At 56.0% G+C, this 57,671-nt stretch carries 48 protein-coding genes and 1 pseudogene (1 of these 49 running past the window's edge); 13 read left to right on the top strand and 36 right to left on the bottom strand.

Going from position 1 to position 57,671, the window contains the following annotated elements; all coding sequences use genetic code 11:
- The 3 genes from AC5S3R_RS10960 to AC5S3R_RS10950 form a co-directional block, all read right to left on the bottom strand.
- A protein-coding gene (locus tag AC5S3R_RS10960) for a hypothetical protein (RefSeq protein WP_494267081.1) crosses the window boundary here: on the bottom strand, window positions 1-8 show its 5' end (the start). 541 nt of this gene lie to the left of the window's left edge; 8 of the gene's 549 nt are visible here — the first part of the coding sequence; its start codon is at window positions 6-8; its stop codon lies beyond the left edge, outside the window.
- A 50-nt stretch (window positions 9-58) separates the two neighbouring features.
- Window positions 59-292, bottom strand: coding sequence for a hypothetical protein (locus tag AC5S3R_RS10955; RefSeq protein ID WP_494267080.1), 234 nt, complete (start codon window positions 290-292; stop codon window positions 59-61).
- 91 nt (window positions 293-383) lie between these two features.
- Window positions 384-755, bottom strand: coding sequence for a hypothetical protein (locus AC5S3R_RS10950; RefSeq protein WP_494267079.1), 372 nt, complete (start codon window positions 753-755; stop codon window positions 384-386).
- A gap of 82 nt (window positions 756-837) precedes the next feature.
- Here AC5S3R_RS10950 and AC5S3R_RS10945 point away from each other — a divergent pair, with 82 nt between their 5' ends.
- A complete protein-coding gene (locus AC5S3R_RS10945; RefSeq protein ID WP_494267078.1) occupies window positions 838-1,086 on the top strand; it encodes a helix-turn-helix domain-containing protein in 249 nt (82 codons plus the stop codon).
- A gap of 246 nt (window positions 1,087-1,332) precedes the next feature.
- Here AC5S3R_RS10945 and AC5S3R_RS10940 read toward each other — a convergent pair whose 3' ends face one another.
- From AC5S3R_RS10940 to AC5S3R_RS10925, 4 genes are all read right to left on the bottom strand, one after another.
- On the bottom strand, window positions 1,333-1,755 hold the full coding sequence (locus AC5S3R_RS10940) for a cupin domain-containing protein (protein ID WP_494267077.1): 423 nt from the start codon (window positions 1,753-1,755) through the stop codon (window positions 1,333-1,335).
- A gap of 38 nt (window positions 1,756-1,793) precedes the next feature.
- On the bottom strand, window positions 1,794-3,032 hold the full coding sequence (locus AC5S3R_RS10935; RefSeq protein ID WP_494267076.1) for a Gfo/Idh/MocA family protein: 1,239 nt from the start codon (window positions 3,030-3,032) through the stop codon (window positions 1,794-1,796).
- A 32-nt stretch (window positions 3,033-3,064) separates the two neighbouring features.
- Entirely contained in the window at window positions 3,065-4,042 is a 978-nt protein-coding gene (locus AC5S3R_RS10930; RefSeq protein ID WP_494267075.1) for a sugar phosphate isomerase/epimerase family protein, read from the bottom strand.
- Between the two features lie 105 nt (window positions 4,043-4,147).
- Window positions 4,148-7,387 carry a TonB-dependent receptor gene (locus AC5S3R_RS10925; protein WP_494267074.1) on the bottom strand — a complete coding sequence of 1,080 codons (3,240 nt, stop codon included), beginning with the start codon at window positions 7,385-7,387 and terminating at the stop codon, window positions 4,148-4,150.
- A 608-nt stretch (window positions 7,388-7,995) separates the two neighbouring features.
- On the opposite strand from AC5S3R_RS10925, the gene AC5S3R_RS10920 reads away from it, so the two are divergent.
- From AC5S3R_RS10920 to AC5S3R_RS10905, 4 genes are all read left to right on the top strand, one after another.
- On the top strand, window positions 7,996-9,018 hold the full coding sequence (locus AC5S3R_RS10920) for a LacI family DNA-binding transcriptional regulator (protein ID WP_494267073.1): 1,023 nt from the start codon (window positions 7,996-7,998) through the stop codon (window positions 9,016-9,018).
- A 193-nt stretch (window positions 9,019-9,211) separates the two neighbouring features.
- Window positions 9,212-12,328: an alpha-mannosidase gene (locus AC5S3R_RS10915; RefSeq protein WP_494267072.1), complete on the top strand. Its 3,117-nt coding sequence runs from the start codon at window positions 9,212-9,214 to the stop codon at window positions 12,326-12,328.
- A 70-nt stretch (window positions 12,329-12,398) separates the two neighbouring features.
- A complete protein-coding gene (locus AC5S3R_RS10910; protein WP_494267071.1) occupies window positions 12,399-13,640 on the top strand; it encodes an MFS transporter in 1,242 nt (413 codons plus the stop codon).
- 51 nt (window positions 13,641-13,691) lie between these two features.
- A complete protein-coding gene (locus tag AC5S3R_RS10905) occupies window positions 13,692-14,459 on the top strand; it encodes an SDR family NAD(P)-dependent oxidoreductase (protein WP_494267070.1) in 768 nt (255 codons plus the stop codon).
- Between the two features lie 45 nt (window positions 14,460-14,504).
- Here the strand turns inward: AC5S3R_RS10905 and AC5S3R_RS10900 are convergent, their stop codons facing one another.
- The 6 genes from AC5S3R_RS10900 to AC5S3R_RS10875 all read right to left on the bottom strand — a co-directional run bounded on the left by AC5S3R_RS10900 (window position 14,505) and on the right by AC5S3R_RS10875 (window position 22,432).
- Complete coding sequence (locus tag AC5S3R_RS10900) at window positions 14,505-15,260, bottom strand: hypothetical protein (RefSeq protein WP_494267069.1); 756 nt, start codon at window positions 15,258-15,260, stop codon at window positions 14,505-14,507.
- Window positions 15,261-15,349: 89 nt separating this feature from the next.
- Window positions 15,350-15,715 carry a VOC family protein gene (locus AC5S3R_RS10895; protein ID WP_494267068.1) on the bottom strand — a complete coding sequence of 122 codons (366 nt, stop codon included), beginning with the start codon at window positions 15,713-15,715 and terminating at the stop codon, window positions 15,350-15,352.
- A gap of 187 nt (window positions 15,716-15,902) precedes the next feature.
- Complete coding sequence (locus AC5S3R_RS10890) at window positions 15,903-17,270, bottom strand: multicopper oxidase family protein (RefSeq protein WP_494267067.1); 1,368 nt, start codon at window positions 17,268-17,270, stop codon at window positions 15,903-15,905.
- 62 nt (window positions 17,271-17,332) lie between these two features.
- Window positions 17,333-19,747: a bifunctional YncE family protein/alkaline phosphatase family protein gene (locus tag AC5S3R_RS10885; RefSeq protein WP_494267066.1), complete on the bottom strand. Its 2,415-nt coding sequence runs from the start codon at window positions 19,745-19,747 to the stop codon at window positions 17,333-17,335.
- Between the two features lie 235 nt (window positions 19,748-19,982).
- Complete coding sequence (locus AC5S3R_RS10880) at window positions 19,983-21,281, bottom strand: MFS transporter (protein ID WP_494267065.1); 1,299 nt, start codon at window positions 21,279-21,281, stop codon at window positions 19,983-19,985.
- A complete protein-coding gene (locus tag AC5S3R_RS10875) occupies window positions 21,275-22,432 on the bottom strand; it encodes a hypothetical protein (RefSeq protein WP_494267064.1) in 1,158 nt (385 codons plus the stop codon). Before AC5S3R_RS10875 ends, AC5S3R_RS10880 begins: the two co-directional genes overlap by 7 nt.
- A 346-nt stretch (window positions 22,433-22,778) precedes the next feature.
- Here AC5S3R_RS10875 and AC5S3R_RS10870 point away from each other — a divergent pair, with 346 nt between their 5' ends.
- The 4 genes and pseudogenes from AC5S3R_RS10870 (at window position 22,779) to AC5S3R_RS10855 (ending at window position 30,507) form a co-directional block, all read left to right on the top strand.
- A complete protein-coding gene (locus AC5S3R_RS10870; RefSeq protein WP_494267063.1) occupies window positions 22,779-23,936 on the top strand; it encodes a TIGR03364 family FAD-dependent oxidoreductase in 1,158 nt (385 codons plus the stop codon).
- A gap of 113 nt (window positions 23,937-24,049) precedes the next feature.
- The gene (locus tag AC5S3R_RS10865; protein ID WP_494267062.1) at window positions 24,050-25,378 is read left to right on the top strand and encodes an MFS transporter; all 1,329 of its coding nucleotides are present in this window, start codon (window positions 24,050-24,052) and stop codon (window positions 25,376-25,378) included.
- Window positions 25,379-25,625: 247 nt separating this feature from the next.
- Window positions 25,626-29,300: pseudogene (locus AC5S3R_RS10860) on the top strand (outer membrane beta-barrel protein).
- A 103-nt stretch (window positions 29,301-29,403) separates the two neighbouring features.
- A complete protein-coding gene (locus AC5S3R_RS10855; RefSeq protein WP_494267061.1) occupies window positions 29,404-30,507 on the top strand; it encodes a metallophosphoesterase family protein in 1,104 nt (367 codons plus the stop codon).
- A 55-nt stretch (window positions 30,508-30,562) separates the two neighbouring features.
- Here AC5S3R_RS10855 and AC5S3R_RS10850 read toward each other — a convergent pair whose 3' ends face one another.
- The 19 genes from AC5S3R_RS10850 to AC5S3R_RS10760 all read right to left on the bottom strand — a co-directional run bounded on the left by AC5S3R_RS10850 (window position 30,563) and on the right by AC5S3R_RS10760 (window position 48,213).
- Entirely contained in the window at window positions 30,563-31,681 is a 1,119-nt protein-coding gene (locus tag AC5S3R_RS10850; protein WP_494267060.1) for a 2-aminoethylphosphonate--pyruvate transaminase, read from the bottom strand.
- Between the two features lie 17 nt (window positions 31,682-31,698).
- Window positions 31,699-32,535: a phosphonoacetaldehyde hydrolase gene (gene phnX, locus AC5S3R_RS10845; RefSeq protein WP_494267059.1), complete on the bottom strand. Its 837-nt coding sequence runs from the start codon at window positions 32,533-32,535 to the stop codon at window positions 31,699-31,701.
- Window positions 32,536-32,601: 66 nt separating this feature from the next.
- Window positions 32,602-33,603, bottom strand: coding sequence for an alkaline phosphatase family protein (locus AC5S3R_RS10840; protein ID WP_494267058.1), 1,002 nt, complete (start codon window positions 33,601-33,603; stop codon window positions 32,602-32,604).
- Between the two features lie 317 nt (window positions 33,604-33,920).
- Entirely contained in the window at window positions 33,921-34,988 is a 1,068-nt protein-coding gene (hypE, locus tag AC5S3R_RS10835; RefSeq protein ID WP_494267057.1) for a hydrogenase expression/formation protein HypE, read from the bottom strand.
- Window positions 34,981-36,102, bottom strand: coding sequence for a hydrogenase formation protein HypD (gene hypD, locus AC5S3R_RS10830; RefSeq protein WP_494267056.1), 1,122 nt, complete (start codon window positions 36,100-36,102; stop codon window positions 34,981-34,983). The genes hypE and hypD overlap by 8 nt, the downstream gene beginning before the upstream one ends.
- Window positions 36,099-36,398 (bottom strand): HypC/HybG/HupF family hydrogenase formation chaperone, encoded by a 300-nt coding sequence (locus tag AC5S3R_RS10825; protein ID WP_494267055.1) that lies wholly within the window; start codon window positions 36,396-36,398, stop codon window positions 36,099-36,101. Before AC5S3R_RS10825 ends, hypD begins: the two co-directional genes overlap by 4 nt.
- 25 nt (window positions 36,399-36,423) lie before the next feature.
- Window positions 36,424-37,521 carry an NHL repeat-containing protein gene (locus tag AC5S3R_RS10820; protein WP_494267054.1) on the bottom strand — a complete coding sequence of 366 codons (1,098 nt, stop codon included), beginning with the start codon at window positions 37,519-37,521 and terminating at the stop codon, window positions 36,424-36,426.
- The gene (locus tag AC5S3R_RS10815; protein ID WP_494267053.1) at window positions 37,518-38,426 is read right to left on the bottom strand and encodes a NifU family protein; all 909 of its coding nucleotides are present in this window, start codon (window positions 38,424-38,426) and stop codon (window positions 37,518-37,520) included. Before AC5S3R_RS10815 ends, AC5S3R_RS10820 begins: the two co-directional genes overlap by 4 nt.
- Window positions 38,426-38,818: a hypothetical protein gene (locus tag AC5S3R_RS10810; protein WP_494267052.1), complete on the bottom strand. Its 393-nt coding sequence runs from the start codon at window positions 38,816-38,818 to the stop codon at window positions 38,426-38,428. Before AC5S3R_RS10810 ends, AC5S3R_RS10815 begins: the two co-directional genes overlap by 1 nt.
- 2 nt (window positions 38,819-38,820) lie before the next feature.
- Window positions 38,821-40,071 carry a tetratricopeptide repeat protein gene (locus AC5S3R_RS10805; protein ID WP_494267051.1) on the bottom strand — a complete coding sequence of 417 codons (1,251 nt, stop codon included), beginning with the start codon at window positions 40,069-40,071 and terminating at the stop codon, window positions 38,821-38,823.
- 4 nt (window positions 40,072-40,075) lie between these two features.
- Window positions 40,076-40,621: a hypothetical protein gene (locus AC5S3R_RS10800; protein WP_494267050.1), complete on the bottom strand. Its 546-nt coding sequence runs from the start codon at window positions 40,619-40,621 to the stop codon at window positions 40,076-40,078.
- On the bottom strand, window positions 40,593-41,114 hold the full coding sequence (locus AC5S3R_RS10795) for a hydrogenase maturation protease (protein ID WP_494267049.1): 522 nt from the start codon (window positions 41,112-41,114) through the stop codon (window positions 40,593-40,595). Before AC5S3R_RS10795 ends, AC5S3R_RS10800 begins: the two co-directional genes overlap by 29 nt.
- A gap of 6 nt (window positions 41,115-41,120) precedes the next feature.
- Window positions 41,121-42,743, bottom strand: a complete 1,623-nt coding sequence (locus AC5S3R_RS10790; RefSeq protein WP_494267048.1) for a nickel-dependent hydrogenase large subunit — start codon at window positions 42,741-42,743, stop codon at window positions 41,121-41,123.
- A gap of 30 nt (window positions 42,744-42,773) precedes the next feature.
- Window positions 42,774-43,745, bottom strand: coding sequence for an NADH-quinone oxidoreductase subunit B family protein (locus tag AC5S3R_RS10785; protein ID WP_494267047.1), 972 nt, complete (start codon window positions 43,743-43,745; stop codon window positions 42,774-42,776).
- A gap of 139 nt (window positions 43,746-43,884) precedes the next feature.
- On the bottom strand, window positions 43,885-44,544 hold the full coding sequence (locus tag AC5S3R_RS10780) for a response regulator (RefSeq protein ID WP_494267046.1): 660 nt from the start codon (window positions 44,542-44,544) through the stop codon (window positions 43,885-43,887).
- The gene (locus AC5S3R_RS10775; RefSeq protein ID WP_494267045.1) at window positions 44,541-46,334 is read right to left on the bottom strand and encodes a GAF domain-containing sensor histidine kinase; all 1,794 of its coding nucleotides are present in this window, start codon (window positions 46,332-46,334) and stop codon (window positions 44,541-44,543) included. The genes AC5S3R_RS10780 and AC5S3R_RS10775 overlap by 4 nt, the downstream gene beginning before the upstream one ends.
- Window positions 46,335-46,349: 15 nt before the next feature.
- Window positions 46,350-47,033, bottom strand: coding sequence for a hydrogenase nickel incorporation protein HypB (hypB, locus tag AC5S3R_RS10770; RefSeq protein WP_494267044.1), 684 nt, complete (start codon window positions 47,031-47,033; stop codon window positions 46,350-46,352).
- On the bottom strand, window positions 47,030-47,383 hold the full coding sequence (gene hypA, locus AC5S3R_RS10765) for a hydrogenase maturation nickel metallochaperone HypA (RefSeq protein ID WP_494267043.1): 354 nt from the start codon (window positions 47,381-47,383) through the stop codon (window positions 47,030-47,032). Before hypA ends, hypB begins: the two co-directional genes overlap by 4 nt.
- A complete protein-coding gene (locus AC5S3R_RS10760) occupies window positions 47,383-48,213 on the bottom strand; it encodes a DUF1641 domain-containing protein (RefSeq protein WP_494267042.1) in 831 nt (276 codons plus the stop codon). Before AC5S3R_RS10760 ends, hypA begins: the two co-directional genes overlap by 1 nt.
- Window positions 48,214-48,341: 128 nt before the next feature.
- Between AC5S3R_RS10760 and hypF the strand changes: the two genes are divergently transcribed.
- Window positions 48,342-50,621, top strand: a complete 2,280-nt coding sequence (gene hypF, locus AC5S3R_RS10755; RefSeq protein ID WP_494267041.1) for a carbamoyltransferase HypF — start codon at window positions 48,342-48,344, stop codon at window positions 50,619-50,621.
- Between the two features lie 21 nt (window positions 50,622-50,642).
- Here the strand turns inward: hypF and AC5S3R_RS10750 are convergent, their stop codons facing one another.
- From AC5S3R_RS10750 to AC5S3R_RS10735, 4 genes are all read right to left on the bottom strand, one after another.
- Complete coding sequence (locus tag AC5S3R_RS10750) at window positions 50,643-51,818, bottom strand: HD domain-containing phosphohydrolase (protein WP_494267040.1); 1,176 nt, start codon at window positions 51,816-51,818, stop codon at window positions 50,643-50,645.
- Between the two features lie 328 nt (window positions 51,819-52,146).
- Entirely contained in the window at window positions 52,147-52,887 is a 741-nt protein-coding gene (locus tag AC5S3R_RS10745; RefSeq protein ID WP_494267039.1) for a DapH/DapD/GlmU-related protein, read from the bottom strand.
- Window positions 52,887-54,392, bottom strand: a complete 1,506-nt coding sequence (locus AC5S3R_RS10740) for a M16 family metallopeptidase (RefSeq protein ID WP_494267038.1) — start codon at window positions 54,390-54,392, stop codon at window positions 52,887-52,889. The genes AC5S3R_RS10745 and AC5S3R_RS10740 overlap by 1 nt, the downstream gene beginning before the upstream one ends.
- Window positions 54,389-55,930 carry a M16 family metallopeptidase gene (locus AC5S3R_RS10735; RefSeq protein ID WP_494267037.1) on the bottom strand — a complete coding sequence of 514 codons (1,542 nt, stop codon included), beginning with the start codon at window positions 55,928-55,930 and terminating at the stop codon, window positions 54,389-54,391. Before AC5S3R_RS10735 ends, AC5S3R_RS10740 begins: the two co-directional genes overlap by 4 nt.
- Window positions 55,931-56,267: 337 nt before the next feature.
- Between AC5S3R_RS10735 and AC5S3R_RS10730 the strand changes: the two genes are divergently transcribed.
- The 3 genes from AC5S3R_RS10730 to AC5S3R_RS10720 all read left to right on the top strand — a co-directional run bounded on the left by AC5S3R_RS10730 (window position 56,268) and on the right by AC5S3R_RS10720 (window position 57,471).
- Window positions 56,268-56,489: a RebB family R body protein gene (locus AC5S3R_RS10730; RefSeq protein WP_494267036.1), complete on the top strand. Its 222-nt coding sequence runs from the start codon at window positions 56,268-56,270 to the stop codon at window positions 56,487-56,489.
- Window positions 56,490-56,556: 67 nt separating this feature from the next.
- On the top strand, window positions 56,557-57,042 hold the full coding sequence (locus tag AC5S3R_RS10725) for a RebB family R body protein (RefSeq protein WP_494267035.1): 486 nt from the start codon (window positions 56,557-56,559) through the stop codon (window positions 57,040-57,042).
- Between the two features lie 3 nt (window positions 57,043-57,045).
- Window positions 57,046-57,471 (top strand): RebB family R body protein, encoded by a 426-nt coding sequence (locus AC5S3R_RS10720; protein ID WP_494267034.1) that lies wholly within the window; start codon window positions 57,046-57,048, stop codon window positions 57,469-57,471.
- Window positions 57,472-57,671: the final 200 nt, after the last annotated feature.

Below are 57,671 nucleotides of genomic sequence, written 5' to 3'. Positions count from 1 at the left end.
ACAGGCATAGTCACTGGCAGTGCTCCTGAGGCTCAACCCGACTGGAACAACGATGCTATCACTCTTCTCGCTCGCGGCTCGGAAGCAGGTTGAGAAGCTGATCCCGCAGGGAGATGGCAGCCTCTTCGGTAAGTGGCGCTTCCAGGCGGACCTGGAGTTCGACGATTGGCTCCTGCCATGTGGACGGCAATGACAACTGCCCGTTGAGACGCAGGGTTACTTCTCCCGTTTTCGGGTTCCGAAACGCCCGAACATCTGCCTCCGGGCGTTTCTGCTTAAAGGGCCAACGCATATATTGTCTCCAGTTCTTGCGTTATAGCTGCACTGCTATGTGACTGGCGCGTCGCCCCGGTTTTGTGCCGGTGCGACGCGGTGCTACTTGTCTACTGCACCAGGGGGCTTCCGGTGGGACGGTGGATGCGGTATTTGAATGCGATCTGCATCGAGCGCATCTCTTCGATGATCTGATCGTTCGAGGCAAAGGGATCACTCAGAAAAAGTGCGGTCGCTTCGACTTCTTTGCCGGTCACGGTCCAGTGCCCACAGAGCGGGTCGAACTTCACATCGGCAACAAGATCGGGATAATAGTGCCGCTCGATGCCGGAATCCTGCGGGAATACCGTCCTCCACGTAGCGTCAAGATTGGCAATGTAATCGTCCAAAGTGGCTCGGGAACCATCGTTCCAACGGAGTTCATCCGGCTGCCCCATCCGGTCCGGGTTAGCCTTGTGCCATTTCGCAATGAGAGTCTTCAAGTAGTGCCTCCTCTATCGGTTAATCTGTCATCGGGCAGGCAGTTATATGCCCTAAAGCATTTTTTATATCTTTGGAGATAAATTGTCAACTGGCCCTGAAAATATCGAGATCGACTGGAAAGCTGTGGGACGGCGAATCAGGGAGCTGCGCGGCTTTGACACCACGCAGGCTGAGTTGGCGGGAGAAATCGGTGTTACTCAGGGATACCTTTCCCATTTAGAAAAAGGACAGAAAGAGCCGGGTGCAGTGATCCTCTATAAGATCGCCAAGAAGTATTCGACGACGGTGGAATGGCTGCTCGTCGGCAGCCATTCGATGGGAAAGATATAGTCTGGCTACGCTAAGTGTCTAATTCTTAGGCATGCTGACATATTTGTCTGGTGCGATCATCAGGATGGACGAAGACTTGTCAACCTGTGTCTGCCTGAATGGCTAAGACTTCACTCTTTCTCTAAGTTATTGATAACATTGCGGCACTCATCGTAGATCGGTTTGGCTTTGCCCAGAATTGAGGCAAGAGAGTTCAAACTATCCGTCGTTACGTCCACCATTGTTTATGGAAAGTGAAATAGTTGGTTACACGCCAGTAGCCACTACGAAATATTGTGTTTCCTCGGTGCCGGGATTGTGTACTCCGTGGAGTTCTCCGGAATAAACGTATGCGGCGGCGCCGGGGCCGATTACGGTTGTCTTTCCTTCAATCGTTACTGCAAGCTGCCCTTTCATCATTAGAAACATTTCTTCGTGCTCATGGCGATGCGGCGGGTGCGGGGAGCTTCCGGCTGCAAGAGTGGTTTCATGAACTTCCAGGTGGTCGCCGGAGTGTGTCATGCCATCCACAATGGCGCGGAATGCGTTCTGGCCATTTTGCTTTACGGGAAGCTGGTTGTAGGGTGTGGCAAAAGACTTGATTGATTTGATATTGGGTGCGGCAAATGCCGCTCCGGTTGCAGCGAACACCGGAGCGGCGAAAAGGATTGATCGTCTCGTTGCGTCCAAGGGAGCCTCCAAGTTGGAAACGTGTTTTTGGGAATGGGCTAGTACGGCTGCTTCATGGTCATCGCTTCTTCCAGGGTGATGCGCTTCTTGGTGCGGTAGGCAAGGTTGGCCATGTGTGCGGCAACTGCGGAGAGGTAGCCAATCTCCACCGGGGCATTCGTCTTTTTGTTGCGTGAGCGGATGCAATCCATCCAGTTCTGCATGTGATTTACGCCCTGGGCTTCGCCTTTGATTGCTACGCCGTCGGGCCGGTTCAGCTTCTCGGGATAATAGTTGATGCCACCGGCATACTTGCCGCTTACCATGTCTGTTGCGCCGCTGATGTGCTCAATGGTGCCGTCACTGCCGAGGAAGTGCTCCCCAAGGCCGTAGCGGCTGTTGCTGAAAGTGGATTGCCACTGAACGATGAGGTCGTTGGGATATTCGAGCGAAACGCTGATGGTGTCTGGTACCTGGCGGCCATCTTTTTCTGAGAAGACGCCGCCCATCATTGTGGCTGCTACAGGCTCCTTCAGGTCGAGTGCGGTGATAATCCATGCAATCTGGTGAACCATGTTCTCCGTTATGTTGCCTCCGGAAAACTCCCAGTAGAGCCGCCAGTTTAAATAGCGCTCTGCGCTGAAGGCTTCCTTGGGACGGTCATTCAGAAAGAGGGAATAATTCACGTGACTCGCATCGAGGTCCGCTGGAATGGCACGCCGCCATTGTGGTTGTCCATGACGCGAGTTGCGACTCATCCATGACTCGACCATGGTGATTTTTCCTACCAGGCCTTGCTGAATCCACTGCTTCGCATCAACGAGCGCGCCTTCGCTTTCATGCTGCAAGCCAATTTGCACCACGTGCGAAGATGCATTGGCTGCTTTGCGGCAGGACACTGCCTCGGCGATGTCCCATGTCATTGTCTTTTCGCAGTAGAGATCCTTACCGGATGCGAGCACATCGTGGAAGTACTTGGCATGCAGAAAGAGCGGCGTTGCCACGATTACGGCATCAATGTCTTTGCGGTCCAGAAGCCGGCGCGGATCGTCATACACCTCTGCAGTGGGAACAATGCCCTTAGCTTCATCGCGACGGTGGGAATAAATATCCGCCGCCGCGACGCATTCCGCCCCCGGAATCTTCATTGCATCTTTCAAATCCTGCTGGCCACGCGAGCCTACACCAATGATGCCGAAACGTATGCGGTCATTTGCTCCGAGCGCGCTCGCCCTTGGATAAGTGGCGAGCATGGCGGCTCCTGCAGAGACGCCTCCAATGAACTCTCGTCTGTTCATATAAATTTTCTCCTTGATGATTCCGCGATGAGTTATGCAAGTGCGCCGGCGGATTGCAGAGCGGCCTTCATGCCTGCCCAGCTTTGGCGCGTTGAGTCCTCGGGCGAACTGCCACCGTGCCAGTGCGTCTCCAGGCTGATGGTCAGGTGATATCCCATCGCCTTGAATGCTTTGAACTGGCCAACCCAGTCGATGACGCCTTTTCCGACTGGAGCCCATTCGTAACCGCCGCCCGGCTTCATCACCGTATCTTTGCAATGGCAATGTCCAATGCGGTTCTTCGGCAGAAGATTCCATGCGTCGGGGAATGTTTTTTCGCCCAATGCGGCTGCGTTGCCGGGGTCCCAGTTCAACATGAAGTTTTTCGATGGGATGGCCGCAAGGAGCTTTGCAGCTTCGGCTCCGGTGCCGGTGTTACAGGACATCTCGTTTTCAAGAACGAAAATTTTTCCGTGAGCATCCATCTCTGCCGCAGCCTCTTTCAGCTTTGTATTGATGGCGTCGCGGTATGGAGTGGGGTCATCGAGCCGCCAGAAATCAAAACCGCGGATGCGGTCGGTGCTGAAGATTTTGGCCATCTCAATGCTCTTTTTCAGAACTTCTTCCTGCTCCTTGAAAACAGAACTTGTATCGGGCTGTGCGTGGCTTTCCCGTTTTTTCGAGATGGGCGCTCCCGGCCAATCCGCCTTGAAAAGCGGGCTGGAAATATCGGAGACACGTAGCTTGTATTTGTCCAGAATGCGGCGTGCTTCATCTATCTCGGTCTGGCTGAGTGTGAGGAGGCTCTTCTTCCATAAAGTTCTCACTTCTACCCATTCCATTCCGAAGTCATTTGCAGCCACTGAACAGGCATGATCGAAATCCGGAGAAATTTCATCGGTAATTACAGCGATTCGAAATGGCGACTTCAGGCGAGTTCCTTCCGCCGCGTGCAAACAACTCGGCATTGCCGCGAGTCCTAACGCTGCTCCTCCACCAACCAGCACCTTACGACGACTCATCTGCGACATTCACACTTCTCCTTTTTCTACTGCGTGTCGTTGCAGAGAGCCTGTTCACGAATCAATCTCGCAAGATTGCAGAACAGGCTCTCTGGGGAATCACATTCCATGAGTTTAGAAGGTGATCTTTCCAGATAATTCCATTTGCCGGTTATTGGAGGCTCCACCACTGTTGCCGTTAATCTGGCCGAAGTCTCCGTTGGCTACGCTGCTGCTGGGGTTGCCGAATGTGGGAGTGTTGGTCAGGCCGAATGCCTCACCGCGAATCTCCAGAATTACACGCTCGGTGATGGGGATGTGCTTGCCTACGGACGCGTCCCATCCGAACCAGCCGGGGCCCGTGAAGCCATCGATGCCGGTGTTGCCCAGTGCGGCTGTCGTAGGCTGGCTGAATACGGATGTATCGAACCATGGCTTTGCAGCGCCAATTCCTTTCAGCGTCTTGAAGTGGCCGCTGATATTGGCGAACTGTGTATTGCCGGTTGCATTCAAGCTATTGGCACTGGCAGTTATGCTGAAGGGGGTGCCCGATTCAACGGAGATTACGCCGTTGGTCTGCCATCCGCCAAAAATCCACGCAGGAACACCCGTGTTCAACCACCGCTTGTTTTTGCCGAAGGGGAATTCGTACACATAGCTTTGCACTAAGGTGTGCTTACGGTTATTGCCTAGAACCCCATAATTGCGCTGGTAATCAACGTAGACGAGGGTGTTGCCTACGCCGCTACCGTTTGAGGTTACATAGCCCAGTCCTTTTTGGAACGTATAGGACGTGGTGCTGGAAAGGCCATTTGCAAAGTTGTGCTGCAGCTTGACCTGAAGCGCGTGATAGTTGGAGCTGTCCTGTTTCCACTCGTAATCGACGCTGGCTGTTTTGCCGAACTTGACATATAGCGGCTGCCCCTCAGCGCCTGCTCCTGCTACAAAGCCCGCATTCATGTTGTAGTGCGATGGCTGCTTTACGCCTGCATTGCCCACATAGGCCACATCCAGCACAAATCCATGGAACAGCGACCGCTGTATGGCAGCATTCCACGAATGAAGGTACGGCTCACTGAAATCAGGATTAGAAAAGTTGTACGAGGTGGCGAGAGGAGCATCGGTGATGATGCCGTCTGCAGGCGTTGGAATTACGTTGGGTGGCGCAAAGCCCTTCGACATGGATGCTGGTGTTCCATCCGGCATTAGCGCCTGCTGATAGCTGCTGAGAGAGTTGTATACATTGTTTTGCTTCAACGGATAGTTCACTGCGTAGTTGTTCAGGTTATCAGGCCACGGCATATAGCTGATGCCATACCCTGCGCGAAGTACTGTCCTGTCATCGAGGCGATAGGCCACACCGAGACGCGGCGCAAAGTTTACAAAGCGGGTTTTCATGCCGATATTCAGAGGATTATTGCCGATGCCGGCGACAATCAGCGAATTGGTGTCAGGATCGTAGTTGGAATAATCACCTGCACGCTGCGGAGTCGGAGGCACGTACAGCTCCCAGCGCAATCCGGCAGTGACGGTAAGCTTCGGAGTCGCCTGCCAGGAGTCCTGGCCGTAGGCGAATAGCTGGGTTTCACGCCACGATGCGTCGTGGACACCTACGTCACGCCCCATCTGGTTGGGGATATCGAGCAGGAACGAGGCCATGTCGTTTGCCAAGCCAGTTTTGCTTGTGCCACCGTTTAGAGAGGTTTGCCCTTCAAGGAAGTAAAAGACTCCGCGCGGACCGTATACCTGCCCCTGAAACAAGTCATCACGAACACGGCGGACATCACCACCGAACTTGATGCTGTGGTTACCCAGGATCTTCGTCCAGTTGTTCACGACGTCAATGTTGGTTTCGCCGCGGTTCCACGGATAGGAAGAACCGGTGCCGATAATTGATCCGGAGTAGCCATTCAGGCTGATGGTAGTGATGCCGCTGGTAAAGTCATCCAGGTTGACGCCCGGAATGCCGAGATTCGTTGTCGCTTGCGTTCCGTAGTCAAGCGGGAAGGCGGTGTTCTTGTAGTGGTTCAGGCCAAGGCGCAGTTCGGAGAGCAGCGTTGGCGAGAAGACGTGCGTGTAGTTCAAAGCCGTGTTGTATGCAGTCTGCGTTCCCCTCGCGCCGTTGGCCGGTCCACCCGCCAATCCAAAGAGATTGCTCAGGAACTGGTCCACCTTCTGCCAGCTATAGCGGTAGGAGAGATGGTCGTTGCCGAGAAGCGTATCGTCAGCTTTCACGTCAAAGGAATTTACATCACGTGTGGAGTTCGTCGGGCCAGCATAGTTGCTGGTCAAGCCGGCTCCTGGCACGTTTGGCAGAGGGATCAGGGCCAAAATATTCTTGGCGACCTGGCTGATGCGCGACGGGTCCATCGTATTGGGCACGCCGTTATATGAAATTTGCTGGCGTCCGGTGCCGTCTGCATTGCCGGTATTCGGATCGTAGACAACCGTGCTTCCCGCAGCGGTAAAGTCGCCGTTGCGGTATGCCGCTGTCGGCACCGTAGCCGAGTTCTGTATCCCCTCGTTGTCGCTGATGCGCAGGAAGTCGCCAAAGATGAACAGCTTGTTGTGAATGATGGGGCCGCCAATATTTGCGCCGTAGTAGTTGTAGGTACTGCCCGGCAGTTTCTCGGGGTGGAAATAGTTCTTTGCATAGAGCGCGCTGACACGATTGAACTCATAAGCACCGCCATGAAATTCGTTGCCGCCCGATTTTAGAATCACGTCTGTAACCGCACCGCCTGCACGTCCGAACTCAGCGGCATAGTTGCTGGTGGCGGTGTTGACCGTCTGAATCGCTTCGCTCGGAGGAATCAGAACCTGGAGCAATCCGGAACGTTCGTTATCATCTACGCCTTCAATCAGCGTATTGTTCGCCAATCTTGACTGGCCGTTTACCTCGGTAGAAAGAGAAGCCGCTGCGTTATAAAACGTGGAATGTTGAAAATGTGGCTTGGTAGCGCCCGGCACTAGCGCCAGCGTCCCCTGAAAGTTACGGTTGGTGCCGAGTGGAAGATTTTCAGTTTCCACTGAGCTGATGTCGATACTGACATCGGCTCTGTCCGTCTTCAACGCGGGAGGCGCTTCTGTAACGTGGACGCTCTCGGTGACGGAGCCGGGATGCAGGGCAAGGTCGACACGGACTGTGCTGTTGACTACGACTCCCACATGTTCGGAGACAACCTTGCTGAACCCATTCTTTTCCGCGGTCACGCTATAGGTTCCCGGTTGAATCGCTTCAAAATCAAAGTTGCCGCTTGCATTTGTTTGTGCAACTTTACTGATTCCAGTGATGGACTCTGTGATTGTTACCGTTGCGTCTGGAACTACCGCGCCTGTCTGGTCTGTGATGGTTCCAAGAAGGTTTGCAGTCACGGCCTGTCCGCGGGCTCTTGACGTGCAAAGAGATATTCCAACTAACAAAAGCAAGAAAACATACATGCTTCGCTTCATCGTTACTGCCTCCTCAAATTTCCGCTGCTTTTTATCGAGCTACAGCCAACCACCGTGCACCGAGGAGCTGGATGGCATGCGCTCGTTACCGCGTTCATCGAACCGCAGCCTTGCGTATCCGCAGACTGCATTTGGAATGAATTGACAACGTTGTCGTAATTGACGGAGGAAAATCTAGTCCGAGGGAAGAATTATTGTCAACAGTAAAATCGGAATTATTTATTCATGAATGTTGCGGATGGGGATAAAGCTTCCAGGTAAATCGTTTTACATTATTAAATCAGTAATTTACGTTTGAATCTTGTGTTTTGACTGAGCCTTGGGAAACGGAAATTGACAAAATATAAAGGTCGAGGATACTATCTCGTTCCATTGCGACAACGTTGTCGAAAATTCCACACAAAAGGCGAAATTGCGCCGGAGTGTTGATGGCGCCTGAACAGGCAGCGCGCCTCTATGGCAGAAGGCACAACTCGCGGTGAGAGTGGATATCATTCAGGATTGAATTTTTTGCAGGTTGATAAATAACTATGCTCAGGAAATCGAACGGTCCAACCTTGGTAGATGTAGCGCGTGAGGCCGGTGTATCGGTGAAAACAGCGTCGCGTGCGCTGAATGATGACCAGGGGATTGCACCGGATACCGCAAAAAAAGTTCGCGCTGTTATGTCTCGGCTTGGGTATCGTCCTAATGAATTGGCGCGAGGCTTGAAAGGGCGCAAATCGGCAGCAATTGGAATGGTCGTGCCGAACCTTGCCGATCCGTTTTGTGCATCCGCAGTACAGGCAGTGCAGGAAGTGGCTAGAAAAAATGGGCACGTGGTTATGCTGACCAGCTCTGGCGGAGATGAAGCATTGGAGCGGGAAGAGGTGGAAATTCTCGTTCGCCGCCAGGTGGATGGCCTGATTATTGCTCCCGCAGATGGAAGAAAAAATACTGCTGAGTCCTTTACCTCCGCAGGCATCCCTGTTGTTTCTTTTGACCGCCCCATTGATAACTCGAGCATCGATAGCATTACCGTGACGAACCGGGATGCGGTGCGGGAAGCCACCGAGCACCTGTTGTCTCATGGTTATCAACGCATTCTTGCTATTGGGGCTCGCCCTCATCTCTATACAGGAGCAGAGCGTATCGCTGGCTATGTCAGTACGATGAAGCGCGTACGCCGCAAGAAAGAGACGTATCTCGTAGAAAACGAGAACGACCTGTCCCCGGATGTTATTCGGAACTGTCTGATGAAGGGTCCCGGCAATCTGGATGCCATTCTCACGCTGAACGGCGTTACAACCATGGTTGTTCTACGGGTGCTGCGCCAATTAGGCAAGCGCCCAGGCAGCGACATTGCACTGATTTCCTTCGATGATTTTGAAATGGCAGAAATCCTGACGCCAAGCCTTACCGTGGTGCGCCAGCCGTCCGCGGAATTAGGGCGGCGGGCCGCTGAACTGCTATTTGCCAGGATGCAGAGCAAGAAGGCACTGCCACGTCAGCAAATTGTACTTTCGACAACATTTCATATCCGCGAATCCTGTGGATGCAGACAGAACATGTAAGCCAATTCAGATAACCCAGAGGGGTAGCCACGTGTGGTGGCGTGCTCACTTGTAAAAAGGATGGGACAACGCTGTGCGGAAAACTCAACGCTGCTTTGTGATGATTGTGTCTGTTGCCGTTCTGTGCATTTGCTCGCATGCTCAGCGTCACGGTGATCCTCCGAAACTATGGCAGGAAAAATATCCAAAACAAATGGACCAGTTGCAGGCCATGACGCTGCTTCCAATCAATGAGTGGCGTTTTCATGATGCGGATATACCGCACGGCGAAGATGCGTCGTTGGACGACTTCAACTGGAAGACAGTCACGCTGGCCTTCAGCGAACGGCGCGCGAATGATGCGAGTGCAACTGCAGAGCAACGCGGTTGGTATCGTGCAACAGTTGTGGTTCCGCCAACTGTTGGCGGTAAAGATATTCGCGGCGCGAGATTGAAGCTGGTCGTGAGATTTTCAAAAGATGGCCGAGTCTTTTTGAATGGAGGCCTGGTTGCACAGGGGGATGGCCGCACGCTGGACCCGATTCTGATTACCAACAAAGCAGAGCCGGGGCAGAAGATACAGATTTCAATTAAGACACCGTTTCATGAGCCGGCAGGACGACTGCTGGGTGCGCGCATTGTTGTCGATTATCCTGGGCAGCCTGATCCCGGCTTTTTGCGCAGCGAAATTCAAACGGCAGAGGCTGTCATCAGCGGTTTTCCTGATGGCAAAGCAGAACGGGAACAGCAACTGGACAAGGCTGTGCAGGCGATAGATTTTGCAGCGCTGGATAAGGGGAATCAAGCCGCTTTTACGCACTCGCTGGAAACAGCAGCAAACAATCTGCAGCCGCTGAATACGTGGATGAAGCAGTTCAAGGTCAGGCTTGTCGGTAACGCGCACATTGATATGGCGTGGCTCTGGCCATGGACAGAGACGGTTGAAGTTGTGCGAGATACATTCGGGACGGCCCTGCAACTGATGAATGAATACCCCAACTTCAAATACACGCAGTCCAGCGTGCAGGACTTTTCATGGCTGGAAGACAAGTATCCTGCGGAGTTCCAGGAAATCCAGAAGCGAGTGAAAGAGGGCCGCTGGGAGCTTGTTGGCGGTATGTGGGTAGAGCCCGACTTGAACATGCCGGATGGCGAGTCGCTTGTTCGCCAGTTGTTAGTAGGCAAGCGATACTTTCAGCAGAAGTTTAATGTGGATGTCAATATTGGCTGGAACCCCGATTCGTTTGGATATAACTGGCAGCTGCCGCAGATTTATAAGAGGTCGGGAGTTGATTCCTTCGTTACACAAAAGATGTCCTGGAATGAAACGACAGTATTCCCTTACAAGCTGTTCTGGTGGCAGTCTCCTGACGGCAGCAAGGTGCTGACCTATTTTCCGCACACATATAACGGCACTACTGAGCCAGTTGGCCTGGCAAATGATATTGCGGCTTATGTGCCATCGACGCACTTTCCTGAGATCATGCAGTTGTACGGCGTAGGCGACCATGGAGGCGGCCCGACGCGGCAGGAAGTGGATGAGGCCGTGAGACTGGAGGAGCCTTCCACCGTCTTTCCAAAAGCAGAGTTCAGCACAGCTCATGACTTTTTTGAGGATGTGCATCAGTCTCTCAAGAGCGGCGGCCTCACTCTGCCAACGTGGAACAGTGAGCTGTATCTGGAATATCATCGCGGGTGCTACACAACGCAATCCGAGACAAAGAAGCAAATCCGGCACAACGAAGAACAGTTGGAGAACGCCGAGAAATTTGCGGCGCTTTCTTTCCTTGAGACAGGCCAGCCATATTCCAATACTGAATTTGAGGGGGTATGGAAGAAGATTCTGTTCAACGATTTTCACGATATTATGCCCGGATCGGGCGTAGGCAATAACTATACGGAAGCACTTGCCAGTTTGAATGACGCCAGTCTTGCCAGCGGCAAGATTCTCCATAGCTCTCTCGATCGCCTGACAGCGAAAATCAATACGCAAGGACAGGGAACTTCGTTTGTTGTCTTCAATCCGCTGTCATGGAAACGGGCTGAACCTGTAACGGTTGAAGTTCACACGCCTGCGCAGGGCGAGGAGTTGGAAGCGGTTGGCGCGGATGGAAAGCCTCTGCTTTCGCAGGTGCTTTTCACGGACAACGCAACCCAGCGAACACAGTTGCAGGTGATGGTTCCGGATGTTCCATCATTGGGCTATGCCGTGATTCATGTTGCTCCTGTATCGCATGCAAGGTCGGTTGTTTCGACTCTGAAAGTGGATGGCACAGCGATTGAAAACCAGTTTTTTCGGATGAAGATAGATGCAACTACCGGCTGCATTACGAGTCTTGTCGATAAATCGAGCAATAAAGAGACAGTGGCTTCGGGAGGTTGCGCGAATCTACTGCAAGCCTTTGTTGATCGACCGCCAGTTCAAGACGCGTGGGAGATTAAGTTCGATGAGAAAAGCTGGGACCTTAAAAATCCTGAAGAAGTAAAAGTTGTCGAAAATGGTCCGGAACGTGTCGTGGTTCGGATTAAAAACAAGTTCCAGAATTCCGATATTGTTCGCGACGTTGTTGCGTACCCTGATGTTGCGCGCATCGATGTGCATACGAAGGTCAACTGGCATGAGTCGCACATTCTGCTCAAAGTAGGTGTGCCAGTCAATGTTCAGGCCACGAAGGCTACGTTTGAAATTCCTTACGGCGCAATTGAGCGGCCAACGACACGCAATACTCCCGCCGAACAGGCACAGTTTGAAGTTCCGGCTCTGCGTTGGGGAGATATCTCCGATGCAACGGTAGGCGTGAGTCTGCTCAACGCCAGCAAGTATGGATACGATGCAAAAGACAACGTGATTCGGTTGTCACTTCTTCGTTCTCCGACCATGCTCGCGCCAGATGGCCGCATTGCTGATCAGGGCTTCCATGAATTCACGTATTCACTCTATCCGCACAGTGGCAACTGGAAAGACGGCGGCACAATGCAGCAGGGATATGAGTTGAACTATCCACTCATTGCGGTCGAAGTCGCGCCACATGCTGGATCATGGTCAACCACGCGCTCCTTCCTCTCTGTAGAGCCGCAGAACGTTATTGTGACGGCTATGAAGAAGGCAGAAGACAATAATGATCTGGCTTTTCGCTTCTATGAATTTGAAGGGAAATCAACAAACGTACATCTTCATCTGCCGGAGGCTGCGAATAGTGCGGCGGAGACCAGCTTGATGGAAAAGCAGGAACATCCCGTCACTCTGAATAGCAAGCAGGAAATTACAGTTCCCACGGAACCATACGCAATTAAAACGGTGTCCGTCTCTTTCTCATCGGCAAAGGACTGAAGTGCCGCGAGGGTTTGTAACTGGAAGCTGCCCGTGTTGAACCATTCGTATGAATTGCTGAGAGGAATGCTTGAGCAGAGAAATCTCCGGTCTTCGCTGGTGGGTGATAGGGCTGATCTTTCTTGCGGCTCTCATCAACTTTCTCAACCGTCTTGCAGTTGCGGTACTGGGGCCGGTGATAACTGTGCAACTTGGCATGTCTAGTTCTCAATTTGCGGCGTTGACTACATCGTTCCTGATTGCCTACACGGCAAGCCAAGGTCTTTCAGGAATGCTGTACGACAAGGTGGGAACCAAGCTCGGCTTCGTCCTATCAGTTGTTGTCTGGTCGTTATCTTCAATGGCGCACGCGTTCACAAAAGGGCTTGTCAGCCTATGTGGTTTGCGGTTTCTTTTGGGGCTGGGAGAAGGTGGTACCTGGCCCGGAGCCGCAAAAGCCATTGCTGAATGGTTCCCGGTGCGAGAGCGTGCTTTGGCTATGGGGATTTGCAATAGTGGAACCGCAATCGGCTCTGTCATTGCTACTCCAGTAATCCTGTGGATTGAAATGCGGTTTGGGTGGCGAACAACATTCCTGGTTATCGGCGCACTAGGTTTTCTCTGGCTGATGCTGTGGATTTGGTCATATAAGCCTGGTGCAAATAACGTGATAGAAAAATACGCTATCCAGGAAGATTCAGATTCATTAAGTTCGCAGCAGAAAATCCCGTGGCTCCAACTCCTGCGCCGTCGCGAGGCATGGGCCGTTATCATGGCGCGTTTCTTTGGCGATCCAGTCTGGTGGTTTTACATCACATGGCTGCCGCTCTACCTGTTTCGCGTGCGACATCTCAGCCTGCAGCAAATTGGTTTATTTGCCTGGATGCCATTTGCCGCGGCTGATGCGGGCAGCCTCTTTGGAGGATGGCTATCGGGGCATCTCATTCATCGCGGCTGGAGCGTAAATCGCGCGCGGAAAACCGTGATGCTTGGCGGAATGGCGCTAATGTGTGCCGGCATCCCTGTTGCTTTAACTCACAGTGTTTTGTCTGCGCTCATTTTGATTGCTGTGGTTTTGTTCGGCTTTCAGGCGTGGATTGGAAATGTTCAAACACTTCCCAGTGATTATTTTCCATCGAGTGCGGTTGGTTCAGTCATGGGAATGGGTGGAGTTGGCGCAGGTGTGGGTGCCATGTTGTTAACGCAGGCAACAGGAGCAATTGTCGATCACTATTCCTACGCGCCTGTTCTGATTACGGCAGGCTTGCTGCCGATTATTGCCACTGTTGTTTTGTTTCGGCTTGGAAAAACAATTCAACCAGTATCGCTCTGAAAAAGAAAGCGGCACGGAAGAAGAACTGTATTACAGAGAGGATGAAATCAAATGCAAAACTATCTGGACCTGAGTGGAAAAATCGCGCTTGTTACGGGTGCATCTTCCGGCATCGGAGCTGCAACGGCAACTCTTTTTGCAGAATTAGGAGCTCGCGTCGCAATTGGATTTCACCGCAATCAAAGCGGAGCGGAGCAGGCCAGAAATCAAATTACGGCTGCGGGTGGGGTGGCAATTCTCTGCCATGCTGATCTTTCTCAGACAGCCGGGGTTGAATCCCTGGTTGCGCACGTTACGAAAGAACTCGGTCCTGTGGATATTCTTGTGAACAATGCCGGTTCTCTTGTGGAGCGACTGCCAATTCTTGACGTGACTGCGGAGCGGCTGGACGCGGTAATGGATTTGAATCTGAAGAGCGCTGTGTTGTGCACGCAGAAGGTTGTAGCCTCCATGATTGCGCGTAAGAGTGGCGCGATCATTAACATCGGTTCGATAGCCGGACGCAATGGTGGTGGTCTGGGCGCAGGCCCATATGCAGCCGCTAAGAGCGCTCTGATGACTTACACAAAGTCGCTAGCCAAAGAATTAGCCCCGCACGGCATCCGCGTTAACTGCGTTTCCCCAGGCGTAATCGACACTCCCTTTCATGAGGTATTTTCTACGCCGGAAATGATGAAGAATTTCGTGAATATGATCCCTCTCGGTCGCGTAGGAACTTCCATAGAATGCGCGAAGGTAATTGCTTTTCTAGCCTCGGATGCAGCCAGCTATGTGGTGGGAGAAACTATCGAGGTCAATGGTGGACAGCTCATGCTTTGAGCCACTTTTGCTATGGGATTGAAGCACGCAGGGCAACGCCAATGTTTACTCGTGTTGGTGCAGGCCAGGGAAGCAAGCGAAGGATGGGGAGCTTCTTGCTTCGTCAAGGAACGATGGTTGCAGCGGTATTGGCCGATAGCGTTGGTGGTAAACAAGATTCAGCATGACAGTGATGGAGTGGTAGGAGAGGACTTTGTCTTCGCTGGGATATTCCGCGTTATATTCTCCGGCGAATCTCCATGCCCAGGTAGACCATGATTTTTCTCCCGCGCTTTTTGCAGGAATGCGTGTGTTTGTTGCTTTTAAGAAGGTTATCCAATCCATATGTATGCCGTCATGTTTTCCGCATTCCCGTTCGCGTTCCTTTGGATAGAAAGAACTTTCAGGTCCTGCTCCGTAGGAGGCGTTAGTTTTGCGATCAAGCAGGATGAGCCGCACGAAGTAATTGTGCTCCGCATCCTTGAAGCCAGATGTGGGATACAGATGGTCAACCTGAAGAGAACGAGGAAGGACTAGATTGGGGAAACGGTAATGGTGGAATAAAAACAACCGGAATGCTTTGCGGTAATTGCGGTAATTCCAGCGTACCCATAGTTCAGGTTTCGATTCGGCTTCCCGTTTTTTAATGACCAGCGCAAAGCCAGGTCTTGTTCCTTTGAGAGGGATATCTCCCAGCCATAATCCTCTGCAAGTTTTAAAAGAAGCTCTTGCGTCGTGGCAATCAGGCAGGTCATCATCTGCGAGTGAAACTCTGCACGTATAGTGGTCCGCTGAATCTTGAGATAACGAGCGAGTTGCCATTGCACCGATTTGTTTGTCGATAGTTCCATGTTTTTATTGGAGCGTCTTCTTCATAGAAGCTGGTTTTTGTGACTGATCTGCGCTTGGCATCAATCTGTTGCGACAGGCTGCCACAGCTCGACACGATTTCCTTCCGGATCGGTAATCCAACCAAACTTTCCAAAATCATAGCTTTCGCGTTTGGGATCGACAGTGACGCCTTCGGCTATCAGGCGATCCAGCAGACCGTCCAGATCGTCTACCTGTAGATTGAGCATCGCCTTTTGCGCAGGAGGAAAGTAAGCATTGTCTTGCTTGAAAAGAGAGAAGACTACCTGGGGGTGTTGCGTTGGTGGGGGAAAAGAGAACGCTCCGCCCGACTTTACCAGGCCGAGGTGCTGCTCATACCACTGGTACAGCACTTTCGGATCGTTTGCTCGTAGAAATATACCGCCGAAGCCAGTAATTGAAGCCATGAAGCCTCCTAGTGAGAATCGTTTGAAAGTTTAGTAGAGAGTGTGGGCTTTGTGTCGAGGCCGTCGGATGATTCGACAGGGAGTTTGCGGCGGAGGACAGCAGCCGAGACGAGAGTAATGATGAGGCCGACGGGCAGTGGCTCCATGAAGGTATATGCCGTGTTGAGATGTTTCTACAAGTTCGCAGTTAACTTGCCGGCAGATATTCAATCAACTGCATAAAGCCGTTATCCATGTGCATCTGCTGGTGGCAGTGAAAGAGTGATGGCCCCGGATTCTCCGCAGTGAAGTCCACATCCACTCGCGTATAAGCCTCTACGTTGACCACATCCTTAAAGATGCCCGACATGGGCTTGCCGTTGATTGCGGCCAGCTCAAAGCTGTGCCTGTGCAGATGCATCGGATGAGCCTCACCTGAGGTGTTGAAGAAGGCAAGCCGGTAGCGCTCACCCTGCTTCACCTTTAGCGAAGCAATCTCAGGAAAAGCGCTGCCGTTGATTGTCCAAAGATCCATGCTGTCTTTTCCGGCAGATTTTTCAAAGATCATCGGCACGCGCTGAACAGTAGCCGTTATCGGAGTTGCCTGCGCAAACAGCGCATACGACCAATCGTTCTTAGCGGGGGCTGTCCATATTGCAGAGCCTTTTTGACCCTCATATTCGATCGGAAGGCCAAGCCCCTTGTTGCGATCCTCATCCTCCACAGCCCCTAGCATCCACACGCCGGGGCTTGTCATTTCGACTATCGCATCCACCCGTTCTGCAACTGCCAGCGAAATTACATTGACAAGTTGCGGCGAGGGGACAGGATTGCCATCGAGCGCAATTACACGAAACTGATGATTCGGCAAGGCAATCTGCACATTGCGGGTGGCGCTTGCATTGAGGAAGTGAAACAGCACCCGCTGCCCGGCCTTTACGCGCAGCGGTTCATGCGCCGAAGCTAGTTTGTCATTGAATGACGCATATTTGTAGCTGACCTCGTGGCCTGTTAGCGGAGTTGCATTGTGCGCCATCGATGCTTCCCAATGATGCACAGCGAGGAAGGCTTCATGATCATAAGCGCCAGCCTCGCCGGTCTTCGGCTCAATATAGAAGAATCCATATTGGCCGCTATATCCGGCGCGCCGCAGATCGCCATGTGCCATGGTGTGCGTGTGATACCACCGCGATCCGCTTGACGCAGGCGTGAATCGATAGCGCAACTCACCGCCGGGAGGAATTACCGGAGAACCTTCCTCGGAAGAGCCGTCGTTGATTGCGTCGATATGCAATCCATGCCAGTGCACAAGCTCAGGAGCATCGCTGTGATTCACAACATGAATATCGACCGGCTCGCCTTCTTTGACGCGAAGAATCGGCCCCGGAACCTGCCCGTTATAGCCAACCGTCTCGATGACCACGCCGGGCGCAAGTTCTATCTTGACAGGCGCAATACGCAATTGAAGATGCCTCGATGCGGCGTTTATATCCTGAGTCCATGCAAGCGTAGAACGGGAAAGTGCCGCACTACCGATTCCAGCCGCTGCGAGGGAGAGAAATTTTCTACGATTCATGCTCGACGCTGTCCTGGCTGCAATTGTCGCATGGACGCCGAACAGCAGGTACTTTCCTGGGTTCAGTCTTTGTCTTTTAGGGAATCCGCGGAATCGTTGGCATCTACAAGAGGCCGGAAGCGATGCACCGGCGCGGGCATGGGGGAATCAGCTCCCTTAATGCTCTTCCAGATGATCTCGTTCAGTGCGTGCATTGGCGCGCGGTCCACGTCGGAGAAGTCCATTTTGCTGCTTGCCTCTGCACCGAATGAGCCTTTGGTGTTCTTTGCGTTGACATCAATGAGCGGCTGAATAACGTTGAATGGTGTCAGGTCCGGCGTTGTACCAAAGGATGCATACATCGGCATTGCCGCAGCATCATATTGGCTCATCGGTGGCAACCCTAACAGCAACTCAATCGAGCGCAGCATCGAACTGGTTGAGTAAAGCGTGCTGTCCACATTGCTGCGCCTGCTATAGGGGCTCAGAACAAGCCCCATGGTGCGGCGCGCATCGACATGGTCTGCGCCATCCTGTGCATCATCTTCAATAATGAAGATGGCTGTGTTCGGCCAGTAATGGCTGTGGCTTACCGCATCTACTAGCTGCCCAATCGCGTAGTCGTTATTAGCGACAGCTGCTTGCGGAGTATAGGCCCCGATGGATGTTCTTGAAGTGTGATCTTCAGGCAGGCTCATGACGATGTAGTTCGGCAGGCGCTGTTCAGGGTTCTTGCTGTCGTAGTCTGCCTCATACTGGCGGAACTCGCGCAGAAAGGCTGCAACACGATTCGTATCGCGAACATTCAGCCCGCGCTCAAAGTCCTTGTCGAAATGCCCTACAAGCGCATCTGCACCAACAGGTAAGCGCACATCGTCTTTGTCTGCAGTGCTTGCGCGGTCGCCGAACTCGCCATAGGAGCGATACGTCAGCCCCTTGCGCTTAGCAAGATCCCATAAATATCCAGCGGAAGGGACATCTGCACGCACATCATAGGAAGCGCGGCTGTAGCCGTCATACAGCGCGGGCCACTGCTTCTCGTTGAAGTCCGTTGCGTATGCGGCATTCGACCATGAGTGTCCGTCCATGCTGACTTCGCCATCGCAATAGAGATTGTCTAGTGTTTCGTACTCGCGTGCCATCTCGTGCTGGTTGGGCGTAATTTTCTCGCCGAAGATTGTCAGCCTCGGATCGCCATTCGCTTTGGGTAGATCGCCGAAGACCTGATCGTAAGTTCGGTTCTCTTTGATGATGTAAATCACATGTTGAATCACGCTGGGCCGCCCAACATGCTGCGGCAGAATGCTTGGCTCCTTTGGTGGACGTGCTTCTGAAAGCAGGGAATCGTTATAGGGCGTGTCTTCGATTACCTGGTGTGTCCAGTGAGGAAGCTTCGTCTTCAGCGCTGCAACCGAGAGCACTTCCATGCTGCCGGTTTGTACGGTCTCAACCGTCTCATCGCCGTCATGCCATGGCCGTGAAGAGAGTGGACTCGTCGGTCCCTTCACATCCGGGTGCCCTGACTCGCCCTTTGTATTGGCGATATAAAGCGTGCGGTTGTTATCGGCCAGTGCCAGCGCGGAGGGATACCATCCCGTAGGAATGAAACCAAGCACTGTGCTATGCAGGCGGTTTGCAATGCTTGCCACGGCAATGGAGTTGTTATCCGCATTCGCAATGTAGAGAAGCTTGTGCGCATTGTCGATTGCCAGCGCATCTGGCGTCGATCCTTCCGGCGCCATTGGTGTCAGTGTGGTGGATAGCCTCTCAAGCACTTCGAGCTTGTGCGCGTCGATCACATATACGCTGTTGTCATTCGAGCATGCAACGAAAACCCGCCCATCCGCGGAGAGCTTCATGTCATTTGGGTTTGCCCCCACATGGATGGTGCGGATCACGTTGTTTGTGCTGGTGTCGATGACACTCACCGACTCACTCGACCAGTTGGATACGAAAAGATAGTGGCCGTCCGGCGAGAGAACAGTCTGATATGGGCTTACCTCAACTGGGATGCGTGTAACAATTGCGTGCGTCTGCGTGTCAAAGACAACAACGTTACTGGAGCCAGTGCCAGCGCCACGATTTGCCGCATAGAGCCAGTGTTTTGCAGGCAATAACGCAATGCCGGACCACCACACTTCTTTGGAGTCGATGGTCTCAGCAAACGTTGCTACAGGTCTGCTGCTCAGCCTGCCATCCGCGTAGTGGAACGTATAAATGGACGACACTGGCGTCTCGCCGTGATAGCTGTGATGCGCATTTCCACCCGCAACATACAGCGTGTGCCCATCCGCAGACCACGCCAGCCCCAGCCATGCCGCCGGCAGTTGAATGTGCTGTACATGTTGCTGTGTCTTCGTGTCAAAGACCTCAAGCGCATGCGGATACCATCCGCCATTTGTGGACACAACAACACGTCCGTCAGGCGAGGTGACGGCATTCATAATCACATCGCCCATGCCCTCGGACGTCACGCCTCTCCATGTGGTCGCAGTCATGCGAATCTCTTTGCCTGCCGGGGTAATGCGCCAACCGTTCGGTAAGTCAGCGCTATCGGCAAACCGCTTCGGAAGCCGGTCCGGTGCTTGCGTATCCGGCGTTTGGCTATACGAGAGGAGAGAAGAAAAAACTGCAGCGCAAAGAATGGCGTTAAGTACAGGCGCAAAAAATCTAAGAGGTTGCATGACAGCAGGGAGTCCTGTTTTTTTGAAATGGAAGTGAGAAGCAGGTTGTCTATGCCATCTTCAGATGAAGCTTATTCATCGGCTGGGTGTTCCAGCGAATGGCCAGCAGGGAAGCGGCAATGAGCGAGCAGACAACAAACAAGGTGAAGATGCTGTTCCACCCGAACATATGCGAGCAAAATGCAACCAGCACCGGCGAAATCATCTGCCCTAGCGAGCCAACGGCGTTCACATATCCGGATGTACGCCCCGCATGCGAGGAAGGCACTGCTTCTACCGGAGCAATCGAAGAGAGCAGCACATCTGGTCCGAAGATAAGAATTCCAATCAGCGAAATGCTGATTGCGGTAGGCACTGTGCCCCATGTCGTCACAAGTGGATGCAGAAGGAAGACAAACGCCGCAAGGAAGAGCATGATGGCGCCAACCGGGTAGCGCCGTTCCCCGAACCATTTGTTGGAGGCATAGCAGGCAAAGATCGCGCCGACAAAGCCAGTCAGCTCAAAGAGGGAAGACAACTGCAGTGCGGAATTGCCGCGCGTGCGCTGCGTCTCAATAATGTAGAGCGGCAGCCAGAAGAGGAGCGAGTAACGCGTCAGCTTGAGAAAGAAATAGAAGACAGCCAGCAGTTGAATCTCGGAGTTGCGCAGAACAACGCTCCATCCGCCCGCCGGGTTCTGTGCGTCGTTTTGTGCGGGCTTCGGCGCAATGCCAGCATCCGACGGCAACTCGCGCACACGCCAGTAAAAGAAAAGCGTAGTGGCCAGCAGCACCACGCAGGGAATCGCGATGGAAAGCCGTGCACCCGTCGCTGCCGGAACGGAATCTGCCGTAGAGAGTGCGGTTGCTACTGCGTAGGCCAGGAAGCTGCCAAGAGCATAAGAAGTGCTCCACCACGCAACTCCAATGGCAAACTGTGCGCGTGGCAGCCACACGCTGAACAGCTTCATCATGGACGGCCATCCAAAGCCCTGTCCAAAGCCATTCAGCATCTGCAAAACCATCATTACGGCAACAGGAGCATTGGTCATGAGCAGCGCGGTTGCCGTCATAGACAGCAGACCTCCACACAGAACCGTTTTACGAACGCCGAACCTGTCCGCGGACCATCCGCCAACGAGCTGCCCAAGCGTATAACCCATGCTGAAGAAGAGCAGCAGGTCCGCAAGTCCGGTCATCCACCCCTGATGGCTTGCAGCGGGCAGCGGAGTCCACGAGATATTTCTGCGGCAGAAATAAAAGCCCGCGTAGCCAATCCACGCGGCAACAAAAATGCGTTCAACCCAATACGCACGCAGGCGCTTTCCATCCTTTTGCGCGTCGAGTGCAGGGGTGTCTGCCTTTACCACGGGCGTGCTCCGGACTGAGACGGGATGGGAAGCGTCCGCGCGGTCAGTTGTTCATTTTCAGCAAGCCGGAAGCGCGTTGGCGTGTTTCTGCGAACAGCCATTCCCAGCGCGGCGGGGAATAAATCTGTATCTGAGATGGAGTGAATCGCAAGATTCAGCGCATTCGCATTGTTGCTGTCTACCCAGAGCTGAGGCTGGTCGCCAGGTACCACCGTTACATACGCAGCGCCATCCGAGTGGTTCGGAGAGCTGTGCGTAACGTGCACGGTTAGCAGCCCATTTGCCGGCGCTGAGGAAGAAGCTCCCGCAATCTCTGTTCCTCGATGAAAATGTGCTGCCGTCTGCAAGAGCGGCGCAATCATCTGAACGTCGTTGGTCATTACAGCGCGCGGGTCTGCAGGGTCTGCATCCAGAATCACTGCGATCCCCGTGCGGCTCGACAGCAGCGCTTCCCAGAAATCCAGATACGGCGTTCCATACGCAGCCTGCAGGCGAAACGTTGCAACGCAGAGAAAGAGCGCAATCAGCGTGGGAATCATCATGCGCGAAACCGGCAGAACGGATTCATGATTGTTCCACCACGGCATTGCCGATTCTTCTATTGCAGCTACCGGCGCGGCATCTTCAAACTCTGCATGAACGGCTGGAACAGAGGGAAGCAAAGAGGGAAGAAGCGCAATGGGTTCAACGGGCTTCGCCGCATCAAGGGCCGCAACCGGCGTGTCTTCCTTGTGTGCAACGCCATCATTCTGAACGGTCAGCGTGTCTTCATGCACAAACTCAGGAACGTAGGTGCGCAGCGGGAGGTGCAGACGCCATCCTGCCTGGCTCTTATGCGTTTCGTAATAACAGATGAGGCGTTTGCGCAGCTCATTGGCGCGAACGCGTACCACTGCGTCCGAACCTGTGTCATAAGAAATCGGGCGGCCAAAGAGTTCTTTCCCTAAGGTACGTTCTTTAATCTCATCCGCGCGGCCGGCCAGCGTCTCTCCAATGACATAGCGAAGAAACGCGCAGTTTCTCTGGCTGGTGCGGAAATGCGGGTCGTTACAGATGGCTTCCAGCTCAAGCGCAATTGCCTGCCGCATTTCAGTCGGGAAAGGGCTGTCTTCCGATGTCGATAGATTGACCATCAGGGCTGTCGATGCCATGCTGCCTCCCGTGCTCTTGATGTGCGCAATTATGTATGGCTTGCTAGCTGGGATAGTACGTCAGAATTGTTGCAGAATCGTAAACATCGCCCTATGTTCTATCGCTTAAGGGATTGCGTGTCTGTTGTTGTATCACAATATGCGGTGACAAAGCCGTAAATTGAGGTGAAAACAACCTGGCTGCGATTTCCACAGTTCGATTATTTCCCTGTATGCGCTTGAATTTCCTTTGGTTGAACCGTTCTGAACGTTTTTTGCCGGCGCATTGCGGCCTATTGTGTAGCTTGCAATGACTGCAAGTTAGTTGCTGGGCGCGGCTCGGCAATGCGAAGGGAAATACGGGCAGATGGAAAGCCGGACGGCAGATGTAGCAATTGTAGGAGCGGGAATCCTGGGGCTGGCTCATGCCTGGCATCTGGCCCGGAGCGGGAAATCTGTCCTCGTATTCGAGCGGAACCCGCAGGCGTTTGGCGCCTCGGTCCGCAACTTTGGCATGGTCTGGCCAATCGGCCAGCCGAACGGCCCTCTGCTGGAACTGGCGCTGCGCAGCCGGGAGCACTGGCTGGAAATGCTGAAAGAAGCAAAGCTTCCATATCGCAACACCGGCTCCCTGCATGCAGCTTATCGGGCGGATGAAGCCGATGTGATTCAGGAGTTTGCGGAACGCGCTCCGGATCTGGGCTACTCCTGCGCCTGGCTTGACCGCGAAGCGACTCTTGCGCGCAGTCAGGCTTTGCAGCCGGAAGGTCTTCTAGGCTCTCTCTGGAGCAGTACCGAGCTGACTGTTGACCCGCGCCAGATTATTGCCGCATTGCCGGGCTTTCTGCAGGAGCGTTATGGAGTGCGTTTCCACTTCGGCACGTCGGTTCTTGCCGTGGATGCCGGGAAGGTAACCACGGCAAGCGGAAGCTGGCAGGCAGAGGCTGTTTTTATCTGCGGGGGCGACGATTTTGAAACACTCTTTCCCGAGCAGTACGCTGCGAGCGGCATAACGCGCTGCAAGCTGCAAATGATGCGTACAGCACCGCAGCCTGCGGGATGGGAGCTTGGTCCTTCGCTCGCAGCAGGCCTCACGCTGCGTTTTTATCCCGCATTCGGAGTTTGTTCAACGTTGCCTGCACTGCGGCAGCGCATTGCCACAGAGACGCCGGAATTCGATCAGTGGGGAATTCATGCCCTTGTATCGCAGACTGCGGATGGCGCGCTGACTCTCGGCGACTCGCATGAGTACGGCTTGGGTGTGGACATCTTCAATAAGGAAGAGATTGACGAACTTATCCTCCGCTATACGACCGGATTTTTGCGCGCACCGGACCTTACGATTGCGCAGCGCTGGTATGGCGTCTACGCCAAGCATCCGGATAAGCCATTGCTCGTGATGCAGCCGCAGTCCGGCACATGGATTGTTACGTCGCCAGGAGGTTCAGGGATGACGCTCTCCTTCGGGCTCGCCGAACGTACGCTCACCGAGGCCGGGTTGTTGAAGCCGGAGCACGCGCGTTAACTGCGCCTTCATGTTTCACAGCCTCACTCTCGCATAACCAGATACCCACTCCAGACAAGGAATCACCATGAAGGAATGTACCAAGGAGCAGCTACTTGCTAACGGATAAATCAATGGAAAAAGCAGAGCTGCATCAGCAGTCCCCAACACAACGGTTTACCGGCTGGCATATCGCCACCATCGCTTTGCTGGCTGTGGGATATTCCGCCTACTATTTTTGCCGTTCTGATTACTCGGTTGCCCTTCCGCTCATCCTCGCTGAACAGGTTAAGCACGGCGTCGATGCGCATCTTGCTGAGATTCGCCTTGGCTCCATTGCATCCATGGGGGTGTTGGCCTATGCGCTCGGAAAAGTTCCGGCAGGCGCATTGGCGGACAGGTTCGGAGGCCGTTACAACTTTCTCGGCGGCATGGCAGGCTCCATCCTCTTTACTCTCCTATTCATGGCCGGCGGGGGATTTCCGCTCTTTACCCTCGCATGGGTCGGCAACCGCCTCGTGCAGTCCATGGGCTGGGCGGGACTGGTCAAGATTGCCTCGCGCTGGTTCTCGTACTCCAGTTACGGCAGCGTGATGGCTGTGTTGAGTCTCAGTTATCTCTTTGGAGACGCCATCTCGCGGGAAGCGATGTCGCTTCTGCTCGGCCACGGCATGGGGTGGCGCGGTCTCTTTGTTACGGGCGCAGGTCTGCTTGCCGTTCTGCTTGTGCTGAATCTGATTTTTCTGCGCGAGTCTCCCACGGAATACAACCTCGAGGACGCAGTAGAAAATCCAGAAAACCTTTTTGCGCAGCCGGAAGTGAAGCATCCGCAGCCCAGCGCCGCCGCTGTCTTTCGTGGACTTTTCTCTTCCTACGCGTTCTGGCTTGTTTGCTTTCTGTCTCTGGGAACCACGCTGCTCCGCGAGACGTTCAACCTCTGGACGCCCACATATTTCACGCAGTTTGCAGGCATGACCAGCGCACAAGCAGCCAGCGGCAGCGCGCTATTCCCGCTCTTCGGAGGATTTTCTGTCCTTCTGGCCGGCTTCCTCAGCGATTTCTTCGGCGCCGCAGGCCGCAGCCGAATCCTCTTTAGCGGGCTCGCATTCTCCGTCGTCGTTCTCGCCGCGCTGGCGTTTGCCCCGGCCAACTCCCCGCAATGGATGCTGCTCGGCCTGGTCGGCTTGGTCGCCTTCATGCTGGTTGGTCCTTACTCCTACCTGGCCGGAGCCATGTCGCTGGATTTCGGCGGCAAAGATGGCGGCGCAACTGCTTCGGGGGTAATTGATGCGGCAGGTTATCTGGCAGGAGCATTGTCCGGCAACGGCATGGCCTATGTCGTGGTGACACTTGGCTGGAAGGCCTTCTTCCTGGTGCTGGCAGTGGTGGCTGGGCTTACCGCAATCATCGCTCTTGCCCTGCTTTGGCAACAGCACAGGCAGCATGCCGCGATGCAACCGTAGTGGCAATTATGAAAACCGTATGAATAGGATTTACGCGGTTTTCCTCTCGTATGAGCAGGTTTTGAATAGCGTGTAAATCCCACAAGAAAGCAGGAAAAGAGTGCGATAGATGGCCTCACTCTGAACCGTTAAGAACGTTTCGGTATCCCCGGAAATCACCCAGAATCGCAATATGTTTCTCCACGATGCGCTGTTTCCCCACTTCGTGCGCATTCCGACAGTTTGATTTGCTACCAGGAGATGAACAATGTCCAGTTCCAGTCATCATCCATTCAGGCAGTCCAGGCCGCTCTTTGCATTGTTGTGCCTGATGATTGCCGTTCTGCTTTACGCTTTGCCCAGTGCCGCTCAGTCCACCCAGGGGTCGATTCTCGGCACAGTCACGGACAGTAAGGGCGCAGTGGTTGCAGGTGCAACCGTAACCCTCACCAATGTAGACGAAGGTGCTGTCCGCACCACCACCAGCAACGCTTCCGGCGATTATCAGTTCCTTGACTCCAAGGCTGGCAACTACTCCATCACGGTGACCGCGAATAACTTCCAGAAGTGGGTAATTTCGGGCCTTGTCCTGAATGCCCAGGCGCAGCTTCGCGTGGATGCTCCGCTCAAGGTCGGCAGCACCTCGGAGACGGTGGAAGTCTCCGGCGCCGATTCGGCCGTCATCAACCTCGACACGCCGGAAATCACCACCAGCTTCAAGCCCGAAGACATCCTCAATCTTCCCACCAACTCGCGTACCGTAGGCTTCGGAACTGGCTTGATGGCTCTCACCATTGCCGCGCAGTTGCCGAACGTGGACTTCAAGCCGTCTGAAAGCGTCTTCCATAGCTTCTCGGTCAACGGTTCGACAACCTTCCAAACGCAGTTTGACGCCGACGGTGTGACCATTGCCGCCATGAGCGGCAACCACCCGGATGGCACCCTGCTGCCCGTTGCTGACGCCATTGCTGAAATTCACTCGTCGGCCGTGCTGGGTGATTCCGAACACGGAAGCCCTTCCGAAATCATCGTCACTACCAAGAGTGGCACGAACACGCTCCACGGCGGTGCGTGGTGGTACAACAACAACACAGATTTGAACGCAACCCCGTACGGCGCGGCCTCGCGTCCGCACGTTGTTCAGAACGTTTATGGCGCCCGCCTTGCAGGTCCGGTTGTTATTCCCAAGATTTACAACGGCAAAAACCGCAGCTTCTTCTGGTTTGACTGGGAAAGCATGCGTTCACCCTCGCAGAGCGCCAAGCAGTACTCGGTTCCCACGCCGGACATCCTGAAGGGCGACTTCACTAACTTCATCATTCCTGATAACAACGGCGGCAACCAGTTCCAGGGCCTCTACAATCCGGCCACCGGCACCTATTGCGGCGTCACCTTTGCCCAGTGCGGATTCAACATCAATCCGGTCGCGCAGAAGTACCTGCAGTTCTGGCCCTCGCCGAACCACAGCGCCACGGTTACTAATGGCCCTGGCTCGCAGACCATCGATACCAATCACTTTGCCGCAGGTCAAACCGCTAACTACTGGGCCAACTACGACAACACTTCAAAGTCAGACCAGTTCGACGTTCGCGGCGACCAGTATTTCGGCTCTAACCAGAAGCTGCTCGTGTGGGGTCGCATGGTTTACGCCAACCAGCCAGCCAAAACCATCAACGGCATCAACTTCCCAACCACGGGGATTGAAGACGCTGATCGCAACGTGATTCTCTCTGCCAACTGGACCATCACGCAGAACATCATCAACGAGTTCCGCGCCGGCTATGGCCGCTTTGCTTATGCCGCTCCCACTAACGTGTTTGACGGCAAGGCTTTCACCAACAGCCTCGGCCTGCAAGGCCTGTCTTCGGACCTCTGGCAGGAAGCAATTCCTTACATGAGCATCCCGTACTTCAGCGGCACGCCGGGTCGCCTCGTCAAGCCCTATGACAACAAGGCATGGGTTTACGCGGATAATCTGAGCTGGATTTACAAGGACCACACCTTCAAGTTCGGCGGCAACTTCTCGGCTTATAAGGCCATCACACCGACCAACCCCATCAGCGCCGATCAGTTTGGCAACTTCTACTTCGGCAATAACGGAGCCTGGCAGGCTACGGGCAACGGCTGGGCAGACTTCCTCCTCGGCATTCCCTACGAAACCCGCTATGACGACGTACCCGCTGACAACAACTACATTGCTCACAACTAGATGCTCTATGCCCAGGACCAGTGGAAGGTGAACGCCCGCCTGACGCTGACCGGCGGCCTCCGCTATGAGTACAACGGCGGCTTCTATGACAAGAACGGCCTGATGGGCAACTTTGACGCGAACACGCCCGGCACTGGCCGCCTCATCTATCCGGACGGTGGCGAGAAGTACCTGAACAAGGACCTGCTTGCCAGCATCAACAGCTGCAATTTTGGTGGCACGACACTGAATGGCGTTGGCTGCCTTCCGGTTGTCTCGGCTTCGCAGGCTGGTGTGGATAAGTCGCTCCATCACAATACCCGCGCCAACTTCCAGCCGCGTGTAGGCTTCGCTTATCGCCTCACCTCGGATGACAAGTGGGTGATTCGCGGCGGCTACGGCCTCTACGGCAACTGGCTCTCGGCAGATATGGCCGACGACGGCGCAGGTGGCCTGATTCAGATTCCGCAGCAGACCTACTACAACGCCTACCAGGGCGGTGGTTCGTTCGGCACACCTGCCTATCAGTTCCCGCAGATCTACGCCGGTTCCAGTGCTGGTGGCAAGACCAGCTCGGTGGGTCACTTCAACCTCAACACCGTGCCCGGCACAGATTGGCACGACCCCTACACCGAGCAGTGGACTCTGTCTCTTGAGCACAACCTTGGACACGGTTACGGCGTTCGCGCCTCATACATCGGCAATGTCTCGCGCCACCTCTTCGTGGAAGACGACCGCAACTACTTCCCGTACTCCACCACGACCGAAGCATATGACCAGCCGTACACGGCGCGTCGCTTCCCGAACATGGGTATCGTCAAGCTGATGAGCACCCGCGGCAACACCAACTACCACGCTCTGGAACTCGATGTCACGCATCGCTTCCAGAACGGCTGGAGCTTTGAATCCACCCTGAACTACGGCAAGGAACTCGGCAATGTAATGGGCTCGGGCAGCAACCTTAGCGAGGAAGACGGCTCAAGCTCCATCTACGCGCCGAATCTCGACCTCGACTACGGTGTGATGCAGGCGCCGCGCAAGATGGCGTGGAAGTCCAACGCAACCTGGGCCATCCCTGTGGGCCGCGGTCGCAAGTACGGCAACAGCATGAACCGCTTCGTGGACATCTTTGTCGGCGGCTGGACTCTCTCGAACATCTTCGAGTGGGATTCGGGCGACAACTTGTCGGTCACTCTGGGTGGTTCAAACGACCCATCGGGCACAGGTTCGGGCACCAACACCTACGCCGCCGGTTTCAACGCGGACAACCACAACCAGTACGCGGATAGGGTTGCCGGTCAGAGCCTCTACGCTCAGCATAAGAGCGCGAAGCAGTGGCTGAACCCCAACGGCTTCGTCTGCCCTGGAGACTCGAACTGGAAGCCCGGCTTCGGCTGCTTCACGGGTAACGGTCACGCCATCAACACGCAGTTCAACGGCCAGACCTACAACAACCAAGAGCTGATTAACGGAGTGCTTTACACCATTCCGGGCCCCATTGGCCGCTTCGGTCAGCTTCGTCCCGGTGCTGTGGTCGGTCCTCAATTCGTCCAGCTCGACTCGGGCCTGTCGAAGATCTTCTCGCTGAACGAGCGCTTCAAGCTCCGCATCGAGGGAACCTTCACCAACGTGTTGAACCACACCAACCTCAATGGCGACACACTGACCACGAATCCGACCAGCGCATCGTTCGGGTTTATCTCAGGCGCCATTGCCTCTCGTAACGGTCAGGTCTCAGCGCGACTGGACTTCTAACTTGCTGTACTCCTGAACAACCTGCTGGGGTAGAAGGCCTCTTGCCCCAGCAGGCCTTTTTCTTTTTCGCTACATAGAAGCTTTGAAAAGAGAGAACACCTCGATGAAACGCCGTTCCTTTCTTGCTTCCGCTACTTTTGCCGCAGCCAGCCTTCTGACGCATGGCAATGCGGAACCAACAAGCCGCGTGGAAGCAGCCACACCAGAAGCCAATCCGCTCAAGTTCCGTGCAGATGGCAAATTCAAAATCCTCATCATCAGTGACACGCACTACTATCCGCGTCCTGATAAATATGGCATCGCACTCACCGAATACCTCATCGACACCGAAAAGCCGGATGTAGTCATCATCACCGGCGACGTCATCACCGGCAACGCCAGCAACACGCCCGAGCAGATCAAGCAATCCATTGCCAACGTGGCACAGGCCATGGAAAACAAGGAAGTTCCCTGGGCCATCACCTTCGGTAACCATGATCGCGAAGCCATCAAGAAGAACACCGTAACCGGCGAACAGCAAATCGCCATGTACGAGAGCTACCCCTACAACCGCAATGCCGGATGGGTGCGCGGCCTCAGCGGTACCGGCGTCAAGAACCTCCTCGTATGGAGCAGCGACGGCGCAAAGCCGCTCTTCAATCTCTGGCTCTTCGACTCAGGCAATGGCAACGCACTGCCAAAGGGAACCTATATCGAGACCGATCAGGTTGCGTGGTATCGCGAAACATCCATCGCGCTTGAAAAGCAATACGGCGCGGCGATTCCGGGAGCAATGTTCTTCCACATTCCTTTACAGGAATACAAGGAGATGATTCAGCACCGCAAGCTCGTCGGCGAGCGCAAAGAGCCGGAGATGGTGCAGGAAGTCAACGGCGGCCTCTTCTCAGCGGCAATGGAACGCGGCGATATAAGCGGCATCTTCTGCGGCCATGACCATGACAATAACTACATCGGAAAATGGCGCGGCATCATGCTCGGCTACGTTGGTATTACTGGCTATTACGCCTATCCGCATGTCGCTCCGGAAGACCCTGTAAATGGCCGCGCACGCGGCGGCAGACTCATCGAACTAAGTGCAGACGATCCAACGCAACTCAAAACCTGGCTGCGTTTCCGTGATGGCTCCGTCAGTTGGGAAGTTGGTTCCAAGGACTACATGGAAGACCACGTTGACGAGCCAAATCCGCCCAAATACTGGGCTCCGTAAACATCAAAGCCCCCGCAATTTTCGCGGGAGCTTTTTGATGTTGTTATATCGTTCACTACTTCGATACAGCAGGCAACGCCACACCCATTTCATCCAGAACAATCTTCATGTTCGCGATGAGTGCTTCCATATCTTTCGGATAAAGCTGCCCAATCGAGCCCACGCGGAAGCAAGGCTCATTTGTCAGCTTGCCCGCATAAATAATGAACCCGCGCTCGCTGAGCTTTTCGTAAAGCACCTCATAGGTGAAGTTCGGATGATCCAGATACCGGAAAGTCGTGATGATGTAGCTCACATCCTCCGCCTTCAGATAAGTCTGGAATCCCAACTCCGCCATGCCGCGCATCAGCGCTGCATGATTGCTGCGATACCGCGCCGACCGCGCAGCCACGCCACCTTCTGTCTTGAACTCCTGCAACGCTTGATGAAAGGCAAGAATCGTCTGAATTGGCGGCGTAAACCGGAACTGCCCATCCGACCGCGCCGATGCCCACTGGTCATATAAATCCATGCTCAACGTGCGCGCGCGTCCCTTAATCTCAAGCAGACGCTCCCGCTTCGCCAGCACAAACCCAAATCCCGGCACGCCTTCAATGCACTTATTCGCGGAAGAAACAAGAAAATCAATCTTCGCTGCATTGAAGTCGATATCAACCGCAGCAAAGCTGCTCATCGCATCCACAAAGTAGACAGCGCCAGCCGCAGCAACCTCCGGCCCAATCGCTTCAATATCGTTGAGAATGCCCGTCGTAGTCTCGCAATGCACCGCGGCCACATGCGTAATGCCCGGCGTCTCCGCCAGCTTCTGCTTTACGTCCGCCGAAGTGAACTTGCGATTTTCCGGCAGCTCAAAAACAACAGTCTCAATCCCGTGCACCTTCGCAGTCTGCGCAATGCGGCGTCCGTACGCGCCATTCACCAGCACCAGCAGCTTGCCATCCCAGGGAATCGCCGAAGAAATCACCGACTCAACCACATATGTGCCGCTACCCTGCAACAGCACAGCCTCAAACGTATCGGCCACACCCGCAATCGCAAGCAACTCCTCGCGAATCTCACGAGCCACGCGTAAAAACTCCGGATCGCGCGAGCCCATATCGCGCAACATCGCCGCCTTCACAGTCTCTGTGGTATTCAGAGGCCCCGGCGTAAACAACAACTTGGAAGTGCTCATGGAAACAGTCAACTCCTTTACCGCGCCTTCAGGCGCTCGTTAATCGCATCCAGAACCGGCGCAAGCTCTGCAACGCTATCCACAATGTAGTGCGCACCGGCTTCGGTCAGTTGCTTGCGCACAGCATTCAACCGCGTCTCTTTCTCCGCAGGCTCAAGCGCGGCAAACTCCTCAGCAGAAAGCCCAAGCTGATTGCCCGTAGCCACCACACCCACCGACCAGCAGCCAGCATTCAGCCCTTCGTGAATGTCAGAGATCGTATCGCCAACCTTCACAATCGCCGCCATGGGATAAACCTGCAGCCGCACCGCATTCTCATAAACCATGTAAGGATGAGGACGGCCACCGCCCACTTCACCCGGAGTTACCGTGCTATCTGGGCTATAGCCTTCCTTTGCCGCTGCGGGAATAATCACCTGCATCATGTCATAGGTGTAGCCCGTCGTCGTACCAATCTTCAGCCCGCGCCGCCGAAACTCTTCGACAGCCTCAGGAATCCCCGGCAGCACATGCGAGTACTCCAACAAGCAAGCCGTCTGCGCCGGAATAAAGTTCTCGTAGATGTCATCGGCATCCTGCTCCGTCGGAGCTTTGCCATGTGCGTCCTGCCACGCAGCAGCCACGCGCGGAAACTCCAGCATCTTGCCGATCTGCACGCGCTTGGGCCAGCCCATGTAGGCGCGAATCTCGCCGTCTGTAACCGCCACGCCCTTTGCCGCGAAAACACGTTCCAGCGTGCGCGCCGGAGCAAGGCTGCCAAAGTCTACTGTCGTACCGGCCCAGTCCAGAACCAGCGCCTTCAACTCAAGCGGCGCATCAATTCGAGGAAGCGCCGCGGAATTCAACAATTTCATTGTGTCTCTCACAGGGTTTGAAAAGATGGAATCCAGATTACTGCTCAAACGTCAGAAGTCCAGCGATTACTTCTTCTTCGTAAACGCTTCGTCAATCGAAAGACCGCGCCAGCACGGCGAAGGCTTCACCTTCAGCACATGCGCCATCGTAGCCGCCGTGTCATAGGTCATCAGCACCGGATTCTTAATCTCGTAATCCTTCTTCACGCCCGGCCCGCTGATAATCCACGGAATCTCAATCTGCTCAATCGTGTCGCCGCCATGATGCTTTCCCTTGCCGCCATGGTCAGCTACCAGCAGCACCGTGTACTGCTTGCTAAGCCCACGCTGGTCTAGCGTAGCCAGCAACCGTCCCAGCTTTGCATCCACATCCTCAATCGCGGACAGGTATTCCGGACTCAACCAGCCTTTTCCGTGCCCCGCATCGTCCACCTGGTCCTGGTGAATCACCAGCACATCCGGCTTGTCGCTTTCAAGATAAGCAAGCGCCTGATTGAAGACATCGTCATGCTCATTGATCCCGTCGTGTGCCGTGCCCCTTTCCACAATTTTCGTGGCCGCATCGCGCTCAAAGAGATACGCGTACATCTTCCAGTCGGTAAAGAAGCCGACCTTCAAGCTCGGACGTTGCTGATGCGCGACGCCAAGAACAGTGGGAAAGTATCCTGACCCCGGCACCAACTCGCACGCCGGCGGATAAGGCGCCGGAGCCGTAGACTGGCTGTCCGTCCTCCCATCCCAGCGCCAGCCATTCGAGGTAACGCCGTTCAACTCCACAGGCGAGCCCATAATCATCGAGGCCCAGTTCGGAGCGCTGCTCGTCTCGCGAACCGCCCGCATGTGCATCGTCCACGCCCCGGACTTCATCAGCGCATGGATATTTGGCGTCTTGGCTTGCTCAATGCCAGCGGTAGCCAGCCCGTCTACGCCAAACAGGATGACCTTCCCCTGCGCATGAGCGGTTGTTCCCAAGGCAAACGCCAGCGCGGCAGTAGCAAGCCCGCGCGTAAGCCAGGTCAGTTTATTCACAGAAGGCGTGCAGCCAGAACGGCGAAAAAGAAAACTCATAAGGTCAGACTCTCCCCAATACAACTCCAATCTCGCACGCATACGAGCCTCCCCGAAACGTTCGGAGCGGTTCAAAGCAGGGAAGTAGTCCCACTGAACTGTTAGGTTTGGAGTATTTCCGGGGAATTTGCCGTTAAGAACGCAATAAAGGCGGGCTGCGGTGCGGATACAAACAGATAGTCCGGGGATTTATCCCCGGCAATCAAGCAATCCAAAGGAATGGGCTTTCAAGCTCTGAGGTATGCTTTTGGATTGCATTTCCTCTTCGTGCATTAAGGCATAATTACGTTCCGTACATTCGAGCCTACTCTCAGAAATCAGCAAATGCGCGGCAACTGTTCGCCAATCTGCGCCGGAACAACCCGGTTCGCGCCAATCCTTGTCTGCGCCACCAGCATTCGCGGATGCTGGGCAACCACCCGGCCAATCGCCTGCGCATCGCCCCCTAGCGGATGCTTCCACATCGCCGCCAGCACAGCATCGGCGGCATCGGGAGCCACAAACGCCACCATCTTCCCCTCATTCGCCACAAACAGGGGATCAAGCCCCAGCAGCTCACAAGCCGCATGCACCGCCGCCCTTACCGGCAGCTTCGCCTCTTCGATGACCATGCCAACGCCAGCCGCCCCAGCAATCTCATGCAGCGTAGCCCCCATGCCGCCACGAGTAGGATCGCGCATCGCATGCACGCCGCCGCCCCCAGCTTCCAGCACAGCCGCCGCCAACCCATTCAGCGCCGCGCAATCGCTCAAAATGGCGGATTCAAACTCCAGCCCCTCGCGCACGCTCATAATCGCCATGCCGTGGTCGGCAATCGTCCCGCTGACAAGAATCACATCCCCCGGCTGTACCAGCGAAGGCCCCACCTGAACATGGTCGGGAATCGTCCCCACCCCGGCGGTATTGATGTAGCAGCCATCCCCATGCCCGCGTTCCACCACCTTCGTGTCGCCAGTGACAATCTGCACACCAGCCGCTTGCGCGCTTGCTGCCATATCCTGCACAATGCGCGCCAGGTCGGCAATCGCAAATCCCTCTTCCAGCACAAACCCCGCCGTCAGGTAGAGCGGCTTTGCCCCGCTCATCGCTAGGTCATTCACCGTGCCATTGATAGCCAGGTTGCCGATCGATCCACCCGGAAAAAACAGCGGCTGCACCACAAACGTATCGGTAGACATGGCTAGCCGCCCGCTCACCGGAGCAAGAACCGCGGCATCGCCAAGATTCTCCAGCGTCTCATTGCGAAACGCCGGAAGAAACAGATGCTCCACCAGCTCCGACGAAAGCTTGCCGCCCCCGCCATGCCCCATCACAATGTTGGGATAATCCTGCAGTGGCAGCGGGCACGCCCATGTAGAGAAATCAATCTTGGCAGTCTCAGGCATGTGTCAGTTTATCCAGTTCCTCTACAGCAATAAAGCGCCCATAGTTGTAATACGCCGCACACGCGCCTTCACTCGAAACCATCGTCGCCCCCAGCGGATGCCGTGGTGTGCACTGCTTGCCAAACGCCGGGCACTGGTTCGGCTTTAGCGCGCCGCGCAGCACCTCGCCGCTATGACAAAGCGGCGACTCCACGGCATGAATATCCGTAACAGCAAAGCGATGCTCCGCGTCGAACTCGCGATACGCCTCGCTTAGCCTCCAACCGCTCGCCGGAATCACGCCAATCCCACGCCACGCCCGGTCGCAAACCTCAAACACTTCCGACAGCAGCTTCTGCGCCGGCCCATTGCCGTCAAACGTCACAACGCGCTCATACGCATTGTCCACCTGCGCCTCGCCGCGCTCCAGTTGCAGCAGCGTGCGCCTCAGCCCTTCCATAATGTCCAGCGGCTCAAAGCCCGTTACAACAATGGGTACATGATGCCGCTCCGCAATCGGCGGATACTGCCAATACCCCATCACGCTGCACACATGCCCCGCCGCAAGAAACGCCTGCACGCGGTTATTCTCCGACTGCATAATCGCATCAATCGCCGGCGGCACCAGCACATGCGAAACCAGCATCGAAAAATTCTTCACGCCCTGTTGCTTCGCAATATGCACCGCCATTGCATTCGGCGGAGCAGTCGTCTCAAACCCCACGCCAAAGAAAACAACCTGCTTCTCAGGATTCTTAATCGCAAGCTTCACCGCATCCAGCGGTGAATACACAATCCGCACATCCGCGCCCGCGCTCTTCACCTGGAAGAGATCCTTATCCGTTCCCGGCACACGCAGCATGTCCCCAAACGAGCAGAAAATCACCCCCGGTTGCGCGGCAATCGCCAGCGCCCGGTCAATCACCTCCAGCGGAGTCACGCACACCGGGCATCCCGGCCCATGCACCATCTCCACGCCTTCCGGCAGCAACTGGTCAATCCCATTGCGAATAATCGAGTGCGTCTGGCCGCCGCAGACCTCCATAATGCACCACGGCCGCGTAACAATTTGGCGAATCTCCTTCGCCATTCTCGAAGCCAGCTCGCCATCGCGAAACTCGGTGAGGTATTTCATTTCACCTCCAGATGCACGGAGTCTGAAGGCGCTGTTTCCGCATCAGGTTCGCCGCCTTCCAACTCTTCCTCCAGCAATCCCATCTCGCGAAAAGTAGCCAGCGTCTTCTGCGCCGACTCTTCATCAATCTTCGTCAACGCAAAGCCCACATGCACAATTGTGTACTCGCCCACCTTGATATCCGGCACATACGCAAGGCAAATCTCCTTCACAATGCCGTCAAAGTTCACGCGGCCCATCAACACGCCGTTTTTATCAGCAATCTCTTCCACCCGTCCTGGCACTGCGAGGCACATAGTGATTCCTCCCTGCGATCCCTTGCTATATCCGTTCCTTCAAATCCCAAATTGTCACGCGGTTGTTGCCGGAGTCCGCCACGGCCAACCGCTCTCCGTGCATCCATATGCCATAAGGCCAGCAAAGCGTCTCATGCGTCACAGCCTTCCACTGGTTCTCGCCATGCACATCAAAGTGCGGCTGCCCCAGTACATGCGCAGCAGGCGCGCTGCTAGCCGGAACCCCATCCCACAGCAGAATGCGATTGTTCGCCGTATCCGCAACTGCAACGCGCTCGCCTTCCATCGCCACGCTGTAAGGAAACCTCTGCCGCCCCGCTCCCTGCGGAACATAAGGAAACTCTGACGACGAAACAAAGTCTTGCTGTCCCAACACCAGCGAAGCATCGCAATCTCGGTCAGGAATTGCATCCCATCCCAGCACGCGATGATTTCCAGCATCGGCCACAAACAAGCGCCGCACATCTCCCGCAATCGCATGAGGCCAGCGAAACGACCGCGCATTCACCGCGCCGCCGCGATTCTCTTCACCACTCACCGCATCAGCCTGTCCCAACACAACATGAGCCGGTTCATTCGTTTCAGGCAAGCGAGGCCATCCCAGCACACGCCGGTTCCCCGTGTCCGCAGTCCAAAACCATCCGCCCGCAAAGCCAAACCCATAAGGCCAGTAAAGCGAATCCGCAGAAGGCGCACCTTGTCCGCGATTCACTTCCACTGCATTCAAATCCCGTTGTCCAATCGCATAATCCGGTGGCGCGTTATTCTCTTCCGGCACACGATTCCAAACCAGCAATCGATGATGCCACGCATCCGCAACAATCAACTTGCCCTCGTAAATCATCACACCCGTTGGCAGATGCAGCAGTTTCGGCCCCTCGCTGGTAAAGTCCGGCTGCCCCAGCACAACATCCGCCGCCTGCCCATCCGCATCCGGCAAGCCCTTCCACAACAGAATGCGATGATTCCCGCTATCTGCGGCAACAAACCATTCGTCATCGAAGTAAATACCGCGTGGTGCATAAAGCTGCGAAGCAGTAGGCTGTGCGTCAGGCAGCGCCAACCGCCCCGGCGAATAAGCCCCAAGCCAGATATTCCGCATAGTAGTTGCAGCTTCCGTCATACCGCCGTCCTCACAAGAATGCGCCCCGACTCAATCCGCAGCGGCAAAGCCTCAAGCTGTGCCTCGGGAACAGTCAGGCACTCTCCGCTCATGCAATCAAATCGAAACCCATGCCACGGGCAAATCAGCACTCCGCTTTCCGGATCAATACTGCCGCCATCCAGCGGCATTCCCAGGTGCGCGCACTCATTGCGAAACGCCTGCACCTTGCCGTGATAACGCACAAGAATGAAGCTCGACCCATCCGCATCCAACCGAAACGGTACAGCCTCCTGCACCGTGGACGCGACAGGCCCAAGCGTCCATCCATGGTCCACTTTCGGAGTTCCCGCAATCGAATCCAGCGGAACAAAACCCGCATTCGCCGCGCCCGCATGCTCGTGCGAATTACTTATCTGTGAATCCGGCTCATTCGGCGCAACCTCCACATTGCGAATCTGCGGCATGTGCTCGTGAATCGCTTCTTCAACCGTATTGCGCAGCGTCACCGCAGACATCGAGCAGCCATTGCACGACCCCGAAAGCCGCACTACAACAGTATCCTCGCGTACCTCCACAAGTTCCACATCGCCGCCATGCGACTGCATATAAGGCCGTACCGTATCCAGCACGCGAGCAGCCTGCGACGTAGGATCTTCCCGCACCAATCCGTGCATCTGAAAGAGCGCATACACCGCCGGATCATCTACCAGCTCAAAGAGAAGTTCCTTGCCGCGCGGATCGCTCTTTAGCAGTTGAATAATCTTCGTCAGCCCCGCCTTATGAAAAGCCTCAATCGCGGACTTCAAATCCAGCGCATGCTTCTGCGCATCCGGCGCCTGCGCATTCACCACCAGCAGCGCCTTGTCCACCGCATCGGCCAGCTTTTCCAACTCCGAATTGTTCACCGTAGCAGTCGTTGCCATCACGATTCCGTTCCGGCCGGCGCGGCCTCAAAGCTTGCATGCTGCTCAAGAACTTCTTCCGTCTTCTGCCGGAAAAGCACGGAAAAGACAGCCTGGGCGCAGGCAATGTTGAACTGCTCCACTGTCTGCCCGGGCTTAGACGATAACTCTGGCATCTTGCGCGAAGCAAGTGCACGCATCACAAATGTTGCCCCGGCGCTGTTGTTCAGCAGGAAGTCATCAAAGGCAACTTCCACAAACTCGCTCAGCCACACGCCTTCCGCTTCAGGATTCTCCCGCAGGCGCGCCAGCGCATTCGTCGCACCTTCATTGCGCTGTTCAAGCCGCTCCACATAGCGTTCCACCGCGGTGTGAAGCAGAAAATCGAATTGCTGTCGCTCATGCAGTTCCATAGTTAAGAGCGGACCTCACTCACATTCGTTTCAATCTGGCCGTTAATCTCCGCCGTCATCTCCAGCACAGACGCAGCCATCTCCGGCTCGCCATGCCAGTGGAAGAGCTTGTGCGCCTCGGTAAGCTTCTCCACCGCGGGTTGAAAGATTCCCAGGTGTGCCAGCGCATTCGCCTGGTTCGCAAGCAGCCGCGCATAACCCAGCGGATCAAACGCCTTGTTGCGAACCTCAAGCAGCTCCTCATACAACTCAACCGCCTGTTGCAGATTCTCCTGCGGATGCGCGGAAGGCAGATACTGCAGTGCATTCGCAAGATTAAGCTGCGCAGAGGACCACATCTCCGGATGCGTCTCACGCGTAAACACCTTCAGAGCCTCGCGCAATCCTTGCACCGCAATCCCCATGCGCAACTGGTCGCTCGCCTCTTTCGCGGGAATCGAAAGATAAGCCAGCGCAAGATTCATCTGCGCAAACGCATACTGCTCGGGAAGGTTATCAAGGCTAAGCCCGCAGCGAATAGCCTCCTGGTAAGCACGCGAAGCCTCAATCAACGCTGGCCTGCTTCCATTTGCGGACTCCTGCAGCACCATGCCAAGATTCAGCCACAACTCCGCACGCAGAGAAGCCAACGCACTCGCATCCGCAAGCCGAATCGCATCCTTGATATGGAGAATCGCCTTTGCCGGGGAACCTCCGCGTTCCGTCTGCGCAAGCTGATGCAAAATCTGCGCAGCCAGCAGCGGAGAAGCGGTCCTCGCATGCTTAAGCGCATCTTCCAGAAGTGCGACAGCCTCATCGGCGTCCTCGCGTTCCAGATACCACGATGCCGCTGTAAGCAAAACCACCGCACGCAACTCCCCGTCAAGGCTGCCCGGTGCGGGAAGCGTCTCGCTTAGCCCAAACGCATACGCCGCCGCATCCAGCAAGGGCTGCATCTCTTGCGGTAAACTGCGCTGCAAAGTCTTGTAGGCATCAGCGCTCGGTGCAAGCACAAACCGATTCCACAAAGCCAGTGCTTCGGAACCGGAAACCGCAGCCAACGCCTCTTCCTGCTTACCATCCAGCGCAAGAGAGTAGAAACGCCACGAGCCTTCCGCAAGGCTACGCGTGTCACCCTTCAACAACGCCGCAAGAATCGCACTGGTATCCGCCGGAGCCGCATCCGGCAGCAGCAGAAATGAAGCAGGGAAGGGAAATATGCCCACAGGCTGCGGGCGAACCGTGATGTGAGGTTGCGTAATCGCTTCAGTCATTCGCTCAATATCCCAGGTTTATCCGTAAGTCTCTATCAGCCGTGCGTTCAATCCACTCCGCCGCAATGCGTGCCCGCTCATGCGTGGGGTAATCCGAAATGCGCTTACGCTCCGTACGAATATCTGCCGATCCAGGCGAGGAAAATCCAAGCTCGAGATACACAACCCAGCGGCCCTTCTCCTGCTCCACAACAGCCTTAGCCGCAATCGCTGGCTCCAGCGGCTCCGCATGCTTATGTGCTTGGATGCGAAATGCCACGCGCAAGGCTCCTGCACGCTCATCCCAAAATGCCGGCCATCGCCCCGCCCCTGTCTCTTCGGGAAGATACGGCGTAGCGAGCAGGCTGCGGTCTCCCGCTGCATTGCGCTGCTTCAGCAGCAGTCCGCCGGCAACAGGCCCGCGCGTAGGCAAAAGCCAAACCTCGTTGTCTTTCACCATCACCACCAGTACATCGTTCGGAAAGTATTGGCGCGCCACATGCGCAGGCAACAGAATGTAACCCTGATCGGTGTACTCGATCTCAAGCGGCTCCTGTTGCGGTGCTGGCATGGTGCTCGTTGCTCCATTTCTCAAAGAACAACTCTTCCAGCCGCTTGAGCGCCTCATCGACGGCCGGGGATAAAGCTGCGCCAATCTCGAGCTGTTCGGCTTCCACAAGGAAAACCGTAACGTTTTGAGGATACTCCTCTTTGAGCAGCCAGCGTGCAAAGGCAAGTGCATGATCCCACCGGAATGCGTGTAAGTTAATTCCGGCAACCGGAGGCAGATGTTCTAACTCACTGCCAGGCACGCGGAAGAGGGAACCGGGCTTGGAGCCGCTCGTGCACGCGTCTACAAGAATGACTTCCGGCACGCCGCGCATCTGGAAAGCTACATCCATGCCACCCGTGCCGCCATCCGCGCAGCGCACGCCTTTCGGCAGCCCACGCTCCCAAAGCTTGCGAATAAAGACGGGGCCGGCCGCATCATCGCCGCGCAGAATATTTCCGCACCCGATGATAAGCGTATGCACCGGCCCCTTATCCGTGTGGATACCGTTCATCTGTCCTTATGCGCCTTCGCCAATACGGAACCGCGAAAGCTCCTTGCCCGTTTTTTCGTCGTACGCATGTACCGTGCAAACCAGGCACGAGTCATACGAACGCGCCACATGTCCCAGCTCAACCGGATCGGTCGGATCGGTGATGTGCGCGCCAATAAATGCCTGCTCCATCGGTCCGTGAACATTGTTGCCGTCTTGCGGCCCAATGTTCCACGCCGTCGGCGTAATGACTTGGTAGTTTTCTATCCGGCCATTGTTGATGACAATCCAATCCGACAGTGCGCCGCGGGCAGCTTCCGTTGAGCCAAAGCCCTTGCCTTCCGCAAACTCCGTCGGCTTGGTGTAAAACTTGTCATGCAGATCAAGCGCATCCAGCCATTTGCGAGCTAGTTTGTAGTACTTGATCTCTTCATGCATGCGAGCCAGCACGCGCGTCAGCACGCTCGGCCCAATCTTGTTCACCAGGTCCAGAATGAACGGATCGGAGTCCTGATGTGCTGCCGGATCAGGGCGTCCCGCCATCACCTGCCGTGCAAGCGGGCCAGCCTCAACCGGGAGCGGCTTGCCGTTCACCTCGTAGCGCGGCGACTTCGCCCAGCTATACTTGCCCTGCTTGTGGCCTTCGAGCGGATCAATGGGCTCTGTCACGCCCTCCCACGGATGCAGATACGTGTCGCCCTTGTAGAACGAGTGCGCCACGCTCTCGCGAACGTTGAGATGGTTAAAGTCATGGAAGGCTTTGCTGCCGCCTTCATAAATTCCCGAGCGGCTGATAAGCGCGGCATTGCGGCCATCAATCGTCGGATTCTCATAGAGCGAAGGCTCGAAGTACGTGCCCGTCGAAATAAAGTTGCCGCTGCCCGCGCCGTACTTGTCGAGGCCAATCCGCAATGCAAAGCGCAAAAAGAGCGCAAGGTCAGAATTCTTCTGTGCCTCATTCTCTTCAGCCCACGCCAGCAAATCTTCCCAGCTCTTAATCTCCGAGTAGCGTTCAATCGAAGAGCCAAGCCAAAGCCCTTCCAGCCACTCGCGACGCCAGTAATCAAGAATCGCAATCGAGCGCGTTACGTCAGACAGAGTCGGCGCACTCATCACGCCACCGGGAATCATGAAGCTCGAATGCGGCCACTGCCCGCCGAAGATTGCATACACCTCGACAGGCTTGTTCGAGAGCGTCACGCCCTTCTCATACGACGTGCCGACAAACGGAGCGAAGCGGCGAACAACCTCGTCATACTCCGCCGCTCCGGCGTAATTTTTGTTGGTTAGGTCAATCGCAAACAGTGCATAAAACCAGCGGGGAACCGACTGCAGTGTCTCGCAGGCCTGCGCAATGTTGCGAATGAGTGTTGCGTTCTGGGGGACATGGGTCTTCCAGGCCGTATCCAATGCATACACGGCCTTGTACAAGTGGCTGCCGCCGCAAATGCCGCAGATGCGTGGCGTAACAATAAGCCCAGCCTGCGGGTCCTTGCCCTTGAGAATGATCTCAAAGCCGCGGAACATGCTGGCTTCTGTCCATGCGTCGGTCACAACATTGTCACGAACAGTAATCTTCAGATCGAGATCGCCTTCCACGCGTCCGAGCGGGCTGATGCGCATCTCCGAGGGTGCTACCGTGGTTGCCATAAGCTCTCCTGGGGTTTCCTTACTCGGTTGCTAGACGACGAACATATCTTCTTTGGACCACTTCGGCGCGGCAATGCGAGCCGCGGCGGCGTGGGCCATGTAGGTAACGTGGTCAGAGCCGGTTGGAACTTCACGCGGAATCGTGCCGCTGATCTTCTGCGTCTTGAAGACCGTGCCCGGCTTCAGGTCATAGAACGGGAACTCAGGCTCCGTGCAACCCGTGCAAGGCATGCCTGCGCGAGTCTTCGACGACTGCCGGTTCCACAGGATGCGGTTGCAAGGCGAGTGCGTCATCGGCCCACGGCAGCCAAGCTCATAGAACAGGCAGCCCGTGCGTGTCCCTTGGCCAAACTCCACCGTCGACTGCTTGTACTCAAAGAACTGCACGCGCGTGCAGCCCGTCTGCGTAAACGTTTTGAAGAATGTCTGCGGCCGCTGTAGATCATCGAGTGCAATGTCGCCCGCGCGCCCCGCGGCAATCGCAACAACAATCTGCGTAATCCAGTCCGGATGCGCCGGGCAGCCGGGAATGTTCACCACTGGCAGCCCCCACTTCGACTTGAAGTCCGCACCCAGAAAGCCGCCCTGCTTGCGCTTCAGATATTGCAATCCAATGTTGTCCACCGGGTTCGGATCAGTCGCCGGAATACCACCCCAGCAGGCGCAGTCGCCAATCGCAACCACCGCACCGGCCTGCGCCGCCAACTCCTTCACCCAATCCTTCATGGGCCGGTCCGCAAACATGTTGAAGCGTCCCGTGCCGTTCGGTCCCATGATGACCGTGCCTTCAAAAACAAAAATATCCAGCGGCTTTGCTCCACTGGATAAATCATTGAAGACCTTCTTCGCGTTATCGCCCATTTCCATTCCGAGCGACGGGTGCCAGAGTACGTCGATGCCGAAATCAGTCACCAGATCGCAGGCGCTCGGTTCCTCAGCATTGAGGAACGACATCGTGTTGCCGCTACACGCTCCGCCTTGCAACCAAAGCAGGCTCGCCATAAGTCTCTCTCCTTGGATTGACCTCCGGGATTGACAGACGTACGTCAGCCCCAAGACAAGAGCCGATTATTCGCGTGTGTGATAACGATGCTCAATAGCAAGAAATATGTATTTTGAATCGGACAATTTAAGTCGGGATTCACCCGTTCAACGGTGGCTGCGGAAGCACCACCAGCCCACGCTGCGAAGCCGCCCGTACCAGCTCCATCTGCGTATGCACACCCAGCTTTTGCATCAGGTTCGCCCGGTGCCGCGTAGCCGTATGTGGACTGATGGAAAGCGTATCCGCAACCGACTGCGTAGTATGCCCATCCACAATCAATTGCAGCACTTCGCGCTCACGGTCGGTCAGGTCCACGCGTTCCAGGTGCCGGTGCTCCACGCGCTCCATATCAATCGCAGGGCTCACATACTTTTTCCCCTGCGCAATCCGGTCCAGCGCACCAAACAACTCATCATCCATCGCCTGCTTCAAAATGTACCCATAAGCGCCATCGCGCAGCGCCTGCGCAACAAACTGCTCATCGTCATACATCGAAAGCACAAGCGTCCTCGTCTTCGGAAATGACTTCGCCATGCGCCTCAATGTCTCCAGACCATTCAGCCGCGGCATCGACAAGTCGAGTATCGCCACATCCGCATCAATAGATTCCAACCGCGCCAGCGCCTCTTCTCCATCGCTGGCCTCGGCCACCACCTCATAGCGATTGTCCGCGCGCAGCAGGGAAGCCACGCCTTTTCGCACAATCGCATGGTCATCAATCAAAATGACGCGAGTAAGTTTTGTAGAAACATTCATGGACGCGGCACCTCCACCTTGATCTGTGTACCCTTGCCTCGCGCGGATTTTACGGTCAGTGCTCCGCCCAGCATTCCGGCGCGTTCCCGCATGCCCAATAGTCCAAGCCCTGCTGTTGCGGCGTCGGGATCAAAGCCGCGTCCAGTATCGCGCACGGTCAGGCTAACGCGCGTTGCATCACTGCGCAAATCCAACTGCGCACTTGCTGTCTCTGAATGCCGCAACACATTGGTCAGTGCCTCCTGCGCAATGCGATAGAGCGCAGTCTCCCACTCCTGCGGCAAGCGAGGCTCAAGCGGGTCCACCGTAATCTCCACATTCAGCTCAGTACGATTCTTCAGGTCAGTCGCCAGTTGCCGCAACGCCATCTCCAGCCCCAACTGGTCCAGCGTCGGCGGACGTAGCCACTGCGCCAGGTCCTTCAACCGGCGTGTTGCTTGATTTACCTGGTCGCGCAACTCATCCAGATCATGGCGCAAGTGCGTATGTTCCGCAGGAATCTGTCGCGCCGCCACCTGTAGCGCCAGCTTGATGCCGATCAGCACCTGCCCCGCCTCATCATGCAGCTCACGCGAAATATGCTGACGCTCTTCCTCGAGCCGGTTCACATGGTTCGCAGAAAGCGCACGAATCTCCTGCCCACGCGCCTCCAGCGCCTTCAGCAATCGCGCATTCTGAATCGAAACAGCCGTCACGCTAGCAAGTGACTCAAGAAACGCCGCCTCTTGCCATGTAAACGGCGTTTGCGGAGTAGAGCGGTGCAGCTTGAAAAATCCAATCACCGCCTCAGACTGGTCTTTAATCGGCACAGCCAGCGCATGCCGCACATCAAAGTTATGAATCAGCTCCGGATCAGCCAGCGGGTCTGAAGGATACTCATTGGAAAGATAAGGGAACTCGCTCTCCATCATGAAGCCCGCAATGCCTTCGCCAATCTTCCATCGCCGCTGCAGGTCATGCCACTCATTGCGCGCCCAAAGGCCGTCACAAACCATCTCGGACTCGCCATTGAGGTTCTGCACCAGCAGCCCCGCCATGCCGCCATCGGCTTTCAGAAATAACCCGGCATTCTGCACAAGATGTCGTATCAGTTGCGTAGGATCAAGATGCTGATTCACCGCCGCATTAAAACTCAGCAGCATCTCCAGAGACCGCGACCACTCGCTCAACCTGTCCAGCAGCCGCGCACGCTGTATCCCCACGGAAACAGCCGCAGCCAGCGCCTCAAGGCTATGCACATCCTCATGCGTAAAGAACGCAGCGCCCTTTCGGTTAGTCACTTCAATGAAAGCAATCACCGAAGACTGGTGATTCAGCACCGGAATACATGCAGCACTGCGCACCTTATGGCGCTCGGCAAACCTCTCGCCCAGGTTCGCGTCCGCACGCGGATTCTGGCATACCACCGTATGCGCCGAATCCACCACGCGCGGCGCCAGCCCATTGCCCGGACCGGAATGCAGCTCCGAAGGATAAACGTAAGCAACGTGCCCAGATGCGTCGATGCCCGGAAAATTAGCCTGCGCAACCACAGAGCCATACTCCAGTACGCCAACCGTAGCCCGCTCAGCAGAAGCAATCTGCGCCGCAAGCCGCGCCAGCGCCTCCGCAAGCCGCAACGTATCAAGCTCATCCACGGAGAGCCGCGCCGCCGCCCGCAAAATCTCCATATTGCGGGCCCAGGCGCGATTTTCCTGTGTGAGCCTTGCCACTTCAAGGCGTAGAGCTTCGATTTCCTCCGCGGCAGGCGCGGTAAGGTCGTGAGCCATTGCGTCGATAGTATCAAGCATCGACGCCGTTCGATGCTAGGAGAGAGTAACGCGTGCCGTCTGCCGTTCCGCCCGCCGTTTCGCCAGAAACTCCAGCCACTCTGCAAATCCCGCGCCGGTCTTCGATGAAACCTCCAGCACAGGAATCCCCGGACGAACTTCATTCAGATTCGCATGCGCCAGCTTGGCATCAAACTCGCAAGCCGACGCAAGATCAATCTTCGTAATCACCGCCAGATCTGCAGAATTAAAAATCGTCGGATATTTCAGCGGCTTATCCTCGCCCTCGGTAACAGAAAGCAGCGCCACTCTCACAGCCTCGCCCAAGTCATAAGAAGAAGGGCAGACAAGGTTCCCGACATTCTCAATAAAGAGATAGTCGAACTCCCCAAGCCGCCATCCATCCAGATGATCCCCAATCATTTCCGCTTCCAGATGGCACCGCCCATGCGTATTGATCTGCCGCACCGGAGCCCCGCTCGCCGCAAGCCGCCGCGCATCGTTGTCCGTTTCCAGATCGCCAACCAGCGCCGCAGGATGCTCCCCCGCAGTCCGCAACTCACGCAGCGTACGCTCAAGAAAAGCTGTTTTCCCTGTGCCGGGGCTCGATACAAGATTCAGCGCCAGCAACCCCGCATCTTCAAAACGCGCCCGCAGCCCATGCGCCAACTCATCATTCTTCTTCAACACGCCTTTGCGCAACTCAACAATTCGCGTCATGCAGCGTCCTCAACTTCCACCGATTCAATCTCCAGCTCGCGCCCCTGCCGAATATCCCCGCTCGGCGTATTGCATATCGGGCAGCGAAAACTCTGCACGCCGCCCAGCTCGCGCAGCTCCCCACACTGCTTGCAGTAAATCACCACAGGCAGATTCACCACCACCAGTTGCGACCCCGCCAGCACGGTCCCTTCGGTAGCAATCTCATACCCGAATTGCAGCGCACCCTCCACCACACCGCTCAGCGCGCCCACCTTCAGGCGCACGCTGCGTATCTGCACCGCAGGCTGGTCGTGCATCGCCTCCGATACCGTGGACACTACGCTTTGAACAATCGACAGCTCATGCATTACAGTTTCGACCCAAACCGTTTCGATGCCTCAATGGCAATGTTCAGCGTCTTCTGAATCGCCGGATCTTTAAGAACCTTCATCAGATCAAACACGCCATAATTCTTCTGCGGCGCAGCCTTGGCGGAATCAAAACTATCCGCCGCAGCCTTGCCCATCTCCGCCAGCAGGCTAACGGTCTTTGGCTCAAAGAACCCCGCATTCGCCAGCGTCATGCCCGCATTGCTCAACGTGGAAACCTGGTTCAGCAATCCGCTCACCACCACTTCATGACCCGCAGTAGTCAACTCCGGCAGCGCTGCGGCAATGTCCTTCACCTGCTCCAGGTTCACTGAAGAAGACACCGAGTTCACCAGCGTATGCAGGTCGCCCATGCTCTCGGCGGCATTGTCCGCAATCTCATCGCCCCGCCGCAAAAATCCATCCACCGCATCTGCCGCAAAGCTCAGCAGCGGCAGTTTGTCCAGCAAATCCGTCAAACCCGCAATCGTCTCCGGAGCCGCAAGCCGCTCCAGCAGCCCCGACTTCAGCAGCGCATCAAACGAAGTTGAGTTGGCAACATCCGCCATCTTCGTTCCAGCCTTGGCCAGCCCCGGCAGCTTCTCCACAAAGCCCACGGCCTCTTCGCCCTGCCCCCGGAAATCATCAACAGTGCTAGTAATGTTGTCGGCAATCTCATCGCCGCGCTTCAAAAATCCTTCCAGCATCTCCAGGCTTGCGGATATCGTGTCCACATGGTCCAGCAGCCGGTTAAGCGAGTCCACGGTTTGCGGATCAGCAAGCCGGGCCTGCAGTTGTTCCTGTGGGGTAGTGGGGTCGAGTACGGGCATCGCGAATTCTCCCTCCGAAAACCACCCAAGTATCCACTTCTGCCAACGCCTATGACTATGGCATAAATTAGCCATTCCGCCTGTGCGCTGCGCCACACCTTCTACAATGACAGCGAAACGCACAGCTTATGCCGCTCATTATTCGGAAGCAGATTCGCATCACCGGGGTTGTCCAGGGAGTCGGCTTCCGCCCCTTCGTCTATGCAACCGCCCTGCGCTGCGGCATCGGCGGCTTCGTCGCCAACAATTCCGCCGGCGTAGTCATTGAGGCAGAGGGCCCAACCGAATCTGTAGAAGAGTTCCTCCGCATTCTTCGCGAAGAGCCTCCCGCGCTCGCCCGCATCGACACCCTCGAAGCCTCCCCAATCATTCCCGCGGCAGAAACCACTTTCGCCATTCACCACAGCCACTCCATCGCTGGCGAAAACACCCCCGTCCCTCCGGACATAGCCACCTGCCCCGACTGTGTCCTCGAACTCTTCGACCCCACAAATCGCCGCTATCGCTATCCCTTCATCAACTGCACCAACTGCGGCCCACGCTACACCATCATTGAGGCGCTCCCCTACGACCGCCCGCTCACAACCATGGCCAGCTTCGCCATGTGCCCCGACTGCGAAGCCGAGTACCACAACCCGCTCGACCGCCGTTTCCACGCGCAGCCCATCGCCTGCCCAGTCTGCGGCCCGCAGTTGCATCTTCATCCCAACAACCTGTCAGCAGACGCCGCTCTAGCCGAAGCGCAACGTCTCCTCAGCACCGGAGCCATCCTCGCCATCAAGGGCATCGGCGGCTTTCACTTAGCCTGCGACGCCACCAACCAGTCAGCCGTAGAAGAACTCCGCCGCCGCAAAGGCCGCGCAGGCAAGCCCTTCGCCGTCATGATGCGCTCCATCGAGCAAGCCCGCCTCTACGCCGAAGTCAGCGCGGAAGAAGGACGCATCCTCACCGGCCGCGAAAAACCCATCGTCCTGCTCCAGCGCAAAACCGGAGCGCAACCCGCACTCGCCGACTCCGTAGCCCCCGGCCAGCAGCAGCTAGGCATCTTCCTTCCATACTCGCCACTACACATGCTGCTACTCGGCGATACCCCTTTGGTCATGACCTCCGGCAACCGCTCCGACGAGCCCATCGCCCGAGACAACGCCGAAGCCCTCGACCGTCTCACCACACTCGCCGACGCCTTCCTCCTCCACAACCGCGCCATCCATACCGTCTGCGATGACTCCGTAGTTCGCGTGCACAACAATCGCGAGCTTCCCATCCGCCGTTCCCGAGGCTACGCCCCACTCCCCATCCTGCTCCCCTTCAGTACCACATCCGTCTTCGCCGCCGGAGCCGAACTGAAAGCCACCTTCTGCCTCGCCCGAGGCAATCGCGCTTACGTAAGCCAGCACATCGGCGACATGGAAAATCTCGAAACGCAACAAAGCTACGAACAAGCTTTCACGCTCATGCAGCAACTCTTCCGCATTCAGCCCCAAGCCGTAGCCTGCGACCTCCACCCCGGCTACCTCTCCACGCAATGGGCAAAAGCCTTTGCAGAGGCCAACAACCTCCCGCTCATCCCCGTGCAGCACCACCACGCCCACGCCGCTGCGCTCATAGCAGAGCATGGCCTTGCAGAAGACGCCCGCATCCTCGCGGTAGTCTTCGACGGCACCGGCATGGGAACCGACGGAGCCATCTGGGGCGGCGAAATCTTCACCGCCGGCTATCGCAACTTCGAGCGCCGGGCGCATCTTCAATACGTGCCGCTCCCCGGCGGTGACAGCGCCATCCGCAAGCCTTACCGCACCGCGCTCTCGCATCTCCGCGCCGCTAATATTCCATGGGACAAAGACATCCCATGCGTACAAGCGGCCTCGCCCAATGAACTCAAAGCCCTCGAACGCCAGCTATCGCAAGGCCTGAACAGCCCGCCAACATCCAGCATGGGCCGCCTCTTCGATGCAGCCGCATCGTTAATCGGTGTCCGCCATGAAGTCACATACGAAGCACAAGGCGCAATGGCGCTCGAAGCTCTCGCATCTTCTTCCCCCGATGAAGCCCACTATGAATTCATATTCACTTCCGAGCCAGACTTAGTGTTGGACCCCGCCCCCGTATGGCGCGCCATTCTCAACGACCAGCTCTCCGGCGTAGACAAAGCCGCCATCGCCACCCGATTTCACCGCGCCGTCGCAGCCGCCATCGCCACTTGCTGCGTCAATCTGCGCACACAAACAGGAATCAACACAGCCGGACTCACCGGCGGCGTCTTCCAAAATGTGCTCTTAACGCGCCTCGCAGCGGAAGCATTGGAAAAAGAAGGATTTCAGGTTTTAACTCACCGCATAGTGCCGCCCAACGACGGCGGCCTAGCGCTAGGCCAGGCCGCGATAGCAGCATTCAAGTCAGAGAATTAAACGAATAACCCGCAAAGAAAACTACTTGGCCGCAATCGGCTCATCGGGCTGCGTAGCCGCAATCTCAAATGTAGAAAAGCGCTTATGCTGCCCGGTAATCTCCTCCCGCAGCGCGCGCCACAACTCATCGGGAATCTTGGTAAACGCTTCCACAACAGCCGGATCAAACTGCGTACCGGAGCAGCGAAGGATCTCCGCGCGTGCAACGTCAAACCCATTGGCAGAGCGATAAGGCCGGTCGCTCGTAATTGCGTCCAGCGTATCCGCTACCGCAAAAATCCGTGCCCCTAGCGGAATATCCATCCCCTTGAGCGCCGTAGGATAGCCGCTGCCGTCAAAGCGTTCCTGGTGCGAGAGAACAATCTCCGCGGACTCATTCAAAAACGGAATCTTCCGCAGAATGTTATATCCTCGCGCACAATGCTCGCGCATCACCGCCTGTTCCGCTTCCGTCAGCGGCCCCGGCTTGCGCAAAATCTCATCCGGAATCGCCATCTTGCCGATATCGTGCAGAAACGCCCCGCGAGCAATGGTCTTAATCTCCTCCGGCCCAACACCCATCGCACGCGCCAGCACAATCGTGTAGGCCGTCACGCGCTTGGAGTGTCCTTCGGTTTCCGCGTCCTTCAAATCCAGCGCATCGCCCAGGGCCTCCAGCGTAATGTCGTAGGAGTGCTCAAGGTCTTTCATCGCCTGCTCAAGCAACTCCGTGCGTGCCTGCACAGTGCGTTCCAGGTCCTGCTGGTAGCTGCGATTCGCATGCGCCGCCTGTCCATGCACCAGCGCCCGCTCAACAGCAGCCATAAGGCTCTCGCGCCGGAACGGCTTCAGCACATAGTCATACGCCCCGCGCCGCATGGCATCAATGGCAACCGCAATATCGTCAACCGTCGTAACAATCACCACCGGAAGATGCGGCTGCGCCGTGTGCGTGCGCTCCAGCAAGGCAAGCCCGCTGCCGGTCTGCATATTGATTTCCGTGAGCACCAGGTCGAACGCCTCACGCTCAAGCAACTCCACAGCTTCGCGCACGCTCACTGCAGAATGCACCCGGTAGCCGCGCTTCTTCAGCGTAGTTGTAATCAGCGATCGGGAGTCTAGTTCATCGTCTACAACAAGAATCTGTGTGCAGCCAGAAGAGCGCTCGTCAGCGTGCTCAAGGGGGGGATATACCGTATTTCTTCCGGCTCTTTTCATGCCCGTTCCTTCCAATTTCAGGCAACCTTTCCGTTGTTGGCAACCCGGAATGGAATTGTTTCTAGTCGAATCAATCTACATTTTGTTAAGGCCGGTTTTACGCTCAGGACGCTGCCTGAGTCGAACCGCGGCCATAACCGATTATGGGATCTATCGGATGGTCTAAGCATTATCTTCTCGCCTGCATGCAAGGAAAAGCTACAGAAACCACCAGCAACGTACTGTTCTGATATACAGACGACGTCTCATAGATTTAAGGTGCAGAAATGTGTCCATTTTTCAGCCAATTTAGCAGGCCAATTTTCCCATAACGAAACATCTAATCTGTTTATGCCTTGTTCTGTTCTTTCTCCTGCTGCAACCGCTCCCTCCGCGAAGCAGCCCAGTTCTCCTTGGTAACCTGCCGCGCCCGGCCCACCGCAAGCGCATCCGCCGGCACGTCGCGGGTAATCGTAGACCCCGCGCCAATTAACGCGCCTTCCCCAACAGAAACCGGAGCCACCAATATTGAATCGCTCCCGACAAAAACCCTGTCGCCAATCTCCGTGCGTGACTTTTTGAAACCATCGTAATTCGCGGTAATCACGCCCGCGCCAATATTCACGCCCTCGCCAATCTCGGCATCGCCAAGATAGGCCAGGTGACCAGCCTTCGCTCCCTTGCCCAGCCGTGTCTTTTTCAACTCCACAAAGTTGCCCACATGTGCGTTTTCGCACACCTCGGCGCCGGGCCGTAGCCGCGCAAACGGCCCAATATCTGCACCATCGCGCAGCGCGGAATCCTCAAGCACGCAGTTCTGCCGGACAATCACGTTGTCGCCCACCGTGCAGTTCTCAATCACCGTGTACGAGCGAATCCGGCACCCCGTCCCAACCGTCGTATTCCCCAGCAGTTGGACATAGGGCTCAATTACCGTGCCCGGAGCCACGCTCACCCCCGCGTCAATCACGCAGGTGTCAGGCCGGTAGATCGTCACGCCGGCCTCCATTAGCCGCAGCGCAGTCTCCGCATGCAGCTTGCGGTCCTGCTCCGCCAGTTCCACCTTGGAAGTTGCCTTCTCCACGCTCACTACTGCTCTCCTCCACCGCCGGGCCCGCCCGCTGGCGCGCCGGGAATTGTGATATCAACGGAATGCACCGCGCCAAGCTTCAAAGCATCCAGCCCCGGCTGAATCTCGCCCTTGTTGCCCACAACCAGCACCGCCAGCTTGTCCGGATGAATATACTTCTTCGCCGCCGCATCCAGGTCCGCCACCGTCACCTTGCGAATCGCCGCTTCATAGGTCTCCAGATAATTCGACGGATACCCATAAAACTCCAGCCGCACCTGTTCGGCAAGCACCTTCTCCCGCGTGTCATAGCGGAAGAGGAAGGAGTTCAAGATATTCTCTTTCGCCCTCTTCAGCTCTTCCTCGGTAAAGGGCCGCGTAGTCAGCCCGCCAATCTCGTCAAGAGCCGCCTTCGTCGCGTCCACGGTGGAAGCGCTCTTCGTCAGCACCTCCACATTGAACAGCGCCGGATGGTCATAATCAAACCCCATCCCGCCGCCCACTGCATAAGCAAGCCCCAACTCGGTGCGCACCTTCTGGAACAGCCGGCTCGCAAACCCGCCTCCCAGAATGTCATTCATCACCGCCAGCGTCGGCACGTCCGGGTTACGCCTGTCCGTACCCAGCCCGACAATCTGGATATTCGACTGGTTCACATCCTGCTTGTCCACAAAGTAGACCGCGTGCGAAGCGTCCGCAAAGCTATCATGCCGCGCAGGCAACGCCTTCGTCTGCGGCAGTGCCTCAAAAGCTGCACGCAGCTTCGCCTCCATCGCCGCCGAGTCAAAATCACCGCTTACCGCAACAATCAGCTTGCTGCCAATCGTTCGCGCATGCCACGCATCCAGATCTGTAACCGTAACCGCACCAATCGTAGCCAACTCCGGCTGCCGCGCATACGGGCTCTTCGCGCCATAGACCAGCTTCGCCGCCTCGCGTCCCGCAATCCCGGCCTCATCATCATTGCGCCGAACAATCGCCGCGGCCTCCTGCTGTTGTGCCAGTTGCAGCTTCTCCGCATTGAACTTCGGATGCAGCAACAAGTCCAGCGCCAGAGTAAAGACCGAATCAGCATCGCCCTTCAGCGACTCCCAGGAGAGTGACGTCGAATTATCCCCGCCACTGGTCTCAATGTGCGCCGCCCGTGCTTCCAGAAAATCGTCCATCTGGTCGCCGCTCATCTTCGCCGTGCCGCTCGTGCGCCACGACTCGCCATAAAGATCCACCAGCCCAATCTTCGTCGTAGGCTCATCCAGCGCCCCGCCCGGAATCAGCACCGACCCGGAGATAAACGGCAGCTCATGGTCTTCCTGCAGAAAAAGCACAATCCCGTTCTTCAGTTCCACGCGCTTCGGCATCTGCGGCTTGAACTCTTTCAGCGCCGGAATCGGAATCTTCTCCCATGGCTTTTCCTGCTGTGCCCCAGCAATCGAAGATCCAGCCGCAACCACAGCAGCAAGCACGCCCGCAAACGCAATACGCAATCCTGTACCCTGCACCCTGTACCCCGTACCCTGAATCCTCATTTCGCACCGCCATTCTTGCCCGCGCTCGCCGTCTCCGTCTCAATCCACGCACTCGTCCGGTTGCTGGCCACAAACACCTTATTCGCCACGCGCCGAATATCCGCCTTCGTCACCTTGTCTACCTTGTCCAATTCCCGGAAGAGCTCACGCCAATCGCCAAAGCGTGTCTGATACTCCGCCAGAGCATTCGCAAGCCCCTGGTTGTCTGCCAATCCACGCAGCAGGGAAGCCCGCGTGCGCGTTTTGTACATCTGCAGCTCTTCGTCGCTCACGTCCGTCGTCTTCAACTTCTCAATCTCTTTGTGAATCGCATCGCGCATCTCCGCAGGCGTATGCCCCGGCAGCGGAAAAGCATAAAACGCAAACAGCCCCGGATACTTGTCTCCCGGAAACGGACTGAACCCCTGCGCCTCCGCGGCAATCTGCTGATCGCGCACAAGGCTGCGATACAGTCGCGAAACACGCCCATTCGACATGATGTCCGCAATCGCGTCATACACCACATCATCAGGATCGCGATAATTCGGCCTGTGATAGCCCTCGATATAAAACGGCTGTGACTGCTCGCGAATAAAGACTGTCTTCTCCGCAAACTGCTGCGGCTCAACCGTGGTCATATCTTCCGGCTTCGGCCCGCCCGGCACGCGGCCAAAATACTTCTCAAGCACCGGCATCACTTCAGCGGCCTTCACATCTCCCACCACGGCCACCACAAGGTTTGAGCCCACGTAGTACTTCTTGTGAAACTCCATCGCCTCCGTCGCCGTAATCTGGCTCACCTCGCTCGGCCAGCCAATGCTGCTGCGCCCATAGGGATGCGCTACATAAGCCGTAGCCAGAAACTGCTCAACCAGCCGCCCAATCGGATTGGAGTCCGTGCGCATGCGCCGCTCTTCCAGCACCACATCGCGCTCCTTGTAGAACTCACGCGGAACCACATCCGCAAGCCGGCTGCTCTCCAGCCACGCCCACAGCTCAAAGCGATTCTCTGGCATCGACCAGAAGTACTCCGTCGAGTCCAGCCCCGTCTCTGCGTTCAGCCCCTCGGCCCCGTTGCGTTCCGCCACTTCCGTAAACTGGTTCGGAATCACATACTGATGCGCCTCATCCTGCGCAGCCTTGAACTTCGCCTGCAGATCCTTTAGCTTCTCAGGATTCGCCCCCAGCGGATTCAGCTTCTCCGCCTCATAAGCCTTGTTCGCGGCCTCAACCTTTTCGAGAGCAACCTTCTCGGCGGCATAGTCCTTCGTGCCAATCTCCGTCGTGCCCTTGAAGGCCAGGTGCTCAAACATATGCGCCAGCCCGCTGTCGCCCGAAGGGTCATTCACATCGCCAGCATCCACATAGGTCACATAGCTGAAGACTGGAGCTTCAGGCCGTTCACACACCAACAGCGTCAACCCGTTCGGCAACACCTTCGTGGTAATGCGCTGTTCAAAACTCTTTAGGTCCTGCGCGCCAGCCGCATGCCATGCGAGCGCCAGAAGCGTCACTGCCGCGATGCTTCTCCCCGCTCTCGAGAAAAGTGTCTTCTTCATCGAATCCTCTGTGAATCGGTGTCAGTATTCATTGCGCATCTCATCTCAAGCTATGTTCCTTGTGTGGGCTGCGTCAAACCGTTGCCATGCTTATCCCGATGGCAGAGCCTTCCACGACCAGGACGCAATCGAGCCAAACAGTAGAAGGATTGAACCATCCCGTACAGCTAAAACCAAAATCATCGTGTTTTCACGGTCAGTCGCTTGACACGCCTTCGCATAACTGCGAAGCTACCTTCGCTACCCCCAGTGCACTCCAATTCTGCATTCTACGTTTGCATTCCAGCGCAATGTACGTTGGTCGCAATGCAGCACTGAGTATTGAGGAGACACTGCCTTGGCCGATCCTACAGCCGTAAACAGCCAGATCACAGACGCCGTTACCCAAGCCAATCTGAATGTTCTGGGCGACGCCCCCGCCATAGCCATATCGACGTTGTATCAGGCGACCTCCCTGGCGCTTGCCAACGCAGCGCACAACGCCACAGCCGCCCAGCAACAGGCATCCATCCTTGCGCAGTCCGTAACCACGGCTTGCCTGGATACCCTGTTAGGCTAGCCATCTCTCAACGCATGATTCGTTCAACACTTACTTTCCTGCAAAGTGCAGGATAAGGAGCAGCGTCATGAGCGATGAGACAACGTCCGGCACGCCGGCGGAACAACCGGCCACGCCTGCACAAGCCGGAGATGCCAGCCCCGGGACTCCATCGGACCCGCATCCTGCCTCGAAGGAAGCGGAAACTGCCGAGTCGAAAAGCGACAGCAGCAAAAATCCAACCAACGAAGTTCAGACCGCGCCTGAAACTGACGGCAATACAACAGGAGGGGACATGTTTCCCACAGAAGTCAACGATCAGATCACGGATTCCGTCACGCAAGCTGGCCTCAAGGTGCTGGGAGATGCACCCACTGTGGCGCTTGCCAATCTGTACCAGGCCACTGCTCAGGCATTGGCCAACGCCGCCCAAAACATAACGCTCGCCCAGCAACAGACCACGATTCTCGCCCAGGCAGCCACCACTCGGAGCGTTAGCCTGCTCTCCCGGGCTCACGCGCCCGTCGGCAGCACGCAGGCATCCGACAAAACCGAAGCGTCGGAGCGCGAATAAGCCATGCCGGACGAACAGGCACCTCCAGCTTTATCCGCCAACCCGGTTCCTCCCTCGTCCGGCTCTGCGTTGAACGATCAGGTTCTGGATGCTTTTTCGCAGATTCAGGCAATCCTGGGCAGCTCCGATACCAGCGTTTTTCGGGTGGCTGCATACCAGGCGTTCGTTCACTCCATCGCTCTCGCCATGCACAATGCCGTGGCCCAGCAGCAGCAGAGCCAAATCCTGCGGATGGCGCTTACCACCTCCGCAGCAAAATCCATCCTCGCCGGGCGCAAAGAGGAGGCGGAAAGCATTCTCGAACTCACACGTACCGGGCTTGCTTCCTTCGACTTCTCGAGCCTGTTAACCGAGATGCGCGCGCTTATCGAGGCAATCGGTGGCCAACCGGCTAAGCCGGCTGCTTCTGCGGTGGAATCCGCATCCTGAAAACCTAATCCGGTCATGGCAGGTGTTTCGTTCCTCTGAAACACCTGCCGTGAACCACTCCGCATTCCACTGCGTATACTGCCGCAGCACTGAGGTGCACCGAATGCGGAAATGGATTGCCCGTGCCGTAATCGCCATAGTCGTGCTGATTGTGCTTTTCTCCGCAGCCGTATGGCTGTTCTTCCTCTATCCCCGCCGCA

The organism is Occallatibacter sp. FHG110214_02, from assembly GCF_059115385.1.
Note: the sequence above shows the minus strand (reverse complement) of the source record. Positions and strands in the feature narration are given on the sequence as shown.

What these genes read in the sequence shown, in the direction of transcription:
- AC5S3R_RS10955 (WP_494267080.1), bottom strand. Translation starts at nt 292, where the DNA reads ATGCGTTGGCCCTTTAAGCAGAAACGCCCGGAGGCAGATGTTCGGGCG.
- AC5S3R_RS10935 (WP_494267076.1), bottom strand. Translation starts at nt 3,032, where the DNA reads ATGAACAGACGAGAGTTCATTGGAGGCGTCTCTGCAGGAGCCGCCATG.
- AC5S3R_RS10930 (WP_494267075.1), bottom strand. Translation starts at nt 4,042, where the DNA reads ATGTCGCAGATGAGTCGTCGTAAGGTGCTGGTTGGTGGAGGAGCAGCG.
- AC5S3R_RS10920 (WP_494267073.1), top strand. Translation starts at nt 7,996, where the DNA reads ATGCTCAGGAAATCGAACGGTCCAACCTTGGTAGATGTAGCGCGTGAG.
- AC5S3R_RS10915 (WP_494267072.1), top strand. Translation starts at nt 9,212, where the DNA reads ATGGACCAGTTGCAGGCCATGACGCTGCTTCCAATCAATGAGTGGCGT.
- AC5S3R_RS10905 (WP_494267070.1), top strand. Translation starts at nt 13,692, where the DNA reads ATGCAAAACTATCTGGACCTGAGTGGAAAAATCGCGCTTGTTACGGGT.
- AC5S3R_RS10900 (WP_494267069.1), bottom strand. Translation starts at nt 15,260, where the DNA reads ATGGCAACTCGCTCGTTATCTCAAGATTCAGCGGACCACTATACGTGC.
- AC5S3R_RS10895 (WP_494267068.1), bottom strand. Translation starts at nt 15,715, where the DNA reads ATGGCTTCAATTACTGGCTTCGGCGGTATATTTCTACGAGCAAACGAT.
- AC5S3R_RS10890 (WP_494267067.1), bottom strand. Translation starts at nt 17,270, where the DNA reads ATGAATCGTAGAAAATTTCTCTCCCTCGCAGCGGCTGGAATCGGTAGT.
- AC5S3R_RS10885 (WP_494267066.1), bottom strand. Translation starts at nt 19,747, where the DNA reads ATGACTGCGACCACATGGAGAGGCGTGACGTCCGAGGGCATGGGCGAT.
- AC5S3R_RS10875 (WP_494267064.1), bottom strand. Translation starts at nt 22,432, where the DNA reads ATGGCATCGACAGCCCTGATGGTCAATCTATCGACATCGGAAGACAGC.
- AC5S3R_RS10870 (WP_494267063.1), top strand. Translation starts at nt 22,779, where the DNA reads ATGGAAAGCCGGACGGCAGATGTAGCAATTGTAGGAGCGGGAATCCTG.
- AC5S3R_RS10865 (WP_494267062.1), top strand. Translation starts at nt 24,050, where the DNA reads ATGGAAAAAGCAGAGCTGCATCAGCAGTCCCCAACACAACGGTTTACC.
- AC5S3R_RS10855 (WP_494267061.1), top strand. Translation starts at nt 29,404, where the DNA reads ATGAAACGCCGTTCCTTTCTTGCTTCCGCTACTTTTGCCGCAGCCAGC.
- AC5S3R_RS10850 (WP_494267060.1), bottom strand. Translation starts at nt 31,681, where the DNA reads ATGAGCACTTCCAAGTTGTTGTTTACGCCGGGGCCTCTGAATACCACA.
- phnX (WP_494267059.1), bottom strand. Translation starts at nt 32,535, where the DNA reads ATGAAATTGTTGAATTCCGCGGCGCTTCCTCGAATTGATGCGCCGCTT.
- AC5S3R_RS10840 (WP_494267058.1), bottom strand. Translation starts at nt 33,603, where the DNA reads ATGAGTTTTCTTTTTCGCCGTTCTGGCTGCACGCCTTCTGTGAATAAA.
- hypE (WP_494267057.1), bottom strand. Translation starts at nt 34,988, where the DNA reads ATGCCTGAGACTGCCAAGATTGATTTCTCTACATGGGCGTGCCCGCTG.
- hypD (WP_494267056.1), bottom strand. Translation starts at nt 36,102, where the DNA reads ATGAAATACCTCACCGAGTTTCGCGATGGCGAGCTGGCTTCGAGAATG.
- AC5S3R_RS10825 (WP_494267055.1), bottom strand. Translation starts at nt 36,398, where the DNA reads ATGTGCCTCGCAGTGCCAGGACGGGTGGAAGAGATTGCTGATAAAAAC.
- AC5S3R_RS10820 (WP_494267054.1), bottom strand. Translation starts at nt 37,521, where the DNA reads ATGACGGAAGCTGCAACTACTATGCGGAATATCTGGCTTGGGGCTTAT.
- AC5S3R_RS10815 (WP_494267053.1), bottom strand. Translation starts at nt 38,426, where the DNA reads ATGGCAACGACTGCTACGGTGAACAATTCGGAGTTGGAAAAGCTGGCC.
- AC5S3R_RS10810 (WP_494267052.1), bottom strand. Translation starts at nt 38,818, where the DNA reads ATGGAACTGCATGAGCGACAGCAATTCGATTTTCTGCTTCACACCGCG.
- AC5S3R_RS10805 (WP_494267051.1), bottom strand. Translation starts at nt 40,071, where the DNA reads ATGACTGAAGCGATTACGCAACCTCACATCACGGTTCGCCCGCAGCCT.
- AC5S3R_RS10800 (WP_494267050.1), bottom strand. Translation starts at nt 40,621, where the DNA reads ATGCCAGCACCGCAACAGGAGCCGCTTGAGATCGAGTACACCGATCAG.
- AC5S3R_RS10795 (WP_494267049.1), bottom strand. Translation starts at nt 41,114, where the DNA reads ATGAACGGTATCCACACGGATAAGGGGCCGGTGCATACGCTTATCATC.
- AC5S3R_RS10790 (WP_494267048.1), bottom strand. Translation starts at nt 42,743, where the DNA reads ATGGCAACCACGGTAGCACCCTCGGAGATGCGCATCAGCCCGCTCGGA.
- AC5S3R_RS10785 (WP_494267047.1), bottom strand. Translation starts at nt 43,745, where the DNA reads ATGGCGAGCCTGCTTTGGTTGCAAGGCGGAGCGTGTAGCGGCAACACG.
- AC5S3R_RS10780 (WP_494267046.1), bottom strand. Translation starts at nt 44,544, where the DNA reads ATGAATGTTTCTACAAAACTTACTCGCGTCATTTTGATTGATGACCAT.
- AC5S3R_RS10775 (WP_494267045.1), bottom strand. Translation starts at nt 46,334, where the DNA reads ATGCTTGATACTATCGACGCAATGGCTCACGACCTTACCGCGCCTGCC.
- hypB (WP_494267044.1), bottom strand. Translation starts at nt 47,033, where the DNA reads ATGACGCGAATTGTTGAGTTGCGCAAAGGCGTGTTGAAGAAGAATGAT.
- hypA (WP_494267043.1), bottom strand. Translation starts at nt 47,383, where the DNA reads ATGCATGAGCTGTCGATTGTTCAAAGCGTAGTGTCCACGGTATCGGAG.
- AC5S3R_RS10760 (WP_494267042.1), bottom strand. Translation starts at nt 48,213, where the DNA reads ATGCCCGTACTCGACCCCACTACCCCACAGGAACAACTGCAGGCCCGG.
- hypF (WP_494267041.1), top strand. Translation starts at nt 48,342, where the DNA reads ATGCCGCTCATTATTCGGAAGCAGATTCGCATCACCGGGGTTGTCCAG.
- AC5S3R_RS10750 (WP_494267040.1), bottom strand. Translation starts at nt 51,818, where the DNA reads ATGAAAAGAGCCGGAAGAAATACGGTATATCCCCCCCTTGAGCACGCT.
- AC5S3R_RS10740 (WP_494267038.1), bottom strand. Translation starts at nt 54,392, where the DNA reads ATGAGGATTCAGGGTACGGGGTACAGGGTGCAGGGTACAGGATTGCGT.
- AC5S3R_RS10735 (WP_494267037.1), bottom strand. Translation starts at nt 55,930, where the DNA reads ATGAAGAAGACACTTTTCTCGAGAGCGGGGAGAAGCATCGCGGCAGTG.
- AC5S3R_RS10725 (WP_494267035.1), top strand. Translation starts at nt 56,557, where the DNA reads ATGAGCGATGAGACAACGTCCGGCACGCCGGCGGAACAACCGGCCACG.
- AC5S3R_RS10720 (WP_494267034.1), top strand. Translation starts at nt 57,046, where the DNA reads ATGCCGGACGAACAGGCACCTCCAGCTTTATCCGCCAACCCGGTTCCT.